48 protein-coding genes (2 of these 48 cut by a window edge) are annotated in these 57,671 nt (G+C 64.3%); 26 read left to right on the top strand and 22 right to left on the bottom strand.

Features of this window, described 5'->3' with window-relative positions:
- From ACFMO3_RS00710 to ACFMO3_RS00680, 7 genes are all read right to left on the bottom strand, one after another.
- A protein-coding gene (locus ACFMO3_RS00710) for an Ig-like domain-containing protein (RefSeq protein WP_376788511.1) crosses the window boundary here: on the bottom strand, positions 1 to 190 show its 5' end (the start). Its footprint begins 5,756 nt before the window's first position; only the first 190 of its 5,946 coding nucleotides appear in the window; the start codon lies at positions 188 to 190; its stop codon lies beyond the left edge, outside the window.
- Between the two features lie 158 nt (positions 191 to 348).
- Positions 349 to 1,065: a hypothetical protein gene (locus tag ACFMO3_RS00705; RefSeq protein WP_376788510.1), complete on the bottom strand. Its 717-nt coding sequence runs from the start codon at positions 1,063 to 1,065 to the stop codon at positions 349 to 351.
- Positions 1,066 to 1,108: 43 nt separating this feature from the next.
- Positions 1,109 to 1,897: a mechanosensitive ion channel family protein gene (locus ACFMO3_RS00700; RefSeq protein WP_376788509.1), complete on the bottom strand. Its 789-nt coding sequence runs from the start codon at positions 1,895 to 1,897 to the stop codon at positions 1,109 to 1,111.
- A 3-nt stretch (positions 1,898 to 1,900) separates the two neighbouring features.
- Positions 1,901 to 2,731, bottom strand: coding sequence for a hypothetical protein (locus ACFMO3_RS00695; protein ID WP_376788508.1), 831 nt, complete (start codon positions 2,729 to 2,731; stop codon positions 1,901 to 1,903).
- Between the two features lie 261 nt (positions 2,732 to 2,992).
- Entirely contained in the window at positions 2,993 to 3,463 is a 471-nt protein-coding gene (smpB, locus tag ACFMO3_RS00690; RefSeq protein ID WP_376788507.1) for an SsrA-binding protein SmpB, read from the bottom strand.
- Positions 3,464 to 3,840: 377 nt separating this feature from the next.
- Complete coding sequence (locus tag ACFMO3_RS00685; protein ID WP_376788506.1) at positions 3,841 to 5,232, bottom strand: ATP-binding protein; 1,392 nt, start codon at positions 5,230 to 5,232, stop codon at positions 3,841 to 3,843.
- Between the two features lie 249 nt (positions 5,233 to 5,481).
- Positions 5,482 to 6,480, bottom strand: coding sequence for a prenyltransferase (locus ACFMO3_RS00680; protein ID WP_376788505.1), 999 nt, complete (start codon positions 6,478 to 6,480; stop codon positions 5,482 to 5,484).
- 104 nt (positions 6,481 to 6,584) lie between these two features.
- On the opposite strand from ACFMO3_RS00680, the gene ACFMO3_RS00675 reads away from it, so the two are divergent.
- Genes ACFMO3_RS00675 through ACFMO3_RS00665 form a run of 3 tightly spaced genes read left to right on the top strand, consistent with a single transcriptional unit; the run spans position 6,585 to position 9,247 of the window.
- On the top strand, positions 6,585 to 7,643 hold the full coding sequence (locus tag ACFMO3_RS00675; RefSeq protein WP_376788504.1) for an alpha/beta fold hydrolase: 1,059 nt from the start codon (positions 6,585 to 6,587) through the stop codon (positions 7,641 to 7,643).
- Positions 7,644 to 7,647: 4 nt separating this feature from the next.
- Entirely contained in the window at positions 7,648 to 8,148 is a 501-nt protein-coding gene (locus tag ACFMO3_RS00670) for an NUDIX domain-containing protein (RefSeq protein ID WP_376788503.1), read from the top strand.
- Positions 8,149 to 8,155: 7 nt separating this feature from the next.
- A complete protein-coding gene (locus ACFMO3_RS00665) occupies positions 8,156 to 9,247 on the top strand; it encodes a sensor histidine kinase (protein ID WP_376788502.1) in 1,092 nt (363 codons plus the stop codon).
- A 30-nt stretch (positions 9,248 to 9,277) separates the two neighbouring features.
- Here the strand turns inward: ACFMO3_RS00665 and ACFMO3_RS00660 are convergent, their stop codons facing one another.
- The 9 genes from ACFMO3_RS00660 to ACFMO3_RS00620 all read right to left on the bottom strand — a co-directional run bounded on the left by ACFMO3_RS00660 (position 9,278) and on the right by ACFMO3_RS00620 (position 18,594).
- On the bottom strand, positions 9,278 to 10,012 hold the full coding sequence (locus ACFMO3_RS00660; RefSeq protein ID WP_376788501.1) for a gamma-glutamyl-gamma-aminobutyrate hydrolase family protein: 735 nt from the start codon (positions 10,010 to 10,012) through the stop codon (positions 9,278 to 9,280).
- Positions 10,013 to 10,065: 53 nt separating this feature from the next.
- A complete protein-coding gene (locus ACFMO3_RS00655; protein ID WP_376788500.1) occupies positions 10,066 to 11,184 on the bottom strand; it encodes an amidohydrolase family protein in 1,119 nt (372 codons plus the stop codon).
- Between the two features lie 14 nt (positions 11,185 to 11,198).
- Positions 11,199 to 12,545 carry a glutamine synthetase family protein gene (locus tag ACFMO3_RS00650; protein ID WP_376788499.1) on the bottom strand — a complete coding sequence of 449 codons (1,347 nt, stop codon included), beginning with the start codon at positions 12,543 to 12,545 and terminating at the stop codon, positions 11,199 to 11,201.
- A 108-nt stretch (positions 12,546 to 12,653) separates the two neighbouring features.
- Positions 12,654 to 13,874: an ABC transporter substrate-binding protein gene (locus ACFMO3_RS00645; RefSeq protein ID WP_376788498.1), complete on the bottom strand. Its 1,221-nt coding sequence runs from the start codon at positions 13,872 to 13,874 to the stop codon at positions 12,654 to 12,656.
- Between the two features lie 20 nt (positions 13,875 to 13,894).
- Positions 13,895 to 14,989 (bottom strand): branched-chain amino acid ABC transporter permease, encoded by a 1,095-nt coding sequence (locus tag ACFMO3_RS00640; protein WP_376788497.1) that lies wholly within the window; start codon positions 14,987 to 14,989, stop codon positions 13,895 to 13,897.
- A 1-nt stretch (position 14,990) separates the two neighbouring features.
- Positions 14,991 to 15,899, bottom strand: coding sequence for a branched-chain amino acid ABC transporter permease (locus ACFMO3_RS00635; protein ID WP_376788496.1), 909 nt, complete (start codon positions 15,897 to 15,899; stop codon positions 14,991 to 14,993).
- Positions 15,900 to 15,912: 13 nt separating this feature from the next.
- On the bottom strand, positions 15,913 to 16,632 hold the full coding sequence (locus ACFMO3_RS00630; protein WP_376788495.1) for an ABC transporter ATP-binding protein: 720 nt from the start codon (positions 16,630 to 16,632) through the stop codon (positions 15,913 to 15,915).
- Positions 16,601 to 17,458 (bottom strand): ABC transporter ATP-binding protein, encoded by an 858-nt coding sequence (locus ACFMO3_RS00625; RefSeq protein WP_376788494.1) that lies wholly within the window; start codon positions 17,456 to 17,458, stop codon positions 16,601 to 16,603. Before ACFMO3_RS00625 ends, ACFMO3_RS00630 begins: the two co-directional genes overlap by 32 nt.
- Before the next feature lie 257 nt (positions 17,459 to 17,715).
- Entirely contained in the window at positions 17,716 to 18,594 is an 879-nt protein-coding gene (locus tag ACFMO3_RS00620; RefSeq protein WP_376788493.1) for a ParB/RepB/Spo0J family partition protein, read from the bottom strand.
- A 457-nt stretch (positions 18,595 to 19,051) separates the two neighbouring features.
- On the opposite strand from ACFMO3_RS00620, the gene ACFMO3_RS00615 reads away from it, so the two are divergent.
- From ACFMO3_RS00615 to ACFMO3_RS00535, 17 genes are all read left to right on the top strand, one after another.
- Positions 19,052 to 22,450: a BTAD domain-containing putative transcriptional regulator gene (locus ACFMO3_RS00615; RefSeq protein WP_376788492.1), complete on the top strand. Its 3,399-nt coding sequence runs from the start codon at positions 19,052 to 19,054 to the stop codon at positions 22,448 to 22,450.
- Between the two features lie 131 nt (positions 22,451 to 22,581).
- Positions 22,582 to 23,388: an ABC transporter ATP-binding protein gene (locus tag ACFMO3_RS00610; RefSeq protein WP_376788491.1), complete on the top strand. Its 807-nt coding sequence runs from the start codon at positions 22,582 to 22,584 to the stop codon at positions 23,386 to 23,388.
- Between the two features lie 8 nt (positions 23,389 to 23,396).
- Positions 23,397 to 25,337, top strand: coding sequence for a long-chain fatty acid--CoA ligase (locus ACFMO3_RS00605; RefSeq protein ID WP_376788490.1), 1,941 nt, complete (start codon positions 23,397 to 23,399; stop codon positions 25,335 to 25,337).
- 23 nt (positions 25,338 to 25,360) lie between these two features.
- A complete protein-coding gene (locus ACFMO3_RS00600; RefSeq protein WP_376788489.1) occupies positions 25,361 to 26,233 on the top strand; it encodes a branched-chain amino acid ABC transporter permease in 873 nt (290 codons plus the stop codon).
- A 34-nt stretch (positions 26,234 to 26,267) separates the two neighbouring features.
- On the top strand, positions 26,268 to 27,311 hold the full coding sequence (locus tag ACFMO3_RS00595; RefSeq protein WP_376788488.1) for a branched-chain amino acid ABC transporter permease: 1,044 nt from the start codon (positions 26,268 to 26,270) through the stop codon (positions 27,309 to 27,311).
- A 57-nt stretch (positions 27,312 to 27,368) separates the two neighbouring features.
- The gene (locus ACFMO3_RS00590; protein WP_376788487.1) at positions 27,369 to 28,550 is read left to right on the top strand and encodes an ABC transporter substrate-binding protein; all 1,182 of its coding nucleotides are present in this window, start codon (positions 27,369 to 27,371) and stop codon (positions 28,548 to 28,550) included.
- A 122-nt stretch (positions 28,551 to 28,672) separates the two neighbouring features.
- Entirely contained in the window at positions 28,673 to 29,467 is a 795-nt protein-coding gene (locus tag ACFMO3_RS00585; RefSeq protein WP_376788486.1) for an ABC transporter ATP-binding protein, read from the top strand.
- 67 nt (positions 29,468 to 29,534) lie between these two features.
- Complete coding sequence (locus ACFMO3_RS00580; RefSeq protein WP_376788485.1) at positions 29,535 to 30,788, top strand: phenylacetate--CoA ligase family protein; 1,254 nt, start codon at positions 29,535 to 29,537, stop codon at positions 30,786 to 30,788.
- 710 nt (positions 30,789 to 31,498) lie between these two features.
- Positions 31,499 to 32,137 carry a superoxide dismutase gene (locus tag ACFMO3_RS00575; RefSeq protein ID WP_376788484.1) on the top strand — a complete coding sequence of 213 codons (639 nt, stop codon included), beginning with the start codon at positions 31,499 to 31,501 and terminating at the stop codon, positions 32,135 to 32,137.
- 157 nt (positions 32,138 to 32,294) lie between these two features.
- Complete coding sequence (tal, locus tag ACFMO3_RS00570) at positions 32,295 to 33,422, top strand: transaldolase (protein ID WP_376788483.1); 1,128 nt, start codon at positions 32,295 to 32,297, stop codon at positions 33,420 to 33,422.
- 62 nt (positions 33,423 to 33,484) lie between these two features.
- Positions 33,485 to 33,829 carry a cupin domain-containing protein gene (locus ACFMO3_RS00565; RefSeq protein WP_376788482.1) on the top strand — a complete coding sequence of 115 codons (345 nt, stop codon included), beginning with the start codon at positions 33,485 to 33,487 and terminating at the stop codon, positions 33,827 to 33,829.
- A gap of 17 nt (positions 33,830 to 33,846) precedes the next feature.
- A complete protein-coding gene (locus tag ACFMO3_RS00560) occupies positions 33,847 to 34,659 on the top strand; it encodes an enoyl-CoA hydratase/isomerase family protein (protein WP_376788481.1) in 813 nt (270 codons plus the stop codon).
- Between the two features lie 353 nt (positions 34,660 to 35,012).
- The gene (locus tag ACFMO3_RS00555) at positions 35,013 to 36,008 is read left to right on the top strand and encodes a LacI family DNA-binding transcriptional regulator (protein ID WP_376788480.1); all 996 of its coding nucleotides are present in this window, start codon (positions 35,013 to 35,015) and stop codon (positions 36,006 to 36,008) included.
- 70 nt (positions 36,009 to 36,078) lie between these two features.
- Entirely contained in the window at positions 36,079 to 38,190 is a 2,112-nt protein-coding gene (locus tag ACFMO3_RS00550) for a hypothetical protein (RefSeq protein ID WP_376788479.1), read from the top strand.
- A gap of 17 nt (positions 38,191 to 38,207) precedes the next feature.
- Positions 38,208 to 39,512, top strand: a complete 1,305-nt coding sequence (locus ACFMO3_RS00545; RefSeq protein WP_376788478.1) for an ABC transporter substrate-binding protein — start codon at positions 38,208 to 38,210, stop codon at positions 39,510 to 39,512.
- Positions 39,513 to 39,586: 74 nt separating this feature from the next.
- A complete protein-coding gene (locus ACFMO3_RS00540; protein ID WP_376788477.1) occupies positions 39,587 to 40,465 on the top strand; it encodes a carbohydrate ABC transporter permease in 879 nt (292 codons plus the stop codon).
- A 1-nt stretch (position 40,466) separates the two neighbouring features.
- On the top strand, positions 40,467 to 41,354 hold the full coding sequence (locus tag ACFMO3_RS00535) for a carbohydrate ABC transporter permease (protein WP_376788476.1): 888 nt from the start codon (positions 40,467 to 40,469) through the stop codon (positions 41,352 to 41,354).
- Between the two features lie 26 nt (positions 41,355 to 41,380).
- Here the strand turns inward: ACFMO3_RS00535 and ACFMO3_RS00530 are convergent, their stop codons facing one another.
- The gene (locus ACFMO3_RS00530) at positions 41,381 to 42,709 is read right to left on the bottom strand and encodes an MFS transporter (protein ID WP_376788475.1); all 1,329 of its coding nucleotides are present in this window, start codon (positions 42,707 to 42,709) and stop codon (positions 41,381 to 41,383) included.
- Positions 42,710 to 42,837: 128 nt separating this feature from the next.
- On the opposite strand from ACFMO3_RS00530, the gene ACFMO3_RS00525 reads away from it, so the two are divergent.
- From ACFMO3_RS00525 to ACFMO3_RS00515, 3 genes are all read left to right on the top strand, one after another.
- Positions 42,838 to 45,231 carry a TIM-barrel domain-containing protein gene (locus tag ACFMO3_RS00525; protein WP_376788474.1) on the top strand — a complete coding sequence of 798 codons (2,394 nt, stop codon included), beginning with the start codon at positions 42,838 to 42,840 and terminating at the stop codon, positions 45,229 to 45,231.
- Between the two features lie 452 nt (positions 45,232 to 45,683).
- Positions 45,684 to 46,703, top strand: coding sequence for a tyrosine-type recombinase/integrase (locus ACFMO3_RS00520; protein WP_376788473.1), 1,020 nt, complete (start codon positions 45,684 to 45,686; stop codon positions 46,701 to 46,703).
- Positions 46,704 to 46,840: 137 nt separating this feature from the next.
- Positions 46,841 to 47,056 (top strand): hypothetical protein, encoded by a 216-nt coding sequence (locus ACFMO3_RS00515; RefSeq protein ID WP_376788472.1) that lies wholly within the window; start codon positions 46,841 to 46,843, stop codon positions 47,054 to 47,056.
- A 128-nt stretch (positions 47,057 to 47,184) separates the two neighbouring features.
- Here the strand turns inward: ACFMO3_RS00515 and ACFMO3_RS00510 are convergent, their stop codons facing one another.
- Complete coding sequence (locus tag ACFMO3_RS00510) at positions 47,185 to 48,831, bottom strand: ABC1 kinase family protein (protein WP_376788471.1); 1,647 nt, start codon at positions 48,829 to 48,831, stop codon at positions 47,185 to 47,187.
- Between the two features lie 136 nt (positions 48,832 to 48,967).
- On the opposite strand from ACFMO3_RS00510, the gene ACFMO3_RS00505 reads away from it, so the two are divergent.
- Complete coding sequence (locus ACFMO3_RS00505) at positions 48,968 to 50,176, top strand: class I SAM-dependent rRNA methyltransferase (RefSeq protein WP_376788470.1); 1,209 nt, start codon at positions 48,968 to 48,970, stop codon at positions 50,174 to 50,176.
- Between the two features lie 258 nt (positions 50,177 to 50,434).
- On the opposite strand, the gene ACFMO3_RS00500 is transcribed toward ACFMO3_RS00505, so the two are convergent.
- Genes ACFMO3_RS00500 through ACFMO3_RS00490 form a run of 3 tightly spaced genes read right to left on the bottom strand, consistent with a single transcriptional unit; the run spans position 50,435 to position 54,277 of the window.
- On the bottom strand, positions 50,435 to 51,694 hold the full coding sequence (locus tag ACFMO3_RS00500; RefSeq protein WP_376788469.1) for a cysteine desulfurase-like protein: 1,260 nt from the start codon (positions 51,692 to 51,694) through the stop codon (positions 50,435 to 50,437).
- A 58-nt stretch (positions 51,695 to 51,752) separates the two neighbouring features.
- Entirely contained in the window at positions 51,753 to 53,096 is a 1,344-nt protein-coding gene (locus ACFMO3_RS00495; RefSeq protein ID WP_376788468.1) for a hypothetical protein, read from the bottom strand.
- Positions 53,093 to 54,277: a glycosyltransferase family 87 protein gene (locus tag ACFMO3_RS00490; RefSeq protein ID WP_376788467.1), complete on the bottom strand. Its 1,185-nt coding sequence runs from the start codon at positions 54,275 to 54,277 to the stop codon at positions 53,093 to 53,095. Before ACFMO3_RS00490 ends, ACFMO3_RS00495 begins: the two co-directional genes overlap by 4 nt.
- Between ACFMO3_RS00490 and ACFMO3_RS00485 the strand changes: the two genes are divergently transcribed.
- Positions 54,267 to 54,500: a hypothetical protein gene (locus ACFMO3_RS00485; RefSeq protein ID WP_376788466.1), complete on the top strand. Its 234-nt coding sequence runs from the start codon at positions 54,267 to 54,269 to the stop codon at positions 54,498 to 54,500. The two genes, ACFMO3_RS00490 and ACFMO3_RS00485, sit on opposite strands and share 11 nt — an antisense overlap.
- The gene (gene ppdK / locus ACFMO3_RS00480; RefSeq protein ID WP_376788465.1) at positions 54,497 to 57,445 is read left to right on the top strand and encodes a pyruvate, phosphate dikinase; all 2,949 of its coding nucleotides are present in this window, start codon (positions 54,497 to 54,499) and stop codon (positions 57,443 to 57,445) included. The genes ACFMO3_RS00485 and ppdK overlap by 4 nt, the downstream gene beginning before the upstream one ends.
- Before the next feature lie 80 nt (positions 57,446 to 57,525).
- On the opposite strand, the gene radC is transcribed toward ppdK, so the two are convergent.
- Positions 57,526 to 57,671 carry the end of a DNA repair protein RadC gene (gene radC / locus ACFMO3_RS00475; protein ID WP_376788464.1) on the bottom strand. It continues 565 nt past the right edge of the window, so only the last 146 of its 711 coding nucleotides appear in the window; its start codon lies beyond the right edge, outside the window; the stop codon is at positions 57,526 to 57,528.

Below are 57,671 nucleotides of genomic sequence, written 5' to 3'. Positions count from 1 at the left end.
ACACCAGGCGCAGGGGCATCTCCGGGGTCACTTCCTGTCCAGGCTCCGGGGTGCGGGCCACCAGGATGGGGGGCAGTTTGGAGATCACCGGCGTGGGGGTGGGAGTCGGGGTGGGGCGGCAGGCATCGAGGAGCAGCAGGAAGATCAGGGTTCCCCAGAGCCTTCGCAGGCGCTGCGCGTTCGAATGCATAGAACATCTCCTTTCGCTAAGGCACCGAAATGAACGATGTGCCGTGAACCCCTGGACATCCCCCTGCAGTGCGCGGGGCCATTGGGAGGCCAGGTCGTCCGGGGCGAACAGCCTGACCTCCCACGTCCAGGGAAGAGAGGGAACCGCGCAGGCTATGCTCAATATCGACGCTTCCAGTCGAAGATGTATTGGCCCTTGTTGTTGCAATCCTGGTGATCGATGACCACAGGCGGCGAAAGCGGTCGGGGGTTGCTTGGGCTCTCCACGATCTCGATGATGAAGCGGAACGGCTTGTGATAGTTCGCTGGATCCAGCGGCGCGAACCCCCATAAGCCCGGAGCCCGGCCTCCGCTCTGCTTGTAATCCTCACAGTTCCCATCCTCGGGCGACAGACACACCTGCTCATATCCGCTGCCCGAAGGGAAGAACATCCGCAGGCGATACCATACCCCGTTGAGCGGGTTCCCCGCCGCGTCCTGGATGTAGCCTTCCATGTAGACGGCTCCGCAATTGGGCGCGGCGGATATCGGCTGTGGGTAGAAATCGAAAGCCGGTGTGGGGGTAGGGACCGGCGTCGCCGTCGGGCGGGGGGTAGGGGTGAACGGCGGACGGGTCCGCGTGGGCGTCCGGGTCGGTGTGGGGGTATCGGTCGGCGTGGGGGTGAGGGTGGCCGTCGGCGTGGGGGTGAGGGTCGGGGTGAAGGTGGCCGTCGCCGTCGGGCGCGGCGTGCGGGTGGGGGGGAAGGTCGCCGTGGGCGGCATCGGCGCCCCAAAGGGGGCGCTTCCGCATGCTGCGAAAAGCAGGCTCAGCAGAACAATGGCCATGCGCCCGAGGCCTCGGGCGTTGATGGAACGCGCTGTTGTTCTGATCCGCATCCTCGCCTCCATCGTTTGCGCAAGGCTGTCATGGATCGCTGGCTCAATGATCCGGGGAAGGGGTCAGGGTAGTTTGCAATGCCTGGAGCAGATGATACCGCAACTGACGGGCGGCTGTCCAGCGATCCGCTGGCCGGGTCTTGGCCTCCACCCGCACGATGAAGGCGCTCTCGCCAATCGCTTCGATGCCGGCCACCGCGGGAGGCTCCAGCCACCCCCTTCCCAGCTCCGGATCCTCCCGCAGCGCCCGCGCCGCCTGCTCCAGCGCCTCCTGGAGCTCTTCCAGCCGGGTTCCCCGAGGCACGGGCAGGTCCACGATCACCCGGGCCCAGTCTCGGCTCAGGTTGCTGATCACGCCCAGCATGCTGTTTGGGACCACATGCAGCGTGCCGTCGACGTCCCGTACGTAGGTGGCCCGCAGGGTGATGCGCTCCACCTTCCCGCTGACCCCGGCTGTACGGATGAGGTCCCCCATGCCGAAAGGGCCTTCCAGCACGATGATCAGCCCCGCCAGGAGATCCCGGATCAGGCTCTGGGCGCCCAGCCCCACCACGATCCCGAGGATCCCAGCGCCGGTGAGCAGCGGTCCCAGGTTCAGCCCCAGAAGGTCCAGGATCATCAGCAGGGCAACCGTGATGACCACCGCCCGCAGCAAGCTGCGCCCCAGGGAGAAAACCGCTTGGATCCGCCGCGCGCGCTCGGGATCGGGGACCGGCGGGCGGAACCGGACCAGGTGCCCGATCCCCCACCAGAGGGCGCCGGCCAGGATCACGATGAGGAGGGTCTTCAGGGCCAGCGCGAGCGTAGAAGCTTCCATCCGAAACTGTCCCATCCCTCACCAAACCGCATCCGGGAAGGTGCACACTCCGGCGTGGTGACCCACCCGTTTATACATCCGGATGCCATCGAAAGGCTCTCCCATAATCCCATCGTAGATGGCCCAGGAACGGCCTCGGACGGTTTTCTCCATCCCGGGCTGTCGGAACGGCGTGGAGCCGTCCAGGCGCCGATGCAGTTCTCCGCCAGGCTGGAACTCTCGATGGATCCATTCCATTTTGGCGCGCCCCTCGATATATCCGCAACCGTAGCGCTCAAAGAGGATTGCCGCATGGTAGGCCAAGGGCTCCACCAGGAACATATCGTGGCCCAAGCGGGCGATGAAGCGCTCAAAGAGCGGGAGCATATGCCGAGTGAGACGCAGTCCCCTCCGCACCTGACCGGGCGCCAGCCCAAACTGCATCGCGGCGATCTCCGCCTCGATGTTCCGCCCCATGGTCCCGTATTTCGTCGGCCGCCCCTGCCAGTCCCGGTCCACATCGAAGCGCGGGGATTCCGGATCGCTGGTCATAAAGAGCAGCACGATGATCCGATTGTGCATGGTCTCCGCAAAGTGCAGGTAAACCAGCGGATCCCGATCATCGCGGCGCCGCCAGATGCAGATCTGGACATCCGGGCTCCCGGGCAGGGCGTCGATGTCGACCAGGGGGCGCCCCTCCGGGTCGCGGAGGGTCGCCGGATCGATCCCATAGCGCTCCAGCAGGAAATCCGGGATCAGGGTGCGGTAGATCGCCTGCTTGATCGGATCCGGCAGGCGGTTGATCTCCCGCACCGAAGCCAGTGTTCGCCCGTGGAAGACAAAGCGCTCGTGGATGATCTCCAGCGCCATGGTTCCCGCTTCACAGCATGGATCCATCCTCTTCCGGCAACCGGGCCAGCCCCTCCCGGGAATATGATCCGCAGCCTGGGCGAGCATCCAGGTCCGCGCGTCGCGAGCGGTATCCCAAACTCGCTGCTCCAACGTCGGCCGCTCGACCTCTGAGCGCGGGAAGGGGAAGCGACCGGTCCTCCTCCAGGCCTTCCAGCCGCTGGATCCCGTCGGGGGGCAGAGGCGGCCGGCGCGCGTAACGCTCCCGCCCACCCATATGGCTCACTCCCCTCCCTTCAGGGCCCGCTCTATCTCGCGGCGGGCCTCCCGCTCGGCGATCGCCCGGCGTTTCTCATACTGCTTCTTCCCCTTCGCCAGTGCGATTTCCACCTTCGCGAACCCCCGGGGGTTCAGATACACCTTCAATGGGACAATGGTATACCCCTTCTCCTGGGCCTTGCCGATCAGCCGGTTGATCTCGTGCCGGTGGAGCAGCAGCTTGCGCGGCCGCCGGGGATCCGGGTTGTCCCGTGCGGCCGGCTCGTAAGGGGCAATGTGGACGTTCATCAGCCACAGCTCGCCATCCCGAGGGAGCACATAGCCCTCTCGCAGGCTGATCCGGCCCGCTCGCACGGACTTGATCTCGCTGCCCGTGAGGACGATGCCGGCCTCATAGGTCTCCTCAATGTGATAATCGTGATAGGCCTTCGGGTTGGTGGCCACCACCCGGCCGGGCTCTGTTTTCTTCGCCATCTCGAGCGCTCTTCTCCTTTCCTTTATTGGAGCCTGGGAGAGTCTCGCTGCCCCTCAGGGCTCCCCGCACCGCTTCCGGCTCACGAGCTTGAGCACCGGGAGGGTGATCCGCCAGCCGTTGGATTTCCTTTGGCGTGTACACGAACAGGTCCACCGGGATCCGCGGGTTCAACCGGCGATAGAGGAAAACGGGATGTCGGCGGAGGATATGATGCGGGCAATTCGATCCCGGGTCGCAATCATGCGGGTCGCCCCTACCCGGTTGCCATCCCATGAAAACATATCTCGTCCCTGCCCACAGGGGCGGCATGCCGTGCCCCTGCGCATCCGTGGCGTATCGAAACCCCGTCGTGCCCGCCCGGATGGGGAAACCGGATTCATGAGGCCCCCGAGGGTTTGGGCGGGGACGCCGCCGGGGAGGGGCCGCCCATCTCCACAAAATAGGCTTCACATGCCCGATCGATGAGCTCCTTGTTCAGCGTCGGGGGCACATTGAAATATGCGGCGATGTCCTGAATGTGGGCCAGGAGATCCCGGGCGTGAACCGCCCGCAGCGGCCGCCGGCGCTTGACATACCATTCCTGCAGAAGATAAACCAGCGCCTGGTCATCGTAGGGGATCCCCCGGGCCTGGCATTCGCGGCGGAAGATCTCCCGGAACTCCGCTGGGCTGGGATCTGGGATCTCGATCTTGTGTCGGATGCGCCGCAGGAAGGCTTCATCCACCAGATCCCGGGGGTTCAGGTTGGTGGAGAAAAGGATCAGGGTCTCGAAGGGGATCTCGAACTTCTGGCCGGTGTGCAGCGTGAGATAGTCCACCCCTTTCTCCAGGGGGACGATCCAGCGGTTGAGGAGATCGCGGGGGCGCACCTGCTGACGGCCGAAATCATCGATCAGGAAGACCCCGCCGTTGGCCTTCATCTGAAGCGGCGCCTCATAGTAACGGCTCACTTCATTCCAGGTGAGGTCCAGCATCTCCAGGGTGAGCTCCCCACCACTGACGATGAAGGGCCGCCGGATGGCGATCCACCGAGCGTCCGCCGGAGCCTTCAACACACCGGTCTGGCTGGACCGTTGGTTCGTCAGCGGCTCATGGTTCACTTCATCGAACACCTTGATGACGAAGCCCCCAACTTCCACAGCGTAGGGGATGAAGATGCTCCCTTGGAAGACCCGATGGCCGATGGCTTCGGCGATGGAGGTTTTCCCGTTCCCGGGCGGGCCATAGAGAAAAATGGAAGTCCCGGAGTTGATGGCGGGGCCGATCTTGTGAAACACACGATCGTTGAGCACCAGGTGTCCAAGGGCCTGGCGCATCAGCCGGGGGGTCACCCGGGTGCCCTTATGGGATTGCCGGCGCATGGCGACCGCGTAGGCGGAGAGGGGCACTGGGGCAGGTCCGGCATACTGGCTGCGATCCAGCGCCTCGCGGGCCCGATCGCGCCCCCTTGCAGTCAGCGCATATTGATAGGCCTGTTCGCCCACCCCTCGGGCCCCCTGCACCTCCACCAGCTGCTCCCGCTTGAGGAAGTCCAGGATGACCTCGGTGACCCCGGTGTAGGGGAGGCGCAGGCGCTCCGCCAGCTGCCCGCCGGTGAGATAACCGGCGTTGTAGAGGATCTTCAAGCTCAGGTCGGCCAGGAAGGCCAGAGAAAGCCCTGTCTCCTCCAGAGCACGCGGCACCGGAGGAAGGAACGCGAATTCTCCGGGGGCCGTGGGTCTTGCAGCCGTGGACGTCTCTGTCGATGCGCTCACGGAGACGCTCGCCATGGTCTCTCCTCCGATGGGCTATGGGGATTGAAACGCTGCGATGCGAAGAGCCCCAGGCCTTCATGGGTCAACAGGGCCATAAGGACGGATCCTCTCCATTCTGGATCCCCCGGTGATCTTCGTCAACTTCTTCTTCAGAAGACCGCGACCGCAAAGGGTGAAGATACGGAAGGGCCTCCACTGGAACCCGAGGATCGGGCCGGCGTTGCAGGAAGCGCGGGCTTTCCCTCGGAAGGCGCAGCGAGCGTCTTATCCCATCGGGAGACGCACGGGGAAAAGGAGATTGAGCAGGAGCCCGGCCACAAACAGGGCGCCAGCACGGCGGTTGAACACGAAGGCCCATGAGACATACCAGAGCGGCCAAACCGGATAGCCGGGCGGCGGCTCGGCCGGGCGAGGACGGGCATAGGTTCGCAGCACATCCCATAGGCGCGGCAGGCCCAGCAGGGTGAGCAGCACCCACGGCCCCAGGACCCCCGTCAGAGCCAGCCCACCCACCACCAGGTAAAAAGCCACCATCAGCCCAGCGTTCAGGGCCCTTGCCCTCCGCTCTCCCAGCAGGACCGGCAACGTATGGATTCCCTGGGCGTGGTCCTGCTCCAGTTTGTCGATGTGCTTGCCGATGAGCACGGTGGATACCAGCAGCGCATACGGGATCGACGCCAGCCAGACCCACCCCGGAAGGGTCCCGGTGGTCGCGTAGAACGTGCCGCCGATCATCAGCGGCCCCCACACGATGAAGACCCCCAGCTCGCCCAGGCCGATGCGCTTCAGGCGCAGGGGCGGGGCCACATAGAACACGCTGATGAACAGCCCTGCCAGGGCGAAGGCCAGGATCGGCCAGCCGCGCAGCGCCGTCAGATAGAGGGCGATCGCGGCATCTAGGGCGTTGACCAGCAGGATGGCTCGCCGCAGCTGGGCACGCGTGACCAGGCCGGAAAGCACCGGATGGGGAGCATACTGGGCCCGCACATACTCCGCGGTATCCAGCCCGGTCTCCAGATCGAAGTAATCGTTGATCATATTGTTCGCCGCATGGGCCAGCAGTAGGCCGATAGTGGAGAGGGCGAAGGGCAGGGGCTCGAACCGTCCGGTCGCCACCGCCAGCAACCCTCCGATAGCGGCGGAGATTAGGGTCATGGGGAAAACGCAGCAGCGGACGATGAGCAGCCATTTCGAGACCGGATCCAGCGGGCGATCGGCCCGCAGGTTGCACGTGCGGTAGATCTCCAGCCAGTTCCGCCACATGGAGGATCCTCCGATGCGGGATCTCACCCACCGCGCCGGTTGCGCGCTCGCTCTTCCCCAGATAGATTGTAACCGGAGTCCGCCTGAACTTTAAGGAGCTGCCGATGCGGATCTTCCGCTACGGATGGATCGTGGTAGGCCTGGCGATAGCGAGCTGCACGGGGCGCGTGGCCTTGCCAGGCAGGATTTCCCCGGTCGCGATCCCCACCCCGACGCCAACCCCCGGGGAGGCCAGCCCGGCCGGGGTGTTCCTTCCGAGCCCGATGCCCACGACAACGGCCCAGCCCCTCCCGACGCCGACGCCGGATCCCTACGCGGATCTCACCATCGAGGCCTTGCGCCGGCGCGCCTACGGCGGCGGGTCTATCCGCCTTGAGCGCGTCCTGGCTGTCACCCCTGCCTTCACTCGCACCCTGTTCACCTATCCGAGCGACGGCTTGACCATCTACGGGTTTATGAACATCCCCCAGGGCAAAGGGCCGTTCCCCGTGGTGATCGTGCTGCATGGCTACGTGGATCCCGCGCGCTATTCGACCATGGCCTACACCACCCGCTATGCGGACGCCTTCGCCCGGGCCGGGTTCCTGGTCCTTCACCCCAACTACCGCAACTACCCGCCCTCCGATGAAGGCCCTAACATGTTTCGCGTGGGCTATGCGGTGGACGTATTGAATCTGATCGCCATGCTGCCCACGCTGCCCATGGCCCGGGCGGACGCGGTCGGCCTGTTCGGCCACTCCATGGGCGGCGGCATCGCCCTGCGGGTCCTGGCGGTGAACCCGACGATCCGCGCGGCCGTGCTTTACGGCTCGATGAGTGCCGATGAACGCAGGAACTTCGAGCGCATCTTCCAGTGGTCGGGAGGTGCCCGCGGCCGGGAGGAGCTGAGTGTCCCCGAGGAGATCCTCCGGCGGATCTCGCCCGCCGCTTACCTTGAGGACATCCGAACGCCCATTCAGATCCACCACGGCGCGGCGGACGCCACGGTGCCCCCCGAATGGTCTCGCGAGCTGTATGAGCGGCTGCGTGCCCTGGGCAAAACCGTGGAATGGTTTGAATACCCCGGGCAGCCTCATACGTTCCCCGCTGGCAGCCCGGCGGACCGTCTGCTCCTGGAGCGATCGATTGCTTTCTTCCAGAAGCATCTGGGCGGGGGAGAGTGAACCCATGGGACGAGGGGATCAAGGGAGCTCCGCCGGACGCTGGTCCGTGATCCCGCGGGTGCTGTGCTTCCTGTTCCGGGATGATCAGGTGCTGCTGCTGCGGCGTTCTCCGGCGAAGAAAATTTTCCCGGGGCGTTACAATGGCCTGGGCGGGCATGTGGAGCCCGGGGAGGACCTGCGCACCGCCGCCCGCCGGGAGATCGTGGAGGAGGCGGGCATCCCGGTGGAAACGCTCCGGCTGGCTGGCCTGATCACCGTGGACACCGGCGCTTCCCCGGGCGTCCTCATTGCGGTCTTCGTGGGGGAGGCCTCCGGGGAGCCAGCCGGCTCGACTCCCGAGGGGACGCTGGTCTGGACGCCGATCGCCCGGGTGCTGGAGCTGCCGGTGGTAGAAGATTTCCCGGCGCTCTGGCCCCGGGTGCTGCGCTTCCGGGAGACCGGCGAGCCCTTCTTCCTGAGCTACGCCTATGAGGCGCCAGACCATCTGATCATTCAGGAAGGGTGAGCCGATCGTGGATAGGGAAATCCGAACGGAACGGCTGGTGGAGCTAGGGCAGGCGCTGAGGCGGCTGCGGGATCCCCAGGCGATCCGCCGCACGGCCCTGGATTGGGCGCTGGCCCAAACGGGCGCCAGGGAAGGCGCGATCCTCATCTCGGAATCCGGGGCCTGGCGCTGCGCGATTGCCCATGGCGATCCCTCATCCTGGACGCAAGGGGGGGTGCTCCCGCCTGGTCAGGGATCCCGATGGATGCGGGTCGCTGACTCCGTCTGGCTCCTTCCCCTTGTGGAAAAAGAGCCGCCGGAGTGGCTCGGCCTTCGGGATCCAGGCCCGGGGACGTTGCAGGATGCGGCGGGATGGGAAGCGGCGAGGCTGCTGATCGGGATCGCCCTGGAGGCCGCCCGGGAGCGGGAGGCCCGCGACGCCTTCTTCTCCACCGCCGTCCACGAGCTGCGCCTGCCCATGACGAGCATGAAGGGATACACGGATCTGTTGCGGAAAGGCCTCGCCGGACCCCTGACGGAGAACCAGCAGCGCTTCCTGGAGACCATCCGAGCGAACATCGACCGGATGGCCACTCTGGTGAACGATCTGTTGGAACACTCCCGCATGGAGACCGGACGCTTGCGGCTGCGGGTGGAGCGGATCTCCCTGGAGGAGGCGCTGGAGGAAGCCCTGCGGCGGGTTCGGAAGGAGATCGAAGGGCGGAGCCATCGGCTCTCCCTGGATCTTCCGCAGGGTCTGCCTCCGGTGGCAGCGGATCGGGAGCGACTGGAGGGGATTCTGAGCAAGGTGCTGGACAACGCGGCGAAGTATACGCCGCCCGGCGGGGAGATCCGGGTTCGGGCAATGCATGCGGGAAGCGTGGTGATCTGCGAAGTGGAAGACACGGGGATCGGGATCGCACCTGCCGATCAGGCGCGGCTGTTTACTCCCTTCTGGCGTTCCGAAGATCCGCGCGTGCGGGAGGTCTCGGGCTTCGGGCTGAGCCTGGCCGTAGCGCGCGGCCTCCTCGAAACGATGGGCGGAGCGATCGAGGTAGAGAGCGCGCCGGGCCAGGGAACGCGGGTGCGGATTCGCCTGCCGGCCTATTCATCGGAGTAAGAAGTGAAATTCCAAGATGCGGAGTCTTGGCTATGAGCGGGCCGCTTCCACCAGCCAGCGGAACGGCCACAGATGCCGGGGATCATCTTCCACCAGCAGCTCGGGGTGCCATTGCACCCCCAGGGCCCGAATGGCATCGGGAGCCCATAGGAACGCTTCGACCACCCCATCCGGGGCCTCTGCGATGGGCTGGAGGGCGGGCGGACATTCCGCCCGGCGGCGGATCCCCTGATGATGGTAGGAGTTGACCTCCAGGACCTCGCCGATCCCATGGGCGTGGAGGAGATCCCGCAGGGCGAGCGGGGGATCCAGGCGCACCGGGTGGGCCCGGGCAGGCGGAGGGGCGTCGCTGTCGTGGGTCAGCTCGGTGACCTCTGGGAGATGCTGGCAGAGCACGGCACCGAAGGCCACCGCCAGCACCTGCGAGCCCCGGCAGATCCCCAGGATCGGCTTCCCCCGCGCCCGCGCGGCCTCCACCAGGGCGAACTCCAAGGCATCCCGGAGCGGATCCAATGGCCCGGTTCGAGGATGGAGGGGAGCCCCATAACGGGCCGGATCGATGTCGCAGCCTCCGGTCAGCAGGAAGCCATCCATCCGCTCGGCAAACTCGGGAGCTGCTTCCGGGAGGTTGGGGAGCATCACCGGCACCCCCCCCGCCCGCCACACCGCCTGCAGGTAAGCCGTCTCCGTGGCGCTCTGCGCGCGACCCAGCGAACCGGATTCCCGGATGTGTTTCACTGTGACCCCAATCCATGGTCGTCGCATGGGGTTCCTCCATAGTTTCGAAGCGCTATCGGGAACGGCAAGCCGTGGCTGGACTACAGGCCATACAGCGTTCGGGCGTTCCGCCGCAGGATGGCCTCCGCGGCCTCCTCGGCCTCCATGGCGGTGAGATCCCCCGCGCGGATCGTTTCCTCCAGCACCTCTCCCAGGATGCGCCGTCCCCAGCGCGCGCCCAGATAAAACAGCTCTGGGATCAGATGGGCGTCAGTAGAGAACATGATCTTGCTCAGGGGTGTGAATTCCAGAAAGGCACGCACCACGAACGCCATGCCCGATCGGCTCAGGAAGGGGATCGCCAGGCCCAGGTCGACGTAAACGTGAGGATAGACGGCGGCGAGATATCCCGCTTCGCGCGTGTAGGGGTAAGAGGCGTGCAACAGCACGAAGGGCACGCGCTGGAAGCTGGGATGCTCGAGCAGCGGCCGCAGGTGAAGGGGGTTGGCCCATCGCAGATCCAGGTCCGGATCCCCGAAGCCTGTGTGGAACTGAACGGGCAACCGGAGATGGGCGGCGGCCTCCAGCGTCCGCCACACCACCCAGTCATTCAGGGGCTTGTGGGCCAGCCGGAGGCGTTCCCCCCGCTCCGCCTGCTGGCGCATGGCCTGGAAGGCCGCCCGCGCCGCCTCCGGATCCGGGGGCTCGATAGCCAGGCCTGTCCGGTAGGCGACAATGGTCTTGAAGCCCACCACCTCGGGATCCGGCACGTGAAGGGCCGCCCGGAAAGCCTCCTCAAACGCTTCCCAGGAAGAAAGGGCCCCTATCCATTGCTCGGCCAGGAACTCCACTCGAAGCAGCCGGCGGACCTGTGCGAAGCGGTTGTGCCATTTCGTCGGCATCACCCGATCGGGCATGAACCCATCATCCAGAAGGATCGCCTCAAAGCCCGCGGCCGCAAAGCAGCGCCGGGCCACCTCCTCGAATCCCAGATGCTCGCGCACCTCGAGGATGGCCTCCAGCTTCGGCTCGCACCCCAGAAGCTCCGCGATCTCCCGCATGCTGCGGCGGAAAAAGATCGTCTCCCGGGCGTGACGGGTCACCACCTCGGCAGCATAGCCTTCCGTGAAGGCGGAAGGATAGGCGAAGTCCCGTGCGGATTCCGGCCGCAGCAGGTTGTGGGCATGCTGGTCGACGATGGGGATGGCCGAGAGATCCACCAGGCCCTCCCGAATCAGTAGCGTTCCAGAAGAATTCGCACTTCCTCTTCGTGGGGCATGTCCCGCATCGCTTCCCACTCCGCCCGTCGCACCGCGAGGTAGGAGCGGGCGAGTTCTGGCCCCAGGGCATGCAAAAGGATCTCATCCTGCTCCAGGGCGGCGATGGCCTCCCCCAGGCTCGAGGGCAGCGGCCGGATCCCTCGAGCCGCTCGCTCGGATTCCGGCAGATCGGCGGGATCCATCTGGACCGGCTCCCCCGGGTCGAGCCCTTTCTCAAGGCCGTCTAGCCCCGCGGCAATCACCGCCCCCAGCGCCAGATAGGGATTGCAGGAGGGGTCCACGGTCTTCAGTTCAACGTGGGTGATCGGCCGGCCGGCGGGAGGCTGGGGGACGCGAACCGCAGCCTCCCGGTTGCCGTATCCCCAGCAGGTGAAGGCCCCACTCCAGAAGCGCGGGCGGATCCGTTTGAAGGAATTGGGGCTGGGGGTGGTGAAAGCCATCAGGGCAGGCAGGTGCTGGAGGATCCCGGCGATGAACGCCCGCGCCTCGGCCGAAAGGGCGTCGGGACGGCGGGGGTCCGCGGTGCGGTTGCGATCGCCCCGCCACAGGCTGAAGTGAAGATGGGCGCCGCTGCCCGCTTGCTCAGGGAAGATCTTGGGAACAAAGGAGGCGATCAGGCCGTGACGGCGAGCGACCGCGCGGACTGTCTCCCGGAAGACGATCTGGTTGTCGGCCGCCCGCAGGGCTTCCGCATACCGGATCGGCATCTCGAACTGGCCCGGACCGGATTCTGCGTAGATCATCTCCGGCACGATCCCCTGGGCCTCCAGGGCAGCGGTGAGCTCCTCGAGCAACGGCGCTGCAGCGTCCAGGGCAGCCGTCTGGGCGAAAACCGTCGCATCCGCTGGGAGCACCGAATCCCCCTCCCGCCGGAGCAGATAGAATTCGTTCTCGAAGGCAGCCATGATGCGCCATCCGCGACGCCCTGCCTGTTCGATCATTCGGCGGAGGAACGAGCGCGGGCAATGGGGCCATGGCGCATCTCCCTCGTAGATATCCGTGAGCACCCGAGCATGGCCGGGGGCGTAGGGCAGCGGAGTGAAGGTGGACCAGTCCGCCCGCATATGGACCTCGCCGGCGGGGGTGAGCCCGGAACCCGGGGCGAGGGCATCCATCATCACCGGGAGGGCCTGCTGAGCGGCCGCGATGCCCACCCCCGCTCCCTCCAGGTAGTCCTCCAGGAAAGCCGTGTGGACCGCCTTGGCCCGGATGAGGCCGGCGTTGTCGCACCAGATGAAACGCACATAGCGGATCTGGTGGGTGCGGATCGCGGCGAGAACCTCGCTCTTCCCAAGTGCCATGTTCCTAGCCTCCCTCCAGTCAGGTGGGGTGAAGAAACCACGACGAGGGATCATCCGGTCCAGGACAGGGCCAAGCCTGTCCCGGACCGGAGGCCAGGGAATCTTCGCTCAAGGGGCGGGGACCTTCTGAGGGACACGCTCGGCGGCCAGGGTGAACTTCCCACCCTTCACCTCAATCACCGTCACTCCCTTCTGGGGGATGTGAGATTGGGGCGAGTAACGGATCACCCCGGTGACCGCTGGGAAGTCCTGGATGCTCTCCAGCGCCTTTTTGATCGCCTGGCCATCGGTGGAGCCGGCGCGTCGGATGGCCTCGGCCAGCACATACACGGCGTCGTAACCTAAGGCGGCGAAGACCGCCTCTGGCTCCGTCCCGTATTTCTGTTTGTAGGCGGCGACGAACTTGCGCACCCGCTCGTTCGGCGAGTCAGCAGCGAGCAGGGAGTGAGTGGTGAAGAACACGTTCTCGGCCGCTGATCCGGCCACCTGGATCAACAAAGGGGTGTCATACCCATCACCGCCGACGATCGGCCCGGTGATGCCGGCATTGCGGAACTGCTTCACGATGGTCCCCACATCGTCAGGTAGGGCCGCGATGTAATAGAAAGCCGGCTGCTGGGAGAGGGCCTTCACCTTGGCGATCTGGGCCGAGAAATCCTTGTCGCCGGACTGATAGGTGTCCTCCAGCACGATGGTGCCACCCAGCTCGGTGAAGCGCTCCTTAAAGTATTTGGCCAGCACCGTCGTGTATTCAGCCCCCTTATCCCACAGCAGATAGGCGGTCTTGCCGAACTTCTCGAAGGCGAACTCCGCCCCCACCGCGGCCTGCACGTTATCCCCGAAGGGGGCCAGGAAGAGCATATCCCCCACCTGCCCGGGCAGGCGTGGCGAGGTGGCCCCTACCGTGAGGAAGGGGATCCCAGCTCGCTGGCAGATCGGGCCGGCCGCCAGGACGTAGTCTGAATCGTTGAAGCCGATGACGGCCACCACCTGATCCTGCTCGATCAGCTGGGTGACAACGGTAGCCGCCGTGGCCGGGTCCGTTTTGGTATCGCGGATCAGCAGTTCGATGGGGCGGCCCATTACACCGCCAGCGGCGTTGATCTCCTCAGCGGCCAGTCGGGCCCCATTGGCCGCTGGGACATCGATCGAGGCCATTCCGCCGGTCAGATTGAAGGGCGCGCCGATGCGGATCGGTGCACCGCCCCCAGGCGGGGAGGCGGGAGGGGCGGTCGGGGTGAGGGCAGGAGGCGGGGCCGCTGGCTGACAGGCAGCTGCCGCGAGAAGGAAAACCAGAACCAGAGCCATCCATAGACGCAGCGGGCGCATGGCTATCCCTCCTTGAAAAATTAAGGATCTGCCTTCCGAACGCGCGGAGCTTCCAGGGTTGTTTTCCGCCGTGCGAGCCAGCGCTCCAGGCGTTCAGCGATGGCCTCGAATCGGAGCTCCTGATCGCCCAGCAACCCCTGACGGCGGAAAGTCATCAATCCCATCAGCAGCACAGCCAGGCCGATCTGGCTCAGACCGTAGAGGGGGCCGATCGTGAGGGAACCGATGGTGAGTCCCGGCTCCAGGTTCCGGAGCGCCTCTGTGGCGGCCATCACCAGCAGCGTCCCAAGGATCGATCCAGTGACGCTGCCCATCCCCCCCACGATCATCATCACGATGATCTCAAAGGTCTTGGAGAAATAGAAGGCGTTCGGAGAGAAGGCGGTGAGGAAATGGGCCCACAGCCCCCCAGCGATTCCGGTGAAGAAAGCGCTGATCCCGAAGGCGATCCGCCGCATCTGAGCGATGGACACCCCCACGCTTTTCGCGGCCCATGGATCGTCGCGGGCGGCCATGAGCTGCAGGCCCAGGGGCGAATGCTTCAGGCGCCAGGCGATATAGACGTTCAAAAGGGCCCACAGGGCTGCCCAACCCATGGTGGTGAACGGGGGCACGCCCGCGAACGTGCGGGTCCCCCGGGTGAAGGCCTCGGCGTTGATCAAGATCACCCGGGTGATCACCAGAAAGCCCAGGGTGGCCACGGCGACGAAATGCCCGCTCAGCCGCAGAACCGGGATGCCGATAAGGAGGGCAACGATCGCCGCAACCAGGCCGCCCAGGATGAGCGCTGGAAGGAAGGGCAGGGCGATCGAGGCCAGCGGAGCGGGCAAATCGGGTAGATTGACCGCCTTCTGATTAACCGGAAGCGTCAAGATGGCAGAAGCGTAGGCACCTAGGGCCATGAAGCCGATGTGACCCAGGGAGAACACGCCAGTGAACCCGGTGAAGAGGTTCAAGCTCACCACCAGCATCAGGTTGATCAGGAACAGGACGGCGAGGCGTTGAAGATAAGCGTTCCCCCCGCGTTCCAGCGCCAGATAGGCGCCGGCGAGCAGCAACGCCAGGAAACCCTGCAGCGCCCAGCTCCATTCCCGTCGGATCGATGGGCTGATCATCTCACACCCGCTCCGCTTCCAGATAGCCCAGCACGCCGCCCGGCCGCACCAATAGGATCAGGATCAAGATCCCATACACCAAGGCATCCCGATAACCCACCACTCCGGCGGGCAGGAGGCCCTGGAGCGCGATCTCCAGAGCGCCCAGGAGATAGCCTCCCAGCACCGCCCCCGGGATCGTTCCGAAGCCGCCGATCACGCAGGCCACAAAGGCTTTCAGAACCGGCTCAAAACCCATCCCCGGGTTGATGGTCCCTACGTGAGCGGTCCAGAACAGAACGGCCAGGCCGGCCATGGCCGACCCAATGGCGAAGGCCAGCACCGTGACCTTCCCGATCTCGATGCCCAGGAGTTGCGCGGCCGTGGGGTTCTCCGCCGCTGCCCGCATCGCTAGGCCCAGACGGGTACGGGTCACAAAGAGCCCCAGCCCGCCCAGCGCGAGCAATGCCCCTCCCAATGCCCAGAGATGAATGGACGGCAGGAACAGGTTCCCGCCCGGGTGGAAGACCCGGGTAAGAACTTCGGGCATGGGGAAGGGGCGGGATCGCGGGGAGAACAAAAGGATGGCCACGTTCTCCAGGAGGACCGCCACCGCGAAGGAGTTGAGCAGCAGCACCACATCCGGGGCGCCCCGCACCGGCCGGTAAGCGATCCGCTCCATGAGCACGCCCAGGGCCGCCGCGCCGGCGAGGGCGCCGAGCGCCACGAGCGGGAAGGGCATCCCCCGTTGAAGCAGGAGAAGGCCGATGTAAGCGCTGGCCATCATCACCGTCCCATGGGCGAAGTTGATCAGCCGCATCACGCCGAAGACCATGGCCAGGCCGACGGCCATCAGGGCATACTGGCTGCCCAGCCCCAGGGCGTTGATCAGCTGCTGGATCCAGAACTCCGGGGAGCTGAGGGCCTGCATCGGATCTCCCCCTTCAGCGACCGAGATAAATACGGATCAGATCCGGGTTCTCCCGCAGGCGATCGGCAGCATCCGCCAGGACTAGCCGGCCGGCCTCCAGCACATAGGCGCGGTCGGCGATCTCCAGGGCTTTCTCCGCGTTCTGCTCGACGATCAGCATCGTCAGCCCCTGGGCCTTCAACTGCGCCAGCGCCTCGAAGACCTCGTCCACCACGCGTGGAGCCAGCCCCAGGGACGGCTCATCCAGCAAGAGAACCTCCGGGTCGGCCATGAGGGCGCGGGCGATGGCCAGCATTTGCTGCTGCCCGCCGGAGAGCAGGCCCGCTGGGTGATGCAGACGTTCCTTCAACATCGGAAAGAGGGCGAGGGCCCGCTCCAGATTGCGGCGTTCCCGAGCCGGATCCCGCAGACGATAGCCGCCCAGGATCAGGTTCTCCCGAACGGTCAGGTTTTTGAAAATCTGGCGGCCCTCGGGGCACTGGATGATCCCCAACTGGGCGATGGTTGCAGGAGGGCGCCCGGTGATCTCATAACCCCGATACAGCACCTGGCCCCGCACCGGTCGCAGAAGACCGGAGATCACCCGCAGCGTGGTGGTCTTGCCGGCTCCATTCGGCCCCAGCAGGGCCACTACTTCACCGGGCCCGAGGCTCAGGGACAGGCCATGTAGGGCGCGGATTGCCCCGTAAGCGGCCTCCAGATTACGCAGCTCCAGAACGGCCGGGCCGTCCAAGGAAGGCCTCCCGAACCAGGGGATTGTGGCGGATCTCCTCCGGGGTCCCCTCCGCGAGCAGGGCGCCGGAGCTCAGCACGTGCAGGCGCGGACAGAAACGCATCACCACCGGCATATCATGGGCCACCATCACAATCGCCATCCGCCGCGCCCGATGCAGCCGGCTCAGCAGATCGATCAGCGCTTCGCTCTCCTCTGGATGCAGCCCGGCCGTCGGCTCGTCCAGCAGGAGCAGCGAGGGCTCCAGGGCCAGGGCGCGGGCGATCTCCACCCGTCGCTGGTCTCCATAAGAGAGCGCGCTGGCTGGCCGATGGGCCAGATGGGCGATCCCCATTTGCTCCATCAGCGCCATCGACCGTTCTCGCAGCTCCCGAACCCGTCGACGCCCAGGTCCGAACCCGAAGAGCGTGGATAGCCCATCCGGAGGATAACGGGCGGTCATGGCCACCATCACGTTTTCCAGAGCCGTCAGGGAGGGAAACAGCCGGATGTTCTGAAACGTCCGGGCAATCCCCAGCTTCGGGATGCGATGGGTGGGAAGGCGCGTGAGATCTCGCCCGCGGAAGCGAATGGATCCTCCATCCGGCCGGATGAAACCGCTCAGCAGGTTGATCAGGGTTGTCTTGCCCGCGCCGTTCGGCCCGATCACCCCCAGGATTTCCCCCTCCCGAAGGGTCAGCCGGTAATCCCGCAACGCCACCACCCCCTGGAACCGCTTGGTTAAACCCTCAACCGCCAGTAAGGGGATAGAGGGGGAGGAGATCCCCATCCCTTCCCGCAAGGGGTTCCCCATCGTAGGGGACGGGACAACCGATGCCGATCCCATGGCCTGGCCCTCTCAACGACTGAATGCACAAATGTGAATATATGTACAATTTTGACTTATTGTATGGAAGTGGAGGGAATTTGTCAAGCAGCCCTCTTGGGAAACCCAGGCTTTCCGAGTTAAACCCCCTCTGGGGAGGATCCCGTGGTGTCGAAAACTTGACCTTCCAGTTAACCGGGAGGTTTATCCTGGCAGGATGATGGGGATCCTCATGCGAGCACGTCATCGCCATGCTGGATCGGACGATGCCCCCTCTTCTACTCCTCCACCTCAGCAGCCACCTGGGCCAGCTCCTCCGCCGTCACCGCCTCTACGTTGTAACGGGCCAGACCATCGCGAATGCGAGCCATCACCTCATCAAAGGACATCGTCACGATCCGCTTGCGGCGGATCGGATTCACCTGGGAAAGCACGGCCTGCTTGAGGAAGGGATAGCGGATCCCTTTCTCATGCAAGGCCTCCAGGATGGGTTCCACCAGCTGGTCAATGGTCTCAATAACCTGCGCCCGGCGCTCCCGCTCCCCGATCGCTTCCCGCAGCGGCAGATCCAGGAAGCGATCGACCTTGCGCAGGATCGGCACATAGCCGGCCCCAGCGAACCGTTCCTTCCGATCATACAGGATGCCCAGGGTGATCAGATGGGCCTCCTCGAACTGGAAGGCAAAAGTCCGTTCCGGCGCCTCTGGATGCTCCCCCCGGAGGGTTCGATACATCCGGAGGACCTCCAGCGCCTTTTCCCGGAGGTTGTGGGCCTTCTCTGTGTTGAGGCTGAGGATGTGATAGGCCACCGACGGATCCGGGATCAGGATGGCCATAATGGTCCGGGCCCCCAGCTGGGCCATCGCCTCCCGCCGGTGGTTGCCGTTGGGGGTCCAGTAGCGGCCATCCGGCGTTCGGACGGCCACGATGGGGTCAATGAAGCGGCCGATCTCCCGAATGACCGATTTCAGCCGCTCCACATGGTGAGGGGAAAGATCCCGCTGGTAGGGGGTGGGCTCCACGCGATCCAGCGGCAGCTCCACCAGGAGTTGCCAGCGGCGGGCGTAGGGCTCTGGATAAGCCGCCCATACAATGCCCCCGTCTGCCTCCACCTGCCGGATGAGCGGCTGGATCTCCTCGGGCACTTCCCGGAACATGGCCCTCCCCTCCGGCGAGGGATGCAGCGCACGACCGAATCCAGAACACCTCAGGGCGGATGTTTCCTCTTTGGATCCGGCGAGCACGGAAGGAAGGATTCGACCCGTTCAACTCCAACCTCCCGGATAGGAAGCCAGATTGGCCCTCCCGAAAATTATACCAGCTTTACAAATCCCTTGCCCTTCCCACCCCGCAGGTCTTCCGGCCAGGTCACCTCTTTCTAGGCCATAGGCGATACCTCCTTCTTTTTCGTCCTTTGTCCTCTTGCCTATGGCCCCTCTATTTACCACCTCACCCTTAAGACCACCTACTGAACGCTCGTTGGGCAAGGGGGAACTGGTCATTTTGAGCATTCCTGGCCATAATGGTCATGGTTCTTTCGTCACGTCGCGGTCTCGTCGCCTTGGCTGGTGGTGAACGGATCGTCCCACCCGACAGGGATGTCGAGGGGGACGTGTGTATCGCGGAAAAGTCCTGCTGTTGGGCACTGTGCAGATCCTCAGCGCCCAGGGGGAGCCGCTGGAAGCGCCTTCCCCACGTCTTCAGGCGCTTTGTGTGTACTTAGCGCTTCATCAGGGCGAACCCCTGGATCGGCGCCGCTTGGCCTTTCAGATATGGCCCAACGTGTCGGAACCCGCGGCCCGGCGTAACTTGCGCCAGTACTTGCATCGGCTGCGCCTTCACCTTCGCCCCCTGGATCCTGAGGGAACCCTTATCGTAGCGGATGGGGGCATCATTGTGTTCGATGCCGAGCGATCGCTCTGGGTCGACGTCCTCGCGTTTCGCGAACAGTTGCAGCGTGCGGCGGCTTCAGATGGCGCGGTGCGCCTGGCCGCGCTGCGGCGGGCAGTCGACTTGTACCAGGGAGATTTGGCACCGTCCGTGTACGACGAGTGGTGCAACACGGAACGCGAACGGTTGCGCCAGCAGTATGAGCGGGCATTGGAGCAACTGGTTGCCGCATACGAGGCGGACCGTCGATGGGATGAGGTAGCCTACTGGGCTGAGCGGGCGCTTCAGGTGAACCCCCTCCAGGAGTCCATGTACCACAAGCTGATGCTGGCGTACGCGCAGCTGGGCGATCGGGCTCAGGCGTTGGCCGTGTACGAGCGGTGTCGTAATACGTTGCAGGACGCGTTGGGGGTGGAACCGCTGCCCGAAACGCAGCGCTTGTATCAGGCCCTGCGCCGTGGGGAGCCCGCGCCCCCGCGGGAAGCTCGTCCCGTAGGAGCTGTGGAAGAAGAGCGCCGGCCGGCCTCGGAACCTAGCGAACCCCCTGCGGGATCGAACGTCGTGCCGGCATCGTCGCGCCGATGGGTTGTGCCGCCCCTGATCGGCCGTGAGGAGGACTTGCGCTGGCTTCACGCGGCGGTAGCCGAGGCGCAGCCGAGGGGGGTGCTTCTCCTCATTGAAGGGGAAGCCGGCATCGGGAAGACACGCCTGGTCAGCGAGTGGGTGTCGCAGTTGCGCCCCGCGTTTCGCGTGTTGAGGGTTGAGGCCGGTGAGTTCGGTCACATCATCCCTTATCACACCCTGAAGGCCCTTTTGGAAGAGCACGCGGCCACCCTGCCGTGGGACACGCTGGCTTACAAGGATCGGTGGGCATGGGCCGTGGCGCACCTGTTGCCCCCGTGGGATCAAGCCCCTGTTCCCCTTTCGGGCACGACGGCCGTGACAACAGACCACTGGATGTTGATGGAAGGCTTGGGGTGGCTGTTCCAGGCGCTGGTGGAGGAAGGGCCTGTCCTTCTCTGGGTCGACGACGCGCACTGGGCGGATCACCCGACGTGGCAGACCCTCGCGTACTTGGCCCAGCGGTTAACCCCTCACCTCCCATTGTACGTTGTCCTCTCCTTCCGCCCGGAAGAACTGAGCGAACCCCTTCGCCAAATTCGGCGCCGTCTCTTGCGATCCGGGTTGGCTCGCGCCCGGTCGTTGAGCCGGTTAGGGCGGAAGGACACCTTCGCGCTGGCCCGAAGTGTTCTGGGGCCGCACGTGGACCCGGATGTGCTGGAGCGATTGTACACCCTAACAGAGGGCAACCCGTTGTTCGTCATCGAAATGGCCCGGACGATCATGACCCAGCCCGCGCGGCGGTGGTTCTACTATGTGCCCAAACCCCACGAGATCCCGTTGCCCCAGCGGGTGCGGGCCATCGTGGAGTCCCGGGTGGACACGCTCTCGCCGCCCGCGCGGGAGTTGTTGCAGGTGGCCGCGGTTGTCGGGCGGACGTTTTCCGTAGCTACGGTGCAACAGTTGGCGGAAGTGGAAGAGCCGGTGCTTCTCAACGCTTTGGACGAGTGGTTGCACCGCGGGTTGGTGGAGGAGACGGAGAACGGGTACGCGTTCTCCCACACGTTAATTTGGCAAGGGATATACCACCAGTTGTCCACCGCGCGGCGGCAGTGGCTTCACCGCCGCCTGGCCGAGATGTTGGAGCAGAGCGGTCAAGCGCCCGCGGCGTTGGTGGCGCAGCACTACGCGGCCAGCGACCGCGCGCACAAAGCGCTGCCTTTCTTCATGGCCGCTGCGGACGAGGCGTTGCGAGCCCGCTCATACGAGGAGGCGAAAGCGTGCGCGCTGGAAGTGCTGCGCATTTGGCAGCAAACGCCATACGAGTCTGTGGAACGGGATATCGCGCGGGTGGACGTGAACTTGCAGTTGGCCCACGCATACACCCTGAGCGGCCTCGTGGACGAGGCGGTGGCGATCCTCGAAGAAACCCGCGAACTCGCGGAACGGCTGGGAGACCCGGCTCGACTGGCCCGGGTGTTCTTCCGGCTGGCGCAGGCGTTTTGGCATCAGGGGAACCCGCGAGCGGCCCAGGACCAGGCTCGTTCCGCGTTGCACTGGGCAGAACTTGCCCAGGAGGCGCGGGTGCACGCGGCGGCTTTACGCATGTTGGGCCGCACCGGGATTGTGCTCTCCGCGTTCGATGACGCCATTATGGCCCTGCGGCGCCACTTGGACGAGGTGCCGTCTGATGATCCGTCTCAGGTAAGCGTGTGGAGCTATCTGGCCGTGGCCTGGGCTCGGGTGGGCCACTGGTCGCAAGCCTTTGCCGCCGCGGAGCGGGCCGTGGCCTTGGCCGAGCAGCAGCCCAGTCCCATGAACCAGGCCTTGGCCTACCTTCACCACGGCTTCGTGTGGTTGGAGCGCCTCCAGTGGGGGCAGGCCGAGCGGCTGAGCCGGCAGGCCCTGGAGCGGGTAGCCAGTGAGCCCTTTACGCCGGTGTACTTTATGGCCAAGGCAGTGCACGCGTACGCCCAAGGCATGTTGGGCCGCGGGACAGAGGCGATCAACGCTCTCCAAGAGGTGTTGCAGCGGGCAGCCGAGGAGCGCTACCGGGTGCTGATCCATCTGCCTTATTACTTCCTGGCCCACGTGTACTTCCACCATGCCGCTTACACCGACGCCTTGGCAACGGTTCGGCGGGCGATGGAGCTGGCCGGTCAAGCGGGTGATCGCTGGGCTATGGCGGTTGCCCTCCGGTTGGAGGCGGAGATCCTGAGCGCGCTGCCGCATCCCGACTGGCGGGGGATTGAAGAACGGTTGGTGCGCAGCGTGGACATTCTCCGGCAAGTGCGCGCGCGGCCGGATTTGGCCCGCGCCTACCTCAGTCTGCGGCGGCTGTACGACCGCGCGGCCCGCATGGCATGGGCGGTCGATTGCCACTTCCGAGCCATTTCCCTCTTCGAGGAGATGGGGATGCTCGAGGAGCTGCGCGCGGCCCAAGGCCAAGCGCGGCGCCCTCCCCGGCCCGCCCCCAGCGCCCTTACCGCCCCCCTGGCCGGCCCTTCGTGGTTGCGAGGTCAACGCGCGGAAACGGAGGCCTCAGAACACAAAAGTCGCTAAGCCCACCACCTCGCGGCCGTTACTGTAGTCGGTGACGCTTTGTTAACGCCTCCTCGTGTACCCTCTCCCTTGCCACACCAGGAGGAGACCATCCCTTCCGTTGACCGCCACGCACGGAAAGGAGGGCGTCCTTGAAGGGGCTGAAGAGCCGGTTGCAGGTACGGGATGTCACACTGCACTTCGGCGGGGTCACCGCGCTGGCCAACGTCTCCTTGGACGTGTACGAGGGGGAGATCCTGGCCATTATCGGCCCGAACGGAGCTGGCAAAACGAGCCTGCTGAACTGCATCAGCGGCTTGTACCGCCCGCAGAAGGGATCCATTCGCTTTATCGATCGCGAAGGACGCAGCCATGAGTTGACCCGCATGCGGCCCCATCAAATCGCGCGGCTGGGTATTGCGCGTACGTTTCAGAACATCGAGCTCTTTCGGCGCATGACCGTGTTGGACAATCTGATGCTGGGCCGCCACGTGCACATGCGCGGCAATGTCTTCACCTGTGCCTTCTATTGGGGGCGTCAACAAAAGGAAGAGATTGCCCACCGGGAACGGGTGGAGGAGATCATCGACTTCTTGGAGATCGAGCCCATCCGCTACAAGGTCGTCGGCGCGCTCCCCTACGGCCTGCAAAAGCGGGTGGAGCTGGGTCGAGCCCTGGCCTTGGACCCGGAGATCCTTCTATTGGACGAACCCATGGCGGGCATGAACGTGGAGGAGAAAGAGGACATGGCCCGCTTCATCCTGGACATCAACGAGGAGCGGGGGATTACCGTCGTGCTCATCGAGCACGACATGGGCGTGGTGATGGACATTTCCGATCGTGTGGTCGCCCTGGACTTCGGCCGGGTTATTGCCGAGGGATCGCCGGATGAGGTGCGGTCGAACGAGCTGGTCATCAAGGCCTACCTGGGCGATAAGTCGTTGATGGCATTTGTGTAGGAGGCGTGATGATGGAGGACACCCTACCCCAGCTCCTGGTTGCCAATGCCCGGCGCTTCAAGGACAAGCCCGCGCTGAGGGAGAAGGAATACGGCATTTGGCAGACTTGGTCCTGGGAAGAGTACCTTGAGCGGGTGCGGCGTTTCTCCCTGGGTCTCATCAGCCTGGGCTTACAGCCCGGCGACAAGGTGGCCATCATCGGCGACAACCGGCCTGAGTGGGTCATCGCCGAGTTGGCCACCCAGGCCGCGGGGGGCATCTCCATGGGCATCTATCAGGACTCCATCGCATCGGAAGTGCAGTATCTGGTCGACTTCTCCGACGCCCGCTTTGTGGTGGCGGAAGATCAAGAACAGGTGGACAAGCTCTTGGAAGTCTGGGACCAGCTGCCCAAAGTCGAGAAGATCATCTACTACGACCCGCGCGGCCTCCGCAATTATACCGAACCCTTCCTCCTCTACTTCCCGGAAGTGGAGGAGATGGGCGCGCGCTACGAACGCGGGCACCCGGACCTCTTCATGCGCAACGTGGAAAAGACGCGGCCGGACCAGGTGGCCATCTTCTCCACCACTTCGGGGACCACCGGCAAGCCCAAGTTGGCCATGCTGACCCACACCAACCTCATCAGCATGGCCCGCAACCTGATGAAGGTGGACCCCATGTATCCCGAGGATGAGTACCTTTCCTTCCTCCCCCTGGCGTGGATTGGCGAACAGATGATGACCATCTCCAGCGCGCTGGTCGTGGGGTTTACCGTGAACTTCCCGGAAGAGCCGGAGACCGTGCGCGAGAACCTGCGGGAAATCGGGCCGCAGGTGATGTTCTCGCCACCCCGCATCTGGGAGAGCCTCGTATCCGAAGTGCAGGTCAAAATCGAGGACACCACGCCGTTGAAGCGCAAGATCTACGAGTGGGCCATGCGCGTGGGGTATGAGATGGCGGACATGCGCTTTGCTAAGAAAAAACCCCCACGCGCCCTGCGCTGGAAGTACCGGCTGGCCGACTGGCTGATCTTTACCCCCATCAAGGACAAGCTGGGCTTGCGGCGAATGCGCCGCTGCTACACGGGCGGCGCCGCGCTCGGCCCCGACGTGTTCCGCTTTTTCCACGCCTTGGGCGTCAACTTAAAGCAAATTTACGGTCAGACTGAGATCTCCGGCATTTCCGTGCTGCACCGGGACGGGGACATCAAGTTCCAGACGGTCGGATTGCCTCTGCCCGAGACCGAAGTGCGCATCGCGGACAACGGGGAGATCCTCTCCCGCAGCCCGGCGGTGTTTGTGGGTTATTACAAGAACCCGGAGGCCACCGCTGAGACCCTGAAGGACGGGTGGCTTCACTCGGGCGATGCGGGGTACTTCGACGAGGACGGCCATCTGATAGTGATCGATCGGGCCAAAGACGTCATGACCCTGCGGGACGGCACGAAGTTCAGCCCGCAGTTCATCGAGAACAAGCTCAAGTTCAGCCCCTACATTCGGGAAGCCGTGGTCTTTGGCGGCGATTGGCCCTTCGTGACGGCCATCATCAACATCGATTACGAGAACGTGGGCAAGTGGGCGGAAAAGCATCAGATCCCTTACACGACGTACACCGACCTCTCGCAGAAGCCGGAGGTGTACCAGCTCATCCGGGAATACGTGCAACGGGCGAACGCGGACCTGCCCCCTGCCGCCCGTGTGCGGCGGTTCCTGCTGCTGCACAAAGAGCTCCACGCGGACGACGCGGAGCTCACGCGCACCCGCAAGGTGCGGCGCCGCTTCATCGCGGAACGTTACGCAGAGCTCATCTCGGCCCTCTACAGCGGCGCCGACCGGGTGCAGGTGGAAACCACCATCACGTATCAGGATGGCCGCACGGCCACCATCAAAACGTGGTTGCGCATTGAGACGGTAGAGACGGAACCGGCAGAGCAGCGTGCCGAACGCGCACAGGTGCCTGCTCGATGACGGGGATGTAAGGGAGGAAAGCCGTGGAAAAGTTCATCCAATTGACGGTTTCAGGGCTCGCCAACGGCATGGTGTACGCACTGGTGGCGCTCGGGTTTGTCATCATCTACAAGGCCAGTGATGTGATCAACTTCGCCCAAGGGGAATTTCTTCTCTTCGGTGCATACCTCGCGTTCGCGTTCATCGCCCAGTTCGGCGTTCCGTGGCCCGCCGGGGTCCTGTTGACGTTGCTTGTGGCGGTGGCCCTAGGTGTCCTGGTCGAACGGCTGGTGTTACGCCCTCTGATTGGCGAGCCCATTATCTCCATGATCATGGCGACCATTGGCCTCTCCAGCGTCCTCAAGGGCATCGTCAACGCGATTTGGGGCCCCGTGCCGCGCGCGTTTCCCGAATTTATCCCGCGTTCGGACGTCTACCTCGGTCCCGCGGTGGTGGGCGCAGATCGCTTGGTGGCCATCGCGGTGGCCGTGGTGTTGCTCGTCATCTTCACGCTGTTCTTCCGCTACACCCGTGAGGGGATTGCCATGCGGGCCATCGCGGATGACCAACAGGCGGCGTTGAGCATGGGCATCAGCGTGAAACGCCTCTTCGCCATCGCGTGGGCCATCGCCGCGGTCACCGCCGCGGCGGGTGGGATCATTCTGGCCAACATTGTGGGCGTCAGCGGGAACATCAGCATCATTGGCCTGCGGGTGTTCCCCGTGGTCATTCTGGGCGGCCTGGACTCGATTCCGGGGGCGATGATCGGCGGCGCGTTTATTGGCCTCCTTGAGGCGTACACCGGCGGCTACATCGGTCAGGGCCTCGAGCTCGTGGTGCCGTTCGTCGTGCTGATGATTGTGCTCATGGTGAAGCCGTACGGCCTGTTCGGCAAGGAGATCATCGAACGTGTGTAAAGGATCCCGGCTTACGGCGGGGTAGGAGGGTCGCATGGAATGTGGCGTCTTCTTCACCACGTACAAGCAGGATATGGCGCTACGGCGGAAGCCTCTGGAGAAGGTCCGGCTGGCCCTTTTCCTTGCCTTCGTCCTGGTTTTCCCCTTTGTGGCCAGCCCTTATTGGCTGAACTTAGCCAATCAGATCGCGTTGGCCACCATTGGCGCCATTGGCCTGAACATCCTGGTCGGGTACACCGGCCAGATCTCGCTGGGTCAAGGGGCCTTCATGGCCGTGGGCGCCTACGGAGCAGGGCTCCTCACCGTCCGGCTGGGCGTTCCCTGGTGGGCCAGCATTCCCCTGGCGGCGTTGGTGACGGCCGCGGTAGGCACGGTGTTCGGTTTGCCCTCCTTGCGCCTTAAGGGGCTCTACTTGGCCATCGCGACCTTGGCTGCCCAGGAGATCGTGGAGTGGACCGTGGTGCACTGGACGTCGTTGACGGGTGGCGTGGAGGCGCTGGTCATCCCGGCCCCGCGGCTCTTCGGCCTGCGCGTGAACACCGACTTCCGCTTCTACTGGATTGCGGTGGCTCTGGCCGGGCTGACTGCGTTGGTGACGGCGAACCTATTCCGCTCCCGGGTCGGTCGGGCCTTTGTGGCGATTCGGGACCAGGACATCGCGGCCGAGGTGATCGGGGTCAACGTGTACTACTACAAGCTGCTGGCGTTTGCCGTCTCCTCCTTCTTTGTGGGGCTTTCGGGCGCCCTGCTGGCTCACTATCGCACCATCATCTCTTGGGAGCGGTTCACGCTGGAGACGAGCATCGTCTACCTGGCCATGATCATCATTGGCGGCCTGGGCTCCATTCGGGGCTCCTTTTTCGGGGCGGCGTTTATGACCCTGCTGCCGGCGCTTATCGACACGGTGGGCCGCTCCGTGCAAAGCGTGCTGCCCGGGTTTGCTGCCATGTTGCCAGCCGTTCAGCAGAGCATCTTCGGCATCATCATCATCTTCTTCCTCATCTTGGGGCCGGAAGGGCTGGCGAAGCTTTGGCGGGACATTAAGGATTACTTCTACGTGTGGCCGTTCTCTTACTGAGGGCGTTTCCCCCCACCACCCAGTAGTGACACACGCACATCGGAAGGAGGTGCCATCATGAAGCGGAACGGGTTCCTGTTGGTGGTGATGGGCCTGATCCTTGCGGCCTGTGTAGGCCAGCGGGGCGGGGGCGGCCCCATCAAAGTGGGCGGGCTGTTTGACCTGACCGGGGCGACGTCGGACGTGGGAAAGCCATATGCCGAGGGGGTGCAGGGATTTGTCAAGTGGTTGAACGACCACGGCGGCATCAACGGGCGCAAGATTGAGCTCCTTTACCAGGACTACGCATACGAGGTCCCGCGGGCAGAGCAGCTGTACACCCAGTTTGTCCAGGAAGGGGTGGTGGCCTTCATGGGGTGGGGCACGGGTGACACGGAAGCCTTGCGTGGCCGCATTGCGGAGGACAAGATCCCCTTCATGTCGGCTTCTTATTCGCACGTGCTGGGCAACCCGAAGGAAGCGCCGTACAACTTCCTCGTCGGCACCTCGTACAGCCATCAGTTCTTCATCGTGATGGATTGGATCCTGGAGGACTGGAAGGCCCGCGGCGGCAGCGGCGCGCCGAAGGTGGCTTTCATGCACCACCCGAGCCCCTTTGGGCTGTCGCCCTGGGAGCAGGGAGGCCAGGAGTACGCGAAAAAGCTGGGCATTGAAGCTCGCGCTTTCGAGATGCCGCGCGGGGCCACGGACTTCATCCCACAGTTGAGCCAAATTCGTGACTTCGGCGCCCAATATGTGGTTTTCCAAACCGTCTCCAGTCCGGCGGCAGTGGCGCTGAAGAACGCGAAGAGCTTGGGCATGACCGATGTGACGTTCATTTGCCTCAACTGGTGCGCGGATGAGAACCTGATCAAGCTCGCTGGCGATGCGGCCGAAGGGACCATCGGCGCGTTCCCCTTCACCCCGCCCACCGTGGACGTGCCGGGGATGAAGGAGGCCCGGGAGTTCCTGAAGGCGCAGGGCAGCAGCCTGGAGGAGAAAGGCGTCCACTACATCCAGGGCTGGATCACCATGCGGGTGATGGTAGAGGGAATCCGCAAGACCATTGAGGCGGGCAAGGCGCTCACCGGCGAGAACATCAAAGCCTCCCTGGAGACCCTCACCAACTTCGACACCGGCGGCGTGACGGTGCCGATCACGTTCACCCCCACCGACCACTGGGGATCCAAGGGAATGCGCCTCTTCAAGGTGAAAGGCGGGAAGTGGCAAGCGTTGACCGACTACCTATACGTTAAGTGAGCCAAGCTCTTGGGGGCGGCCGGCGTGGCCGCCCCCAAACGGTCTGGATGCAGGGGTCAAGAGGGGACGCTGCCCGTATGGGCAGGTCCAGGGCGACCGGATACGTGTCCGGAGGGGGCAGGATGCTGGAGTTGAACAACATCGAGGTGGTGTACAACGACATTATCCTCGTGCTCAAAGGGCTTTCCCTGAAGGTGGAGGAAGGCCAAATTGTGGCCTTATTGGGCGCGAACGGCGCGGGGAAGACTACCACGTTAAAGGCCATTTCCGGCCTCTTAAAGCCGGACGATGGCGAGGTCACCGATGGGTCGATACTCTTCATGGGGGAGCCGATCCACAACAAGGAGGCGGAAGAGATCGTGCGCATGGGCATCTTTCAGGTCATGGAAGGGCGGCGGGTGTTCGAGCACTTGACCGTTGAGGAAAACCTGCTGGCCGGCGCGTATACCCGTCGGGACCGTCAAAACATCCGCAGGGACATGGCTCGGGTGTACGAGTATTTCCCCCGCCTGGCGGAGCAGCGAAACCAGAAGGCCGGTTACCTTTCGGGGGGAGAACAGCAGATGCTGGCCATTGGTCGAGCCTTGATGGCCCGGCCAAAACTGATGCTCTTGGACGAGCCCTCCTTGGGATTGGCGCCCCTCCTGGTGACGGAGATCTTCGACATCATCCAGCGCATCAACAAGGAAGAGGGCACCACCATCCTCTTGGTGGAACAAAACGCCGTCCTGGCGTTGAACATCGCGGACTATGGATACGTCATGGAAGGGGGCCGCGTGGTTTTGGAAGGGACGGCGGATGTGCTGAGGGAAAACGAGGACGTGAAGGAGTTCTACCTGGGCCTGACCGCAGTGGGCCAGCGCAAGTCCTATCGGGAGGTCAAGCATTATAAGCGGCGCAAGCGCTGGCTATCCTGAACGGGCGTGATGGGAAGTTGCTGGCAGCCAACTCATTCGAACCGGGCCTGGGTGAGGAGGCGTTGCCATGGGGGATGACAGGCCGTACTGGGATCCCGAGGTGGAGGCTATGCCCCGGGAAGCATGGCCTTCGTATCAGGATCGACTGGTGCGGGAGGCCGTGGCCTTCGCCTACGACCACGCGCCGGAGGTGTTGCGCCGCATGCAGCGGGCCGGCGTGATGCCGGATGACATTCGCGGCGTGGCGGACCTGCCGCGCATTCCCATCTTGGCCAAGGATGCCTTGCCCGAACTGCAGGCCAAGCACCCGCCCTTCGGGGGCATGTTGGCGGTGGAGGTGAGCCAATTGCGGCGCATTTTCATGTCGCCCGGCCCCATCTTCGAGCCGGAAGGGGACCGTCGAGACTATTGGCGGTGGGCGCCGGCCTTATGGGCGGCCGGCTTCCGGCCAGGCGACCTCGTGCAGAACACCTTCGCTTACCATTTGACGCCTGCTGGCGCCATGATGGAGGAGGGCTTGCGCGCCATCGGGTGCGTCGTCGTTCCGGGGGGGGTGGGCAATACGGAATGGCAGGTCACCATGATGGCCCAAATGCAGGTGACCGGGTACGTGGGCACGCCGAGTTTTCTCTTGACGCTCCTGCAGCGGGCCCAGGAGAAGGGCCTCGCGTTATCCGTGCAACGGGCCTTTGTCACCGGCGAGCCCCTGCCAGAGCCCCTACGACGCACTCTGCAAGAGGATTACGGGGTGGACGTGTACCAGGGGTATGGAACCGCGGATGTGGGCAACATTGCGTATGAGTGCAGCGAAAAAGCGGGTTGGCACATCGCCCCCGGTATCGTGGTGGAGATCGTGAACCCAGCTACGGGGGAGCCGGTGCCCCCCGGCGAACCCGGCGAGGTGGTGATCACCCGGCCGGACGCGGTCTATCCCCTGGTGCGCTTTGGCACCGGGGACCTGTCAGCGCTCAACGTTGTTCCTTGCCCCTGCGGTCGGACGTCCCCGCGGTTGGTTGGGTTCTTAGGGCGAGTTGGCGAGGGCGTCAAGGTGCGGGGCATGTTCGTTCACCCCCGACAGCTGGCGCAAGTGTTCTCCGGCCGCTCAGAAGTTGCCCGCTACCAGGGCGTGGTCACGCGTGTGGGTCATCAAGATGAGTTCACCGTCCGGGTCGAGCCAAAGCCCGGCGCGCGGGTGCATCCTGACGAGCTGGCGGCCGCGCTGCGGGAGGTCATCAAGTTACGGGTGAACGTGGAGGTGGTGGCGCCGGGCACCTTGCCTGAGGACGCAAAACCGTTGGTGGACCGCCGCACGTGGGAGTAGGGAAGGCCGCCCTGTTTCCGCCTGAGCCATAAAACGCGGCTCCTGGCTCCGTGGGTTGGGAGCGCGGGGGCCACGCGCAGGGGAAGCTGGCGTTATGAGTCCAGCACCTGGCGAAGCGCTTCGAGGGCTGCCTCGTAGTGGGGGTGCTGCCCGATCTCCGGAATGTACTCGACGTAGCGGATAACATCGTCCTTGTCCACGATGAACACCCCCCCGCTGTTCGAGGCGCAACTCCTTCACGTATGTACCATAAGCCCGGGCGAAGGACAGATCCCGGTGGTCCGGAAAGGGGATAACCCGATCCATGCCGGCCACGCCACGCTGATGGTGAGGACGACCACCTCATCGCCCAGCTTGGTGGCCTCCTCGTTCCAGCGACGTCAATGACCGTGAATTCCAGCGCCTTAGCGCCCACACCTTCACCGGATCGCCCAGGACGGTCAAGAGCTTGCCTCCAAACGTCACCGTGCCTACGCGTTCACCTTCCATGTTGGCCTCCTTCACCTTTAGCGAGAATATGCCGGTGCGTGGGGACAAAGCCTAAGAGTCCGGGATGAGGCCAGAAGCCCCATCCCGGAGAGAGCGCGTTGGTTGAACTAAGGGTTTACGGTTTGGGGGCCACCTTCTCGGATTTCAGCTGCTTAGGAAGTGGAGCCCTTCCGCGATCCGCATTAAAATAACCCTGTGGATCCTAAACTGGGAGGTGCATCATGGCGCACACCCTTCCTCCGCTTCCATACCCCTATGATGCGCTGGAGCCTTACATTGATGCCCAAACCATGGAAATCCACCACACCCGGCATCACCAAGCCTACGTGAACAACCTCAACGCCGCCCTGGAGAAATACCCGGAGCTCCAGGACGTGCCGGTGGAAACCCTCCTGCGGAACCTTCCCAGCGTCCCTGAGGACATCCGGGAGACGGTGCGCAACAACGGCGGGGGCCACCTGAATCACAGCATGTTCTGGACATTGATGAAACCCGGCGGGGGCGGGGAGCCCACCGGCGCTCTGGCGGAAGCAATCGCCAAGGCCTTCGGCAGCTTCGCGAACTTCAAGGACCTCTTCACCAAGGCGGCCATGGGCCGGTTCGGCAGCGGCTGGGCCTGGCTTAGCATGACGACCTTCGGCAAGCTGGTGGTGCATTCCACCCCTAACCAAGACAACCCGGTGATGGAAGGCCTCATCCCGCTGCTGGGCCTGGACGTCTGGGAGCATGCTTACTATCTGAAATACCAGAACCGGCGGGCGGACTATGTGCAGGCCTGGTGGAACGTGGTCAACTGGGATCAGGTGGCGGCCAACTACGCCAAAGCCCTTGAAGCCATCCGTGCCGGCGCCCGGGCCTGAGTGAGCAACAAGCCGTGCTGGAGAGGGCGATGCCAGGTCCTCTCCAGCACGGGTGTTCCCCGCTTCGGCAGGTTCATCCTTCTGTCCCCTCATGGCGCCTCCATGGAAAGCGAGAATGAAAAGCCTATGTTCGGGTCATCCCGAGGAGGAATAAACTATGGCTTCTCTCCATGAGCTCCGCGCCCGCGGCCAGTCGGTCTGGCTGGATGAAATCCGGCGGGAATGGCTGACCCAAGGAGAGCTGGCCCGCTGGATCGAGCGCGGCATCACCGGAGTGACCAGCAACCCGACCATTTTCGAGCGGGCCATCACCACCAGCCCGGCTTACGATGGGGCGCTCCATGCCCTTCTGGCCCGGGATCCCGAGATCGAAACGGCGGCCCTCTATGAAGCCCTAGCGGTGGAGGATATCCGCATGGCCGCGGACCTCCTGCGCCCGGTTTATGAGGCGACCGGAGGGACAGATGGCTTCGTCAGCTTGGAGGTCTCGCCCCATCTGGCATACGACACGGCGGGGACGATCGCCGAGGCCCGGCGGTTGTGGCATGCCGTGAACCGCCCGAACCTGATGATCAAGGTCCCGGCCACCCCCGCCAGCATCCCGGCGATCGAGGACCTCATCGCTGAAGGAGTGAACGTCAACGTCACCCTGATCTTCTCTCCTGCCCATTATGAGGCGGCGGCAGAGGCCTACTGGCGCGGCCTGCGGCGCCGGGCGGAAGCCGGCCGGGACCTCCCATCGGTGGCCTCCGTGGCCTCGTTCTTCGTCAGCCGCATCGATACCGCGGTGGATCGCGCGCTGGAGGCCCTGGGGACACCGGAGGCGCGCGCCCTTCTGGGGCGGATCGCGCTCGCGGTGGCCAAACGGATCTACCGGCGCTTCCGGGAGCGTTTTCTCCCCCATGCCTTTCCGGATCTCGCTGCCCGGGGAGCTCGGGCCCAGCGGGTGCTGTGGGCCAGCACCAGCACCAAGAACCCGGCCTACTCCGATGTGAAATACGTGGAGGGATTGATCGGCCCGGACACTGTGAACACGATGCCCTTGGCGACCTTGCAGGCCTTCGAAGACCATGGTCGCGTTCCGGGGGATACGATCCTAGAGGGCTGGGAAGAGGCGGAAGCGGATCTCCGCGCGCTGGCCCGGCTGGGCATCGATCTGGAGGAGATCCTGGGGCGTTTGCAGGCGGAAGGGGTGGACGCCTTCCGCCGCTCTTACGAAACCCTCTTGGAGGCGCTGGAGCGCAAGCGGACGACCATGCTCGCAACGGCTCGCTCCATCGATTAAAGGGCAGCGGGCAGCTTCGTCGCCCATTTGCACAATCTTCCCACGATCCTGGAGGCTCTGCGATGAAGTGGGCACAGACCGAAACCCTGCCCGGGTTCATGGCCGGCGCGCTCACGCTGCGCCCCTTCACGGGGGAGCGGGTGATGGTGGTCCGGGTGGAAGCCCCAGCCGGCGCGACCGTCCCGGCGCACGCCCACCCCCACGAGCAGATCACCCTGGTCCTCCATGGCCGTATCCGTCTGCGGATGGCCGGCGAGGAAAAAGATCTGGGCCCCGGGGAGATCGTGCATATCCCATCCGGGATGGAGCATGAAGTCACATTCCTGGAAGAAACCTTGGCCTTTGATGTCTTCCAGCCCCCTCGGGAGGATTTCCTGACGCTTTCCCTCCCCGAATCGGGGAGGTAAGGGAGGAGGTCTCGACGATGGCTCCGACCTGGACTTCCGCCTACCAGCGCCTGGTGTTCCAGGAGCCTGAGCCCGGGATCCTGGAGATCATCCTTCACCGGCCCGAAGCCCTCAATGCCCTTGATGCGGTCGCCCACCGGGAGCTCACCTACGTCTGGCGGGACATCGATGCGGATCCTTCCATCCGGGTGGTCCTGGTTCGAGGATCCGACCATGCGTTCTCCGCGGGCGGAGATTTCGCGCTGATTGAGGAGATCATGTCGGATCCCGAGGCCTGCATGCGGGTCTGGAAAGAGGCGCGGGATCTGGTCTACAACATCCTCCACTGCAGCCAGCCGATCGTATCGGCGATCGAGGGGCCAGCCGTGGGGGCGGGGCTGGCCGTTGCTCTGCTGGCCGACATCTCCGTCGCTGCGCGCGGGGCACGGCTGTTGGATGGACATGGGCGTCTGGGGGTGACCGCAGGGGATCATGCGGTGCTGGTCTGGCCGCTGCTGATGGGGATGGCCAAAACGAAATACTATTTACTTCTCAATGAGCCCATCTCCGGGGAAGAAGCCGAGCGTCTGGGTCTGGTTTCCCTGTGTGTGGAGGATGGGAAAGCCTATGAAACGGCGCTGGAGATCGCCCGGCGCCTGGCCCAGGGGAGCGCCTCGGCGATCCGCTGGACGAAATATGCCCTCAACAACTGGTTTCGGATGGCCGGGCCGATCTTCGATGTCTCCACTGCCCTGGAGTTCCTGGGCTTTCGGCTTCCGGACGCCCGGGAGGGCCTCCAGGCCCTGCGAGAGAAGCGCCCGCCCCGCTTTTCTGGAAAGGCGCCGCTTTAGGAATCAACCGGCCCCAGATCAGCCGCCTCCTCATCTACCTCCTTTTCGGCAGGCGAAGGCTGGAGAACCGGAGCCTGGAGGCGCTGCGCGCAGTCCACCCGTCGAACCATACCTATAACCTGGCCCAGCTCTCCATCGATGAGGACGGGGATGTCTGGTGCCCAACGGTGTTCCCCTTCGGCGCCGCCCTGGACGCGGACCTTGCTCTCTGCATCCCTCGAGGGGTGGGACGCAGCTCGGGGCATGAGCGGGCCGGGGAAGACTCGCCCCCAGCCCCCTTGACAGTTTGTTTGGTTTTTGTTATCCTGGGATTGAAACGATTCAATCCCCATGAGTCGGCAGGGGAGGGGGAGATGGCGACGATCCGGGATGTGGCCCGGCGGGCGGGGGTCTCCCCGGCGACTGTCTCCTACGTCCTAAATCATTCCGGGCCGGTGCGGCCGGAGACCCGGGAACGGGTGTTGCGGGCGATCGCCGAGCTGGGCTACCATCCCCACGCCGGAGCCCGACAGCTGAAACGTCGCCGTTCCGATACCGTCGGCCTGATCCTTCCCACCGGCGAGCGCCGCCTCAGCGACCCCTTCTTCCTCGAGCTCATCCATGCCCTCGGGGATGCCTGTGCGGATCACCACCTCGATCTCCTGATCGCCACATGTCAGGACCCCACTGCCGATCTCCGCCTGATCGATCGCCTCTATAAAGGCCGACGGGTGGATGGCTTCCTCCTCATCGACCTCCAGCGCCAGGATCCCCGCATCCCGCACCTGCTGCAGGCCGGCATCCCCTTCGTGGCCTTCGGACGTGTGGAGGGCAATGGTGAGTTTCCCTGGGTGGATGTGGACGGCGCGGCCGGGATGCGGGAGGCCGTGGCCTTCCTGGTCGGGAAGGGGCACCGCCGCATCGCCTACCTGAGCCCGCCCCTCTCTTTCACCTTCGCCTACCACCGCTTCCGGGGCTACCAGCAAGGGCTGAGCGAGGCGGATCTCCCCTTCGATGGGACCCTGGTCCGGATCACCCGCCTGACCATGGAAGGCGGCTACGAGGCGGCGTGGGCGCTGCTGCGGGAGGGCGCTCGGTTCACCGCCCTGATCGCCGCCACCGACCTGATGGCCCTCGGAGCCATGCGCGCCCTCCATGAGGCTGGCCGGACGCCGGGGCAGGATGTCGCGGTGATCGGTTTCGATGACATCCCGATGGCCGCGCAAGCCCATCCGCCCCTCACCACGCTGCGCCAGCCCATGGACCAGATCGGCCGGGCCCTGGTTCGCGCCTGGCTGGCCGCGGTGAACGGTGAATCCCTACCTCCCACCCTGATCCCGCCCACCCTGATCCGCCGGGAATCCGCCTGAATCGCTCCCGGAGGTCGCACGGAGCGTTCTTCCTGTCCTTGAAACTGAAACGTTTCGAACGGAGCGATGGATGCGGCTGCCACGGGATTACTATCCTGCGTTTCTGGGGAACGGGCATGACGGGGTGCTGATCGGTTACACCGGGGCGATGGTGCCGGACCGCCCGCCGAATGGCTGGCACCCCTATCTGGATCGCTGTCAGTGGTATAAGTCCGATCGCTACTATCCAGAGGACCGCCTGGTGGATGTAGTGCCTCCGCGCCGCCCGCCCTTCGCGGCGGCGTTGCCGAAGACGGGGAAGCCATGGGCGGAGTTGGCTCCCCTGGGTTACACCGCTTACGAGGTGGAGGTGGAGGGCCAGGCCGGGCAGGTCCAGGGGTTCACCCAGACCTTTATCCCAGAGGAGGGAACGGTTTACACGACGGTGGATTGGCGGGTGGCTCGGGCGGAGGTCACCACGTTCCTGTGCCCGGACCGTCCGCTCTTAGTGATCCGCTATCGCTTCAACCGACCGGTTCGCCTGCGGGTCCGGGCTGCACCAGGCGTATGGCGAGAGGAAGGCCACGAGACGGATCCCTTCGATGCCCTGACCTTCCTGGATGGGCGTCCGGCGGCGTTTTACCGCCTGGGTCCCTATCAGGGCTTTATCGAAGTGGCGCTGGCGGAGGCCCAGGGCGGGGGTCGCGAGGGAAAGGTCTGGTGGCTGGAAGGGGAGGGGACTGCCTTCACCCACTACTTCACCATCGTCGATGATTATGCGGGCCCGCTGGACACCGAGGTCATCCCTCATGCCATGGCTGAGGGGCCGGAGGTGCTTCATGCGCGCACTCGAGCGTTCTGGCGGGACTATTTCGCCACCTCGCGTTTTGAGCTCCCGGATCCAGTGTTCGATCGGGTCTACCGGACCAGCCGGTATTTGTTCAAGGCGATCCAGAACCCGATCTCGGGCGGGCTCCCGGTGGGCAACCTGCGGCTGACCTGGTCTTCTCACCTGTTCTGGGATGCTTATTTCATTCACCGGGCGCTTCTGGAGGCCAACCATACCGCGGAGGGAGAGGCGGCCATCCGCTTCTTCCTGCACACCCGGGAGGCGGCCGAGCGCCACGCCCGGGAGGATTTCAACGCCCCTGGCCTGAAATGGGACTGGGAGCTTACCCACCAGGGCCAGCCAGCCTACGGGATCTGGGTGCACCAGAAGGAGCAGGTCCATAACAACGCCGCCTACGCCAATATGCTCTTCCAGCCATACGCGTTCACCCGAGACCGCCGCCTCCTTGAGGTGGTTTTCCCGCTGCTGGAAGGGCTGGCGGTTTTCTTCCTGCACGCGGTGGTGGAAGAAACACCGCGTGGCTTCGAGATCCGCCCGATGGTCGGGGTCGATGAGCGGCCGGTGCGAGTGCGCAACGAAGGGATCACCCTGGCGGGGACGATCCGGCTGCTGGAACGGTATGTCCAGGCCGCCCGTCTGCTGGGCCGGGCGGATGGGCGGATCGAGCGGAGCGCCCAAGCCGCTGCCGGGCTGCGCCGCACCCTGGACCGCCTCTACAACGGGCGTTATTTCCAGGCCTCGGAGGAGGAGAACCATCTCAACATGAGCAGCTTGGCCCCCATCTACCCGATGGAAGTGATCCCGCCAGAAGATCCGCGGGCGATCCAGACGGTTCGAGCTTACCGCGAGCGATATGCCGGACGCATGGTGGGCCATGGGAACAACGAGTGGGGGTTCCCATGGGCTGCTGCGGTGTTGGCCACCATTCAGGCATGGCAGGGCGATGGGGAAGGGGCATGGCAGACGTTGCATGAGATCCGCCCCGCTTTCTCCATGCATGGAGGGATCGCGGAGACCGTGGATGACGAAGGGCGATGGAACATGCAGTATTTTGGGACGGCTCATGGGGCCCTGTGCACCGCGCTGCACCACCTGGTAGTTCAGACCCGGGAAGATGGGATTCGGATCGCGACGAGCCTGCCGGCGATCTGGGAGAGGGGAGCCTGGGAGAACTGGCGGGCCCACGGCCTGCTCCTTTCCGGGGAATGGGATCGCCGGCGGAATCATCTCGAGGTCTCGCTGCGCAATCCGACCGAGGAACCCATTGCCATACGGTTGCGGATCGCTCGGATGGAAGGGGAGCTCACGGTCGCGCCGGGTGAGGCGCGACGGATCCAAACCAATTTATTCTAATCTAAAAGGAGGCTGCCATGAAAAGGCTCCTGCTCCTGCTCGTTGTTCTCGCTCTGGCCGTGACGGCCTGCGCGCCGGCGGCCACGCCCACCCCCGCGGTCACCCGGGAGGTGGTGGTGACCCGGGTGGAGGTCACCAAGGAGGTGGAGAAGCCCAAGATCACGGTGCGGCTCTCCGGCTGGGCGGCCAACCCCCAGGAGACGGCCCTGCTGGAATCTCTACTCTATCGCTGTTCTCTGAAGAACCCAGATATCGTCGTCAAATACGAGCCGATCACCGGGGACTACTGGGCCAAGATCAAGACCCTGGTCGCCTCCGGCGCGGAGCCCGATATCTACTATATGGATATCTTCCAGTTCCCCTTCTTCGCCTCCAAGGGCGTCCTGGTGCCCCTGGATGACTATATGGCGAAGTCCGGCGTGAAGAAGGAGGACTTCATCAAGACCCTGATGGACGCCTTCACTGGGCCGGACGGCAAGGTCTACGGCATCCCCAAGGACTTCAACACCCTGGCCCTGTTCTACAACAAAGACCTCTTCGCGAAGGCGGGGATCCCGGAGCCGAATGAGAACTGGACGTGGGATGATCTGAAGAACGCTGCCCGCAAGCTTTCGGATCCGGCGAAGGGCATCTATGGCCTGGGCGTCCCGGCCGACCCCGGGCGCTTCCCGATTTTCGTTTTCCAGAACGGCGGGCGCATCATGACTCCGGATTTCAAAGACACGCTCTTGGACAGCCCAGAGGTCGTCGAGGCGGCGAAGTTCTACACTTCCTTCCGGGCGGAGAAGATCGGGGCGATCCCGTCCGACGTGGGGGTGGACTGGCAGGGGACGGCCTTCGGCCAGGGGAAGCTGGCGATGGTCTTTGAGGGCGGATGGTTGATCCCCTACCTCCGGGAGCAGTTCCCAAACCTCAAGTGGGGTGCCGCCTTCCCGCCGAAGGGTCCCAAGGGGCGCGGGAACCTGATCTTCACCGTGGCCTATGTGATCTCCAAGAACAGCAAGAACCCGGAGGCGGCCTGGAAGACCATCGAGTGCCTGACCAGCGAGGAGAGCCAGACGGTGGTGCTCTCCACCGGCTTCGCCCTGCCGTCCCGCGCCAAACTGGGGGAGCATGAATACTTCAAGACCCATCCGGAATCCCTGGTCATCTTCAAAGGGGCGGAGTTCGGCACGCCCTTCATGTGGGGCCTGCGAGGCGATGTGGTGAACGAGCAGATGGGCAAGGCCCTGGAGCGGATCTACCTGGAGGGCCAGGATGTGGGGGCCAGCTTCAAGCAGGCCGCCGAGGAGGTCCGTAAGGCCCTCAAGGAGCAACAGTAAGCCGCAAGGCGCATTCGGTGGGGTGGGCGGGTATGAGCTCCCGCCCACCCCGCATCATCGGAGGGGAGGACAGGATGCCCCGGATCCGTCGCCGTCAGTTAGGAGAGTGGGTCGCCGCTTACGTCCTGCTCTCGCCCTATCTTTTCGTTTTCCTGGTTTTCAACGTCTTCGCCATCGCTTACGCTCTCTATCTCTCCTTCACCTACTTCGACCTGTTCAGCCCGCCTCGCTGGATCGGGTTGGGGAATTATCTCTATCTGCTCCGGGATACCTTGTTCCTGCAGAAGGCGATCCCCAACACCCTGAAATACGTAGCGGTGGTGGTGCCGGTGCAGACGGTGATCAGCCTGCTTCTGGCCTTCGCTCTGGATCAGGAGATCAAGTTCCGCCGTTTCTTCCGCACCCTCTTCTATGTCCCCTCGGTGACCTCCTCGGTGGTGATCAGCCTGATCTTCCTGTGGCTGTTCAAAAAGACGGGGGTGATCAATCAGATCCTGGGCCTCTCCATCGACTGGCTGAACAGCCCGACTTTTGCCTTGCCCACGATCATGATCGTGAACATCTGGGCCACTACGGGGACCATGATGGTGATCTTCCTGGCGGGCCTCCAGGACATCCCGATCACCTACTATGAGGCGGCGATGATCGATGGGGCGAACCGGTGGCAGATGCTCCGTCACATCACCATCCCCCTGCTCCGCCCGGTGATTTTCTTCGTCGTCACCATGGGGGTCATCGGCTGCTTCCAGGTGTTCGACCAGATCTACGTGATGACGGCCGGGGGACCGCTGGATTCCACGACCACGATCGCTTACCTGATCTATAAGTGGGCCTTCCAGAGCACCACTCCCTTCATGGGACGGGCCTCGGCCGTGGCCTTTGTGCTGGCTGGGATGATCCTGATCGTGACCGTGATCCAGCGCCGCCTGATCGAGCGTCCAGCGGAGGTGTGAGATGGCTGTGGAGGCAGTGGCCCCCGCCAAGCCCGTCGTTCGCTATCGGGATGAGTTCGCATGGTGGGATCAGATCAAGAAGCCGATCTTCTACGGGATCCTGATCGGATGGTCCGTCGTCGCCGCTACGCCTTTCTTCCTGACTGTAGTTTTTTCCCTCAAGCCCCTTACGCACCTCTATGAGCCGCCATTCCTCCTGCCGATCCCTTTCACTTTGGAAAATTACCTGAAGGTGGTCACCGAGTTCCGCCACCTGTTCCCCCGTTGGATGCTCAACAGCGCCTTCGTGGCCGGGCTACTGGCGGTGGTCCGCACCCTCTTCTGCGCCATGGGGGGCTATGCCTTCGCCCGGCTCCGCTTCCCGGGGCGGGATCTGTTCTTCTGGGCCATGCTGGTCACGATGATGATCCCTGGCCAGGTCACATTGATCCCGAACTTTCTGATCATCCGTCAGATGAAGCTCTTGGACAGCTTGATGGCCCTGATCGTGCCAGGGATTGCCGGGGCCTTCGGGGTGTTCATGATGGCCCAATTCTACAAGAACCTCCCCCGGGAGCTGGAGGAGGCGGCGATGATCGATGGGGCCGGATGGTTCACGATCTTCTTCCGCATCGTTCTGCCCATCAGCCGGCCAGCCCTGCTGACGCTGGCCCTCTTCACCTTCCAGGGGGAGTGGAACGCCTTCATGTGGCCCCTGATCGTGCTCAACTCCCCGGAGCATTTCACCCTGCCCCTGGGCCTGAGCTGGTTCAAGGGGGAATATTACACGGTCTATTCGGTAGTCCTGGCCGGGTCGATGTTCAACAGCGTGCCGATCCTGCTGCTCTTCTTCCTATTCCAGGGCTACTTCACCCGGGGCATCGCCCTCACGGGGCTGCGGGAAGGGTAGGGATACCGATCTGCGCACCCGTTTGCTCATCCGGAGGGAACAAGCTCTGATCGATCTCTCTCTGAACCCGACGGTTTTTGCAAGTCTCCTTCTGAAAGGCAGGGGAGAACCTTCCAACGATAAATGCCAATGGCCAGAGCGCGTCCGAATCCCGAGAGGGCAAACAATGGATAGAAACCCCATCTGGCGGCGATCCATCCCCCCGTCGCGGCCCCCAGGGCTGCCGATATCCCGGAGATGAGATTGTAAAGCGCCGCATAGCGGGGCCGGGTTTCCGGAGGCGAGAAGGTGAGGAGGGTATTCAGGCTGCACAGCTCGAAGCCGGCCCACAGGAAGCCGGCCAGGGCGTTGATCGGGAGGACGTGCCACGGCGAGCGGGCCAGCAGCCAGGCCCATGGGAGCAAGGGGATCCAGACGCCTGCCCACAGCAACCCCCGAGGGGAACCGATACGATCGCTCCAGCGCCCGAAGACCCACTGGCCGATCAGGGCCGTCAGTGTCGACACCATGGAGAGCAAACCAACCGTGCGGGCATCTGCCTTTAGATTCTGAACCAGGTGGACGTTGAAGAAGGGGCCGGCCGAGAAGACGGCGAAGTTCCATGCCCCGGCCATGGCCAGATAGCGAAGGAATGCTGGTTGTTGTCGAACCTGGCGCCACGGAGGCAGTTGCTTGCCTCGCACCATGCCAGAGCCGATCTCCGGGATGCTGGCGAACAACATCCATCCGATCCCCCCCACCAGGAAAGCGATGGCGAAGGCGGCCTGGTAACCCTGGACGCCGCCGAGGGCGGTGATCATGGCGCCGGCAGCTGCAACCCCGGCCAGGGCCGCCAGTCCACTGCCGATGTTCCGCCAGCCGAAATAGCGGCCTCGAATCTCCCGCGGCACCCAGTCGCCCACCAGGCTGGTCCATGCCGGCAATCCCAATCCCCACAAGCCCACGCGCAATGCCCCTGTGAGGACGATCAGGCGGACCGCCGGAGAGCCGGAGAGAAAGAACGGCATGAGCGCCCAGAGCAAGAGATTCGCCCGGGCGAGGGCTACGGACACCATCACCAACGCCTTACGATGGCCCCAGCGCTCGGCCAGGCGGGCCCCCGGGATCAGGAGGGCCGCGTAGATCAGCTGGGCCAGGCCATTCAGCCACCCGATCTCCCGAGGGCCGGCGCCCATGGTCAGGGCGAAGAGAGGTACGTAATCCACCACAAACGCATCGGAGAGACGGGCCAGCACCCCATCCCACCAGAACCGACGCAGGATGCGGGAACGATCTGCCGCTGATTCCCGCCACCATGGCATGGGCATGGCCGTAGAGATTGCTTGAAGGCTTCGAAAGACCGAACGGAAAGGCATGGACAGGCGCTCCTCGATCGGATCATCGCCGAACTATTGTAAAAGCGAACAGCCGCTCGGCGAACCGTCGGTCTTCCGGTATCATGGGAGCCGTATGCGTGAGAAATCCCAAGGGAGACTACTTCCAAATGGATCTCCGGAAAGCCCTTTTGACCCTCCGCTTTGTGGGTCTGCGCACCGCGTTCCGGGCCGTGCGTGCGGCGCGGGAGCGAGATCGATGGGAAGGCCGAGTCCCGCCGGCCACCCCCGCGGCATGGCCGATCGTGAGGCCTTTGGAGACGATGACCAGCCTTCCCGACGGCGCCTGCTTTGCTGGGCCGGACGCCGAGCTGGAGATCCGCTTCTTGGCTCCAGAGGTCGTCCGCCTCACCTGGACCCCCGGCGTCCTCCCGCCGCCTTACGCGGTGGTCCGGGAGCGCTTGACAGAGGTGTCGGTCTCCCACGAGAGGCACACGGAAGGATGGTCCCTGGAGAGCGCGGGGATGCGCATCGAGATCCGGACCGACGGAGGGATCCGCTTTCGGGATCCTTCGGGAACGATCTGGCGGGAGGAAGAGCCGCCGGCGCGTGCCGGGCAAGCGTGGCGCCATCGAGTCCGGCTGGACCCGGAAGAGCGGATTTACGGCCTGGGCGAGCGCGCCGCCCCCCTGAACCGGCGGGGCCGGATCTACCGCATGTGGAACCGTAATCCCGGCGGAAGCTACGGTCCCGGGGCGGATCCCCTTTACCTGAGCGTTCCCCTCTGGCTCAGCCTGCGCCCGGAGGGAAGCTACTTGGTCTTCTATGAGAACCCCTTTGAGGCGATCTTCGATCTGGGCGCGACCGAGCCGGATGTGGCCTGCCTAACGTTCGCGGGGGGAGCGCTGCGCTATTTCATCTGTATAGGACCTCCCGATCACGCGCTGGCGTGCTACACTGCCCTCACCGGACGCCCTCCCATGCCGCCCCGCTGGGCGCTGGGCTTCCATCAATCCCGCTGGAGCTACGAGAGCGCCGAGGAGGTGCGGGCGGTGGCTCAGGGGTTCCGGGACCGCGATCTCCCGCTCCATGCGATCCACCTGGACATCGATTACATGGACGGTTACCGGGTGTTCACCGTGGATCGCCGACGGTTCCCCGATCTCCCCGGATTGATCCGCGAGCTGGAAGGGCAGGGGATCCGAACGGTGGTGATTCTGGACCCGGGGGTGAAAGTGGATCCGGGATACACCGTATATCGGGAAGGGATGGCGAACGGCCGGTTCTGCCGTCTGCCGGACGGGACCGTTTACCGCGGGCTGGTGTGGCCAGGCTGGTGCGTCTTCCCTGACTTCACCGATCCGGCGGTCCGGGAGTGGTGGGGAGATCAGTATCGATCCTTCGTCGAGATGGGCGTCGCGGGCTTCTGGCATGACATGAACGAGCCCACGACCTTTGTTGCATGGGGGGAACCCACATTCCCCCGTGGGGTACGCCACGCGATGGAGGGGCGGGGAGGGGATCATCGGGAAGCCCATAATCTGTATGGCCTGCTGATGAATCGCGCGGCGTGGGAGGCATTGCGACGGCTGCGTCCGGAGCGGCGCCCCTTTCTGCTCACCCGCTCGGGATGGGCAGGGATCCAGCGTTACGCGTGGAACTGGACGGGAGACATAGAGAGCACATGGATGGCGCTGCGGCAGACGATTCCTACGGTTCTCGGCCTGGGCCTCTCCGGCATCCCCTATACCGGACCCGATATCGGGGGGTTCAGCGGGGCGCCGACGGTGGAGCTCTTCGTCCGCTGGTTCCAGGCGGCGACGTTTATGCCCTTCTTCCGAAACCATGCGGCGAAGGGCACGCCCCGGCGTGAGCCTTGGGTCTTCGGCGAGCCAGCCCTCTCCATCATCCGGGAATTCCTCCGCCTGCGCGTCCGCCTACTGCCGTATCTTTACACTCTGGCTTGGGAAGCGGCGCAGACCGGGGCGCCGCTCGCGCGTCCGCTTTTCTGGCTGGATCCGAGCGATCCAGCCCTCTGGGAGATCGAGGATATGTTTCTCCTGGGTTCCGCGCTGCTGGTGGCGCCGGTGATGGAGGAAGGAGCGCGCTCGCGAGCAGTGTTTCTTCCGGCAGGGGAGTGGTATGACTTCTGGAGCGATCGGCGCTTCGCTGGCCCGGGGGTTGTGGAGGTGGAAGCTCCTCTGGAGCGCATCCCGGTCTTCGTCCGGGCAGGAAGCATCCTGCCGATGGCGGAGGACGGCCTCCGCCTGCACCTCTACTGGCCATCCCAGGGAGAAGGGGAGGGCATCCTGTATCAGGACGCCGGGGACGGATTCGGTCCTTATCGGGTGGATCGGTTTCACGGGCGGTGGGAGGAAAGGGCGCTGCGCATCCGCCGCATATGGGATGGGGATCTCCCGTGGCCCGAGGAGGGTCTTCGGTTTCAGATCCATGGGGTCGCTCTGGCCCGTGCCCATGCGGATGGGCGTCCTGTTCCGGTGGAGGGACAAACCGTCATCGCTCCTCTTTTTGAGGAGCTGATTGTAGAGATCGACTCTATCTGAATCGGGGCTAGGCACCGGGCGTTGGCCTGCGCCGATGCGGAAAGCCGTTCGGCCGACGCATCCCCGCGATCTCATCTGTTTGCATCAGGCCTTTGCCCTCATATAAGGATGATCCTGGGGCGGAGGACGCGGCGTAGGGGCATCGGCCATGAGCCCTATATGGTTTGTATAAGATACCTTAAACAAACCTAAAATGGCCCCGGAGCCCCATGCCCCCGCCGATCCCCCCCGCTCCTCCCCCGGGATGGTCCCGCGGCGGGTTTATCATAGAGCCGGCGATCGCTCCAGTAGTCCTCGCGACCCCGAGGACCCGGAGACGGCATCGCGATGGAGGATCCATGGTTCCCCTACCCCCCGAGGGGAGGAGGCTCCGGGGTGGCAGGGCCAGCGGTCGCCGACGCCTCCAGGCGGCGCAAGCCGGAGGGTGCAGAACGCTTCCAGCAGGGGGATCCATGACCGAGGCCCTGAGCCTGCGCAGCGCGGTGCTGGCTTTCCTGGAGGGCCTGGCCGTCCGCTACGGCCGGCGTCCCCGCACGATCCAGACGTATCGAACCGCCCTTCAGCGTTTCCTGGAATATCTATCCGTGTTCGATATAGATCCCGATCAGCGCACAACGGCGGATCTGGACCCCGGGATCGTGCGGGATTTCATCACCTATCTGGAGGGGCGATGCCGCGAGGAAGGCCGGGCACTGCCAGCGGCCACTCGCCAGACTTATCTGGCGGCCGTGGTGGGCTGGGTGAACTTCCTCTTGGATGAAGGCTTGTGGGGGCTGCCGGCGGAAGAAGCCCGCCGGCTGGTGCGGGAGCTGCGATCGCAGCGGGGGCGACCTTCCCCTCCCCTGCCCCGGCTCCCCCGGGAAGAGGTGCTGGAGGCCCTGCTCCAGGCAGCTCGCTCCCGGCCGCCCGCGCGCTCCCGCCGGAAGGAGCTCCTTCGCCTCCGGGATCTCGCCTTGCTCCTGGTCCTGCGCAGCAGCGGGATCCGGGTGGGCGAGCTGGTGGCCCTTCGGCGGGGCGATTTCGACCCCGCTCAGGGAATCCTGTGGGTGCGCCACGGGAAAGGCGGGAGAGAGCGGCTGGCGTTCCTGGATCGTGCCGCCGTGCAGGCCCTTCAGGTTTATCTGCAGGCTCGGGATGCCGGGGCCCGGGGCAAGACGGTGGATCACCGGCCGCTGTTTGCCCGGCACGATCGGGGCGCAGGGAATGCAGTGCGCCCCCTGACCCCGGAGGGAGTCCGGCGGGCGCTGATAGTCCTGGCCCGGGAGGCCGGTCTGGAGGAAGCCATCACGCCCCATCAATTCCGCCATTACTTCGCCACACGGATCCTGGAGGCGACGGGCGATCTGGCTGCCGTTCAGGATTTGCTGGGGCATGCCTCCCCAACCACTACCCGGCGCTACGCCCGAGTCTCTCCGAAGCGGCTCCGCGCGGTCCACCGCCAGGCCTTCGAAGGATCAGAGCCGGATCCCTAATGTCCCCTCGAGGAGAGCATGCCGGTCGGCGAAGGATGACCGGAGATTTCGGCCGCCGGAAACCGCTGGCCCAATGGGTTTGCATGACTTCCGTTTCCCGGTCAAAATCAATATGAAAACCTTCCGGAGGGTGAGGCATGGCCGAGGCGCGGAAGCGATGGCCAGAGGAGGCGCGGAGCCATTTGCGGGCGGCTTCCCAGGAGATTCGGGAGGCCATGAAGGCGATGCTCCCGGAAGGCTTCTGGCGGCATCTGCACGCCGCCCGTCGGGAAACCCTGTTGGCGTTGCGCGCGGCGCTGGACGCGTGGCTGGAGGAGGACGAGCGGGCGCAGACTGGCCCCCGACCCTCTTGAATCCGGGAACCCGATACGGTGCCGGATCTGTCTGGTTGTGGAATGTGGGTCTCCCATCCCGGAGCACCCGGAAGGGGAAGATGCTTTCGCGATCACTGCGTTCTTCGCAGATCGAATCTTGATGTTGTTCACCCCCGCCGTCGCAGCGGGCGGAGCCCCCACAGCAGCCACAACCCCCCGATCCCGAACAACACTCCGGCCAGCGTGGGCTGCTGATTCGCGAACGCGAACAGCGCCAGCAGCACCCAGACGAACCCGGTGATCTGCCAGACCAGCCGCTGAAACCCCTCCGCGATCAAAATCAGTGTCTCCCGGGCCTCCGGGAATGTTACCTCCCAACGGATCCCCCCGGCCAGGGACCGCTCGAGGAAGCGCCCCAGATCCAAGGGGATCCGCAGCAGCGGGCGTATGAGCTCGAAGACCTGCTCGGACAGAGAGGGCGCCTCCTCTTCCAGCAGACGCCGGGCGAAGGGTTCCGCCTCGGCGAAGAGATTGAACTCTGGATCCAGGCGGGTGACCAGCCCGGCCAGCAATCCCAGGGTGCGCCCGAGCAGCAGAAATTCCTGGGGGATTTGGAAGGGAAAGCGCAGCAGCAGCTCGCGGAACTCCAGGAAGAGCGCCTCCGCCTCCCGCAGAGACCATTCCCGGAGCTGCCCCATGGAAAGACCCCATATGTGGTCGAGCAGGCGTTCCACCGCCTGTGTGATCGCTTCTAGATCCGTCCCCGGCAGCAGAAACCCCAGGGCATGCATGGCGCGGACGATCCGCCGCGCATCCCGGGTCCCCAGACCCATGGCCGCCTCCCGCAGCCAGCGGCGGGCCTCCGGGGAGATCCGCCCGACCATACCAAAGTCCACGAAGGTCAGTCGGAAAGGACGACCCTCATCGGTCGGCACCTCGCCCTCCAGGGGCTCCACGAAGAGATTACCGGGGTGGGGATCGGCATGGAAGAAGCCATCGTAGAAGACCTGCCGCAGATACGTCTGGTAGAGCCGCCGGGCGACGGCCACGCGGGAGATGCCCGCCCGTTCGATGGCGGCGAGATCCGTGATCTTGATCGCGGTGACATCTTCCAGGACCAGCACCCGCCGCCGGATATGGGACCAGAACGGCCGCGGAATGCGAACGCCCGGATCGTCCGCGAAGTTTCGGGCGAACTGCTCCGCATGCCGGGCCTCCGCCGTGTAATCCAGCTCCGTTGCCAGTGTGCGGGCGAACTCCTGCAACAGGCGGTCCAGATGGACCCGCCGGCGCAGGGCCGGATACAGGGAAAGGATCCGCGCAACAGCGGTCAGGGCAGCCAAGTCAGCGGCGAGCAACCGCTCGATGCCCGGCCGCTGCACCTTCACCATCACCGGCGTTCCATCCAGAAGCCATGCCCGATGGACCTGCCCCAGGGAAGCCCCGGCGGCGGCCTCAGGCTCAAAGGACCGAAAGGCGACTTCCAGGGGTTTCCCCAGCTCGGCCTCGATCACCGGACGGATGCGCTCGAAGGGCTCTGCCGGCACCTCATCCTGGAGCTGGGCCAGCTCTTCGATGACGAAATCCGGCAGCACATCCACCCGCGCGCTCAGGAATTGGCCCAGCTTGATCAGCGCCCCGCCCAGCTGCATCGCCAGATCCCGGAACGCTGTCGCCCAGCCTCGATAGCGCCGGGGCGCTGTCCCTTGAACCCATGCAGGGCGCAGCCGTCGCAAGAGAAGCTCCCATACCACGACATGGGTCAGCAGTCGCATTGCGAAACCCAGCACCCGGAGGAACCGCACATAGGCCATGGGATGCCCCTCCCGGTTCCCGTTGTCTCTGAATTGTGGCCCAGCGGAGGAGCGAGGGGCAACCTCCGAGCCGGCTCCCCGAACGAAGACGTCGAGCGCAAAATAGTGAAGAGATTCCCACCTCCGGGAGTCCCGCATGGAGCTTCCCAACGCATCCGCCCGTCTTTATCTGAAACCGGGACACGACCGGCCGGTTCGTCGTCATCACCCCTGGATCTTCTCGGGAGCCATGGGCCGCCTGGAGGGACCCGTGGAGGATGGCGGACTGGTGGAGGTCTTCACCTTCCAGGGCGAATGGCTCGCCCGGGGTTATCTCAACCGTCGCTCCCAGATCCTGGTCCGCCTGCTCACCTGGGACCCCCAAGAGCCGATCGATGTGTCCTTCTGGCGGCAGCGCCTGGAGCGGGCAGCCCAGGCTCGCCAAGCCCTGCGTCTGGAGGAGCGCACCACCGCCTATCGTCTGGTTTTCGCCGAGAGCGATGGACTGCCCGGGCTTATCGTCGACCGTTACAACGATTTCCTGGTTCTCCAGTCCCTCACCCTGGGGATCGAACGCTGGAAGCCTTTCCTCGTTCGTCTGCTTCAGGAGCAGTTCCAGCCTCGGGGAATCTATGAGCGAAGCGATGTGGAGGTGCGGGAGAAGGAAGGGTTGCCACCCCGATGCGGGCTCCTCACGGGCGATGCCCCGCCGGACCGGCTGATCATTTCCGAGCATGGGCTTCGCTTCTATGTGGATCTGCGGCGGGGGCACAAGACGGGCTTCTATCTCGATCAGCGGGAGAACCGTCAACGGGCGGCTGCCTATCTCAACGGCGCGGAGGAGGTCCTCAACGCCTTCTCGTATACGGGTGCCTTCGCGGTCTATGCCCTGGCCGCCGGAGCCCGACAGGTGGTGAACGTGGATACCTCGAGGGAAGCGTTGCAACTGGCCCTTGAAAACATCCGGCTGAACGGCTTCGATCCGGGGCGGGTGGAGAACGTGGAGGGGGATGCCTTTCAGATGCTGCGGCGCTTTGCCGCTGTCGGGCGGCGGTTCGACGCGGTGATCCTGGATCCCCCCAAGTTCGCCTATGCTCAGGCTCACCTGAACCGCGCGGCCCGTGGCTACAAGGATATCAATCTCCAGGCCCTGCGCCTGATCCGCCCCGGCGGTTTGCTGATCACCTTCTCATGCTCGGGCCTGGTCTCCCTAGAGCTCTTTCAGAAGATCGTCTTCGCCGCCGCCGAGGACGCCGGACGGGAGGTCCAGATCCTGGAGAAGCTCTCCCAGGGTCCAGACCACCCTATCCGTCTTTCGTTCCCCGAATCCGAATATCTCAAGGGCCTGATTGGCCGGGTCTGGTGAAGCGCCCGGGCTGCACCATGTGAAGCCTTCCAGTAAATGGGGACAGCCCATCCGAGGCCTTTGGACGTGCTGCGGAGCCCTCGGCCGATTCCGAGCAGAAGCATCCGCTTCCCCTTTATGGCCGGGGTGGTGGGCCTGGCCCAGTGGGGTGGGATCCCTCCTCTGAAGGCTATCAGGCAATCCGGATTGCCTGGCGGGGCGAGATCCTCCTCTCTCGTCCTCTCCGTTGAGGAGATCATGGGGTAAGCGGATGGCGGATCACCTGCGATGGGCGATGATCCGGCGGAGCGCTTCTAGGAACCGATCGATCTCCTCCAGCGTGTTGTAATGCAGTGCGCCCACGCGCACCAATCCTCCCTGCCCTTCCACGCCGAGGCGTTCAGTCACTCCCAGGGCGTAGAAATTCCCGTCCCATACGTAGATCCCCTCCTGTCCCAGCGCTTCTGCGATTTCCCGGGGATGCCGATTCCGAACCCGGAAAGAGACGGTCGGTACCCGCTCCGCCCAGCGGGCCATGGTGCGGATGCCGTAGATCGTGAGGTTGGGGATCTCCTCCAGCCCTTCCAACAGCCGCGTGCACAGCGCCCGCTCATGTTCCCGGATCTTCTCCATGGCAGCCCGGATCGCTGCCCGCCGGGAGGGGTCTGCGGGGCTTCCGAAGCGGCAGCCGATATCCGCCAGGTATTCGATTGCGGCGATTAGCCCGGCCAGCCCCTCGTGGTTTTGCGTCCCCGTCTCGAAGGCTTCGGGTGGGTGATCGGGTGCCGGGCGCACTTTATAGGGGCGGATCGCCATCAGTCGATCCTTTCGGCCGTACAGAACCCCGACGTGGGGTCCGAAGAACTTATAGGCGGAGCAGACCAGGAAATCGCAGTCCAGCTCTTGCACATCGATGAAGAGGTGCGGTGCCGCGTGGACAGCATCCACGTAGACCCAGGCGCCGGCTGCGTGAGCCATCTCCACGATGCGGCGCACGGGGTTCACCGTGCCCAGGGCGTTGGAAGCATATCCCACCGCCACCAGGCGGGGGCGCTCAGAGAGCGCCTGGGCCAGCCCTTCCATATCCAAGGTTCCATCTTCAGGGTGGAAATCTATCCAGCGGATGATGGCCCCTTGTTCCTCCAGGGCCAGCCAGGGCGCGACGTTGGCGTCGTGATCCATCCGGGTGACCACGATCGTATCCCCGGGGCGCAGCCGTCGGGCGATCGCCCGGCTGATCTGAAAGGTCAGCGTGGTCATATTCGGGCCGAAGACGATTTCCTCGGGCGAGGCACCGACCAGGTCCGCGGCAGCCTGTCGGGCCCTGGCGATCAGGGCGTCGACCCGTCGGCTGATGGGGAAGGCCCCATGGGTGTTGGCGTTCGCTTCCGCCATAGCCCGGGCCATCGCCTCGATCACACGTTGGGGCACTTGGGAGCCTCCTGGGCCATCCAGGAACACTGGGATCTTTCCCTCGATCTCCTGCCCGAGGGCAGGGAACTCCCTCCGGATCTCCCAGACCCATTTCGCAGTGGCCATCTCGGGACCTCCCATGGAGATTGCGCTTTGGGCTTCGCAAGCGGTGGGCATGCCGATCCTATGAGCCCGGAAGGCCCTTGTCCAGGAGCCCATGCCGGAGGAGCCCTCGGATCAGCGGCCCCATCCGTTCGAGGGCGCGAACCGGAAAGGTGAGCTGGCCCAGCCAGAGATCCGTCAAGGGGACCGGACCTGCGCGCGGCACATCGCCGATCCCATAGCGGGCCAGCAGGATCAGGTTCCAGGCGATAGCGGCCGCGCCGAGGGCGATTACCGGCTGCATCCCCCAGCGTGTCCGCCCAGCCTCATAGAGTGCCGCCAGCCCGAGAGCGAACCCAGCGAACAAGCCGGTCAGCAGCCGCGGTCCGAAGGCTGCAGCTCCGGACCAGGCGCTCCACGAGCCGACAATATAGATCTGAGCGGCGGTTTGCGCCAGGATGAAATAAGCCCATCGGGGGCAGGCACGTCGGAGTGGCCCGATCAGGCCCAGCAGGGCGAAGATGGCAATAGGGGTCCATAGGAAAAGGCCTCGGTTTGTGGAGAACAGCACCTTTAGCAGATGGGGGGCACGCCAGTCGAACGCTCCCGCCCCCGCGATCCCGTAGGGATTTCCCACCACCCACTGTCCGAACACGATCTTCCAGACGATCATCTGAGGCAGGAAGCCGATCCCCGCTCCCACTCCCAGGGCTGCCAGTCGGAGTGTTCCTCCCCGTGGCATTTGGCGAAGCCTCGCCAGATCTTCCAGCGCCGGCCAGATCAGCAAGGTCGCATTCTGATAGCGCACCATCGCTGCCAGCCCGCCGATCAGCCCCAACCGCAGCCGGGCCCAGGCGGTGGGTGTGTTCGCCCGGGCCCATTCCCATAAAAACAGGGCATTGACGAAGAAATCGGTCGCATGGGCCATGAAAGGATGAGCGGACATATAGAACACCAGCGGCGAGGCCAGCCATGCCGTCAGGATTCCCGCCATGGCGCAGGCTGGGGAAGCGATCCGGCGGGCCATCTGCCGGAGCCACTCCAGGCCGATCAGGGCGTAAAGGGCGGATCCCATGGCTGTTAGTATTAAGTAAGGCGCACTGTATCCATCATCCTCCCCGGGCATTCCCAGCGTGTTTCCCAGCCGGACCAGGAGATGAGCGGTCACAAAGAAGGGCGACCATAGCAGTGCTGGCCCCACTGGCCATTCGTTGATCCGATATCCGGTGGGCGATTGCTTGCGCTCCTCTCCGTATCCGAAGCGGGCGAATTCCTCGCTGACATCCAGACTGTGGCGGATCGTCGCTGCGCGCAGCCATGCGTAATAGGCGACGGTATCCATGCCGTGCAGCTGTGGGCGAAAGAGAAGCATGAGAATCCCGAACCACACGCCGATAAGGAGCGCTCGATATCTGGTCTCCTTCATGTGGATTGTTTCCCCCATAGCTCATAGGCCAGCAGAATCCATAGCCCCAGTGCGCCCAGCGTTCCCATGTCCAGCAGAGGTGTCCACCCGATGAAGGCATGCCAGGCTACTCCCCAGAGGGTGATGGCACCGGTGCTCATGGCCAGGGCGGCATGCCAGATCCGGGAGCGCTGGCCGGCCTGGCGGAACAGTGCGCCGAGGGCCAGGCTGAGCATGACGCCGTGATGATACCATGTCCCCGGGTTGGCCAGGAAGATGGCCGCCGTTGTCCATGCGGATCGGTCTGCAAAGGGCTCCCGGGGCGTTCCGGGCCGTCCCAGTCCGGCCAGGGTGAGGAGAACGATCCCGCCGGCCATGACCCCACCGATCCATCGGGCGGCGATGGGCGCATCTATCAGCGCGAATCCGTAGGGGTGGTGGGTCAACCAGCGGATGGCCATGGAGGGCAAGTTCTGGGCAGGCGGATACGCGCCGCCGCCGCTGGCCATTGGCGCTTGAAGGAATCCCAGGGCGGGCGGGCCGAAGATCATGGCGCTTGCGCCCATGGCGAGGGTGATCCCCAGCGCCAGCCCCCTCAGTGCTCGCCATCGGCCCTCCCAGAGCAGGAGGCCAGCCACTCCGATGGCCAGGGGCTTCAACATCAGGCTCATCCCCAGCAGGAACCCTCCCCTCCCCTCATGTCCCTGTTGGATCGCCTGGAGGGCGAGAACGACGAGCAGAGCGACCATGGGATTGACCTGGCCAGCGTAGAGGCTCACCAGGAACGGTGGGAAGAGCCCGACGCTCATCCGGATCAGCGCCCGCTGTTGGGGACGATGAGGCTGCCCGAAGAGGCGTGCCGTGGCTTCTGCCGTCAGCAGTGCGCATGTGGCCTGAAGGGCAACCCACAGCCCCAACCCTCGATCAGGAAATGCCAGCGTGGGGAGAACCACCAGCGCGGTGAATGGGGGGTAGCGATAGGGTATCGTGTAGCGCTCGAACCCCAGAGCGGCGGCAGCCCGCGCATAGTCGGCTTCGCCCCACTGGTAGACGTTTTCCCCACCTCGGAATCCCCAAGCTGCCATTGCGTAAGGAGGGTAATCAATGGGGGAATGGTGCCGGAGGATCCATGTCGCTGCAGCCATATAGAAGAGAGCGAGAGCAATTTGGCTGAGGAGCTCCACACGATTGATGCGCTTCATTGCTGGTGATTCTGACCCCTACAGTTCCTTCGACTATATTACAGCCCGACCCATGGACCTCGGCAAGCTGGCCCTCGTTGAAGAAATTCTGATCATCGATCTCGGCGAAGGAAGGAGTGGTCCGGTTGCGGAAACCCAGCGTGCGTTCTATCATCTCCTCCAGAGGCTTGTTTCCGGCGTTTCCTCTTTTCCCCATTCATCATCACGGGAGGAAGGGAGATGAAGAAGTGGGTTTACCTCTTTGAAGAGGGCTATCGGGAGATCCCGGCGGAGCGCCGTCGGGATCTCCTCGGCGGCAAGGGTGCGGGGCTGGCGGAGATGGCTGGAGCAGGTCTTCCCGTTCCCCCGGGATTTACGATCACGACCGAGGCTTGCAATGCCTACTTTGCGGCGGGGAAGCAGTTCCCCGAGGGCATGTGGGAACAGGTTCTGGAAGCGCTCCATCGGGTGGAGGAGAAAGTCGGTCGTCGTTTTGGCGATCCTCGCAATCCTCTCCTGGTCTCGGTCCGCTCGGGTGCCAAGTTCTCCATGCCGGGGATGATGGATACGGTCCTCAATGTGGGTCTCACGAATGAGACCGTGCAAGGTCTGATTGCCCAGACCGGCGACGAACGTTTTGCCTACGATGCTTACCGCCGGCTCATCCAGATGTTTGGGCGCATTGTGAAGGGAATCCCTGGCGAGCAATTCGAGCGCATCCTGGATCGCTACAAGGCGAAGACGAAGGGCAAGCAGGATACGGATCTCACAGCGGATATGCTTCGGGATATCGTCGAAGACTTCAAGGCCCTTTATCGCCAGGAGCTGGAGGAGGAATTCCCTCAAGATCCCCTGGAGCAGCTCCGTCAGGCGATCCGGGCCGTGTTCGACTCCTGGTTCGGCAAGCGGGCGGTGGATTACCGCAACTTCTATAAGATCCCGCATGACCTGGGCACCGCGTGCAATGTCCAGACCATGGTTTTCGGCAACATGGGCTTCGACTCAGCCACTGGTGTGGCCTTCACCCGCAACCCGGCCACCGGGGAGAAGGAGCTCTACGGGGAGTATCTCCCCAATGCTCAGGGGGAGGATGTGGTGGCCGGCATCCGCACGCCCCTCAAGATTACGAAGAAGGCCTCTCAGGAGTGGGCTCGGGAGCATGGGATTTCCGAGGAGGAGCGTCGTCTGCGGTATCCGAGCCTCGAGGAGCTGATGCCGGAAACCTACCGCCAGTTCCTGGAGGTGGCGGCCCTGCTGGAGCGCCACTACCGGGATGTCCAGGACCTGGAGTTCACCATTGAGCGCGGGCGGCTCTGGATGCTCCAGACCCGTACCGGTAAGCGTACGGCCAAGGCTGCTGTCAAGATCGCTGTGGACATGGTCCACGAGGGGCTCATCACCAAAGAGGAAGCGGTGATGCGGGTGGAGCCTGATCAGATCAACCAGCTGCTTCTTCCGCGTTTCGATGAGAAGGCGAAGGAGCAGGCCCGTGAGAAGGGCGAGCTGTTGGCGCGGGGCCTCAATGCCTCCCCGGGCGCGGCTACCGGCCATGCAGTCTTCGATGCGGATACGGCTGAGGCCTGGGGTCGGGAAGGCCGCCCGGTGATCCTAGTCCGCCCCGAGACCACGCCGGATGATGTGCACGGGATGATCGTCGCTTGCGGCATCCTCACCCAGCGTGGCGGGGCGACCTCCCATGCGGCGGTGGTGGCTCGTGGCCTGGGCAAGCCGGCGGTGGTGGGTTGTGAGACGTTGCAGATCGACCTGGAGCGTAAGCAGTTCTCCGTCAACGGCCGGGTGATCCGGGAGGGTGATTTCATCTCCATTGACGGCTCTACCGGTGAGGTCTTCGCTGGCCGGATCCCTACCATCGATCCCAATCTGGCGGAGGAACGAGAGCTGGTGGAATTGCTCTCCTGGGCCGATGAGTTCCGCCGCCTCCAGGTCTGGGCCAATGCGGATTACCCACGGGATGCCCGCAAGGCCCGGGAATTCGGCGCTGAGGGCATCGGCTTGGCCCGCACCGAGCACATGTTTTTCGAGACCGATCGCCTGCCCTATGTGCGCCAGCTGATTCTCAATGCCCCCGAGGCCCAGCGCCTGATGGATCAGTTGCGGGCGGCGCAGCAGGCCGTTCGGATCCGGCCTGATGATCCCAAGGCTCAGAAGGCCCTTCGCGAGGCGGAGCGAGCCGTTCGGACCTCGAAAGCTGTCCGGGCTTATCGCAAGGCCCTCGATCGTCTGTTGCCGGTCCAGCGGAAGGACTTCGAGGGGCTCTTCGAGGCCATGGACGGGTTGCCGGTCATCATCCGGCTGATCGACCCGCCCATGCATGAGTTTCTGCCGCGTTATGAGGAGCTTCTGGCGGAGGTGGTGGAGCTGCGAGCTCGCCTTGAGGAACGTCGCCGGATCAAGGGCTATCGCCCACGCAAAGGTGAGAAGTCTCTCAAGCAGATGGAGGAGGAGCTTGCCGAGAAGGAGGCGCTCCTGCGGGTGGTCAACGCTTTGCGGGAGATGAATCCCATGCTGGGTCTGCGGGGCATCCGCTTGGGTATCCTCTATCCGGATATCATCCGCCTCCAGGTCCGGGCGATCTTCGAAGCCGCCTGCAATGTCAAGCGACAGGGCATTACCCCGAAGCCGGAGATCATGATTCCCCTCAGTGCCGATGTGAAGGAGCTTCAGATTGTCCGAGAGATCGTGGATGAGGTGGCTCGGGATGTGATGGCTCGGGAGGGGGTGGAGATCGAATATAAGTTTGGGACCATGATTGAGGTCCCGCGGGCGGCCTTGCTGGCGGGCGAGATCGCTCAGGTCGCTGAGTTCTTTTCCTTCGGCACCAATGATCTGACCCAGACCGTGTGGGCCATCAGCCGCGATGATGCGGAGGGGAAGTTCCTGCTGCGCTATCTGGAGGAGAAGATCCTCCCGGAGAATCCCTTCCAGGTCCTGGATCGCAAAGGGGTGGGCCGGCTGATGCGGATGGCCGTGGAGGAAGGCCGTCGCACCCGGCCGGATCTGGAGGTGGGCATCTGCGGGGAGCACGGTGGGGATCCTTCTTCGATTGAGTTCTGTCATGAGATCGGGCTGAACTATGTCAGTGCTTCTCCGTACCGTGTTCCAGTGGCGCGTCTGGCGGCGGCCCAAGCGGCTCTAAAAGAGCGGGCGGCGCGGATCGAAACCCGCTAAGGGTCTTTCCCTTCTCTCTTGAGTTGGGCAAAGATGGGAGGCAGGGTGCTTTGGGCGCCCTGCCTCTCTTTTTCCGAGTGCTATGGTGCGGGGAAGGCGACTCCGTGTTCTCTTAGGCTAGTGTATTGACCGCGGCCGATGATCAAATGATCTAACACTCGGATCCCCAGTAGCTGGCCGGCGGCCACCAGATCTCGGGTAAGCGCAATGTCTTCTGGGGATGGAG

Origin of the sequence: Thermoflexus sp., assembly GCF_042408815.1 — a bacterium.
Classification (GTDB): Bacteria; Chloroflexota; Anaerolineae; order Thermoflexales; family Thermoflexaceae; genus Thermoflexus.
This window is presented reverse-complemented; position numbering and strand designations above follow the sequence as displayed.

Coding starts and splice junctions, on each gene's coding strand:
- ACFMO3_RS00515 (WP_376788472.1), top strand. CDS start 46,841: ATGGCCGAGGCGCGGAAGCGATGGCCAGAGGAGGCGCGGAGCCATTTG.
- ACFMO3_RS00580 (WP_376788485.1), top strand. CDS start 29,535: ATGGGGGATGACAGGCCGTACTGGGATCCCGAGGTGGAGGCTATGCCC.
- ACFMO3_RS00595 (WP_376788488.1), top strand. CDS start 26,268: ATGGAATGTGGCGTCTTCTTCACCACGTACAAGCAGGATATGGCGCTA.
- ACFMO3_RS00585 (WP_376788486.1), top strand. CDS start 28,673: ATGCTGGAGTTGAACAACATCGAGGTGGTGTACAACGACATTATCCTC.
- ACFMO3_RS00560 (WP_376788481.1), top strand. CDS start 33,847: ATGGCTCCGACCTGGACTTCCGCCTACCAGCGCCTGGTGTTCCAGGAG.
- ACFMO3_RS00535 (WP_376788476.1), top strand. CDS start 40,467: ATGGCTGTGGAGGCAGTGGCCCCCGCCAAGCCCGTCGTTCGCTATCGG.
- ACFMO3_RS00550 (WP_376788479.1), top strand. CDS start 36,079: ATGCGGCTGCCACGGGATTACTATCCTGCGTTTCTGGGGAACGGGCAT.
- ACFMO3_RS00485 (WP_376788466.1), top strand. CDS start 54,267: ATGCGCTTCATTGCTGGTGATTCTGACCCCTACAGTTCCTTCGACTAT.
- tal (WP_376788483.1), top strand. CDS start 32,295: ATGGCTTCTCTCCATGAGCTCCGCGCCCGCGGCCAGTCGGTCTGGCTG.
- ACFMO3_RS00530 (WP_376788475.1), bottom strand. CDS start 42,709: ATGCCTTTCCGTTCGGTCTTTCGAAGCCTTCAAGCAATCTCTACGGCC.
- ACFMO3_RS00590 (WP_376788487.1), top strand. CDS start 27,369: ATGAAGCGGAACGGGTTCCTGTTGGTGGTGATGGGCCTGATCCTTGCG.
- ACFMO3_RS00490 (WP_376788467.1), bottom strand. CDS start 54,277: ATGAAGCGCATCAATCGTGTGGAGCTCCTCAGCCAAATTGCTCTCGCT.
- ACFMO3_RS00500 (WP_376788469.1), bottom strand. CDS start 51,694: ATGGCCACTGCGAAATGGGTCTGGGAGATCCGGAGGGAGTTCCCTGCC.
- ACFMO3_RS00640 (WP_376788497.1), bottom strand. CDS start 14,989: ATGATCAGCCCATCGATCCGACGGGAATGGAGCTGGGCGCTGCAGGGT.
- ACFMO3_RS00510 (WP_376788471.1), bottom strand. CDS start 48,831: ATGGCCTATGTGCGGTTCCTCCGGGTGCTGGGTTTCGCAATGCGACTG.
- ACFMO3_RS00680 (WP_376788505.1), bottom strand. CDS start 6,480: ATGTGGCGGAACTGGCTGGAGATCTACCGCACGTGCAACCTGCGGGCC.
- ACFMO3_RS00675 (WP_376788504.1), top strand. CDS start 6,585: ATGCGGATCTTCCGCTACGGATGGATCGTGGTAGGCCTGGCGATAGCG.
- smpB (WP_376788507.1), bottom strand. CDS start 3,463: ATGGCGAAGAAAACAGAGCCCGGCCGGGTGGTGGCCACCAACCCGAAG.
- ACFMO3_RS00625 (WP_376788494.1), bottom strand. CDS start 17,458: ATGGGATCGGCATCGGTTGTCCCGTCCCCTACGATGGGGAACCCCTTG.
- ACFMO3_RS00700 (WP_376788509.1), bottom strand. CDS start 1,897: ATGGGACAGTTTCGGATGGAAGCTTCTACGCTCGCGCTGGCCCTGAAG.
- ACFMO3_RS00695 (WP_376788508.1), bottom strand. CDS start 2,731: ATGGCGCTGGAGATCATCCACGAGCGCTTTGTCTTCCACGGGCGAACA.
- ACFMO3_RS00620 (WP_376788493.1), bottom strand. CDS start 18,594: ATGTTCCGGGAAGTGCCCGAGGAGATCCAGCCGCTCATCCGGCAGGTG.
- ACFMO3_RS00565 (WP_376788482.1), top strand. CDS start 33,485: ATGAAGTGGGCACAGACCGAAACCCTGCCCGGGTTCATGGCCGGCGCG.
- ACFMO3_RS00505 (WP_376788470.1), top strand. CDS start 48,968: ATGGAGCTTCCCAACGCATCCGCCCGTCTTTATCTGAAACCGGGACAC.
- ACFMO3_RS00605 (WP_376788490.1), top strand. CDS start 23,397: ATGATGGAGGACACCCTACCCCAGCTCCTGGTTGCCAATGCCCGGCGC.
- ACFMO3_RS00495 (WP_376788468.1), bottom strand. CDS start 53,096: ATGAAGGAGACCAGATATCGAGCGCTCCTTATCGGCGTGTGGTTCGGG.
- ACFMO3_RS00670 (WP_376788503.1), top strand. CDS start 7,648: ATGGGACGAGGGGATCAAGGGAGCTCCGCCGGACGCTGGTCCGTGATC.
- ACFMO3_RS00660 (WP_376788501.1), bottom strand. CDS start 10,012: ATGCGACGACCATGGATTGGGGTCACAGTGAAACACATCCGGGAATCC.
- ACFMO3_RS00525 (WP_376788474.1), top strand. CDS start 42,838: ATGGATCTCCGGAAAGCCCTTTTGACCCTCCGCTTTGTGGGTCTGCGC.
- ACFMO3_RS00645 (WP_376788498.1), bottom strand. CDS start 13,874: ATGCGCCCGCTGCGTCTATGGATGGCTCTGGTTCTGGTTTTCCTTCTC.
- ppdK (WP_376788465.1), top strand. CDS start 54,497: ATGAAGAAGTGGGTTTACCTCTTTGAAGAGGGCTATCGGGAGATCCCG.
- ACFMO3_RS00545 (WP_376788478.1), top strand. CDS start 38,208: ATGAAAAGGCTCCTGCTCCTGCTCGTTGTTCTCGCTCTGGCCGTGACG.
- ACFMO3_RS00540 (WP_376788477.1), top strand. CDS start 39,587: ATGCCCCGGATCCGTCGCCGTCAGTTAGGAGAGTGGGTCGCCGCTTAC.
- ACFMO3_RS00635 (WP_376788496.1), bottom strand. CDS start 15,899: ATGCAGGCCCTCAGCTCCCCGGAGTTCTGGATCCAGCAGCTGATCAAC.
- ACFMO3_RS00705 (WP_376788510.1), bottom strand. CDS start 1,065: ATGCGGATCAGAACAACAGCGCGTTCCATCAACGCCCGAGGCCTCGGG.
- ACFMO3_RS00650 (WP_376788499.1), bottom strand. CDS start 12,545: ATGGCACTTGGGAAGAGCGAGGTTCTCGCCGCGATCCGCACCCACCAG.
- ACFMO3_RS00685 (WP_376788506.1), bottom strand. CDS start 5,232: ATGGCGAGCGTCTCCGTGAGCGCATCGACAGAGACGTCCACGGCTGCA.
- ACFMO3_RS00575 (WP_376788484.1), top strand. CDS start 31,499: ATGGCGCACACCCTTCCTCCGCTTCCATACCCCTATGATGCGCTGGAG.
- ACFMO3_RS00555 (WP_376788480.1), top strand. CDS start 35,013: ATGGCGACGATCCGGGATGTGGCCCGGCGGGCGGGGGTCTCCCCGGCG.
- ACFMO3_RS00520 (WP_376788473.1), top strand. CDS start 45,684: ATGACCGAGGCCCTGAGCCTGCGCAGCGCGGTGCTGGCTTTCCTGGAG.